At 73.7% G+C, this 55,624-nt stretch carries 52 protein-coding genes, 2 pseudogenes and 1 riboswitch (2 of these 55 running past the window's edge); of the genes and pseudogenes, 27 read left to right on the top strand and 27 right to left on the bottom strand.

Annotation, left to right across the window (positions count from 1 at the left end; genetic code table 11):
- The 3 genes and pseudogenes from ACF07S_RS08420 to ACF07S_RS08430 all read left to right on the top strand — a co-directional run.
- Positions 1-75, top strand: the end of a protein-coding gene (locus tag ACF07S_RS08420; RefSeq protein ID WP_391963770.1) for a GDSL-type esterase/lipase family protein. It extends 603 nt beyond the left edge of the window; only the last 75 of its 678 coding nucleotides appear in the window; its start codon lies off the left edge, out of view; it ends in the stop codon at positions 73-75.
- Between the two features lie 40 nt (positions 76-115).
- A pseudogene (locus ACF07S_RS08425) lies at positions 116-286 on the top strand (Uma2 family endonuclease); the annotation flags it as partial.
- A 93-nt stretch (positions 287-379) separates the two neighbouring features.
- Complete coding sequence (locus tag ACF07S_RS08430) at positions 380-1,372, top strand: aldo/keto reductase (protein WP_391963942.1); 993 nt, start codon at positions 380-382, stop codon at positions 1,370-1,372.
- Between the two features lie 132 nt (positions 1,373-1,504).
- Here the strand turns inward: ACF07S_RS08430 and thpR are convergent, their stop codons facing one another.
- From thpR to ACF07S_RS08445, 3 genes are read right to left on the bottom strand one after another with little or no spacing between them, the layout of a single operon-like run.
- Positions 1,505-2,077 carry an RNA 2',3'-cyclic phosphodiesterase gene (gene thpR / locus ACF07S_RS08435; RefSeq protein WP_391973742.1) on the bottom strand — a complete coding sequence of 191 codons (573 nt, stop codon included), beginning with the start codon at positions 2,075-2,077 and terminating at the stop codon, positions 1,505-1,507.
- A gap of 39 nt (positions 2,078-2,116) precedes the next feature.
- Positions 2,117-3,481, bottom strand: coding sequence for an MFS transporter (locus ACF07S_RS08440; RefSeq protein WP_391973743.1), 1,365 nt, complete (start codon positions 3,479-3,481; stop codon positions 2,117-2,119).
- A 28-nt stretch (positions 3,482-3,509) separates the two neighbouring features.
- Complete coding sequence (locus tag ACF07S_RS08445) at positions 3,510-3,947, bottom strand: MarR family winged helix-turn-helix transcriptional regulator (RefSeq protein ID WP_391963773.1); 438 nt, start codon at positions 3,945-3,947, stop codon at positions 3,510-3,512.
- Positions 3,948-4,101: 154 nt separating this feature from the next.
- Here ACF07S_RS08445 and ACF07S_RS08450 point away from each other — a divergent pair, with 154 nt between their 5' ends.
- Positions 4,102-4,284 (top strand): ribbon-helix-helix protein, CopG family, encoded by a 183-nt coding sequence (locus tag ACF07S_RS08450; RefSeq protein ID WP_391963774.1) that lies wholly within the window; start codon positions 4,102-4,104, stop codon positions 4,282-4,284.
- Between the two features lie 73 nt (positions 4,285-4,357).
- On the opposite strand, the gene ACF07S_RS08455 is transcribed toward ACF07S_RS08450, so the two are convergent.
- Positions 4,358-5,809 carry an NCS2 family permease gene (locus ACF07S_RS08455; protein WP_391963775.1) on the bottom strand — a complete coding sequence of 484 codons (1,452 nt, stop codon included), beginning with the start codon at positions 5,807-5,809 and terminating at the stop codon, positions 4,358-4,360.
- A gap of 180 nt (positions 5,810-5,989) precedes the next feature.
- Between ACF07S_RS08455 and ACF07S_RS08460 the strand changes: the two genes are divergently transcribed.
- Positions 5,990-6,289 (top strand): DUF2530 domain-containing protein, encoded by a 300-nt coding sequence (locus ACF07S_RS08460; protein ID WP_391963776.1) that lies wholly within the window; start codon positions 5,990-5,992, stop codon positions 6,287-6,289.
- A 159-nt stretch (positions 6,290-6,448) separates the two neighbouring features.
- Positions 6,449-8,842, top strand: a complete 2,394-nt coding sequence (locus tag ACF07S_RS08465; RefSeq protein WP_391973744.1) for an HAD-IC family P-type ATPase — start codon at positions 6,449-6,451, stop codon at positions 8,840-8,842.
- A gap of 12 nt (positions 8,843-8,854) precedes the next feature.
- Here ACF07S_RS08465 and ACF07S_RS08470 read toward each other — a convergent pair whose 3' ends face one another.
- From ACF07S_RS08470 to ACF07S_RS08480, 3 genes are all read right to left on the bottom strand, one after another.
- Complete coding sequence (locus tag ACF07S_RS08470) at positions 8,855-9,727, bottom strand: DUF5707 domain-containing protein (protein ID WP_391973745.1); 873 nt, start codon at positions 9,725-9,727, stop codon at positions 8,855-8,857.
- 168 nt (positions 9,728-9,895) lie between these two features.
- A complete protein-coding gene (locus ACF07S_RS08475) occupies positions 9,896-13,027 on the bottom strand; it encodes a sacsin N-terminal ATP-binding-like domain-containing protein (protein WP_391973746.1) in 3,132 nt (1,043 codons plus the stop codon).
- A gap of 165 nt (positions 13,028-13,192) precedes the next feature.
- Positions 13,193-14,119 (bottom strand): DUF3027 domain-containing protein, encoded by a 927-nt coding sequence (locus tag ACF07S_RS08480; protein ID WP_391963780.1) that lies wholly within the window; start codon positions 14,117-14,119, stop codon positions 13,193-13,195.
- 318 nt (positions 14,120-14,437) lie between these two features.
- Here ACF07S_RS08480 and ACF07S_RS08485 point away from each other — a divergent pair, with 318 nt between their 5' ends.
- The 4 genes from ACF07S_RS08485 to ACF07S_RS08500 all read left to right on the top strand — a co-directional run bounded on the left by ACF07S_RS08485 (position 14,438) and on the right by ACF07S_RS08500 (position 18,047).
- Positions 14,438-15,871 (top strand): MFS transporter, encoded by a 1,434-nt coding sequence (locus ACF07S_RS08485; RefSeq protein WP_391973747.1) that lies wholly within the window; start codon positions 14,438-14,440, stop codon positions 15,869-15,871.
- Positions 15,872-15,935: 64 nt separating this feature from the next.
- Positions 15,936-16,433 carry a DUF2771 domain-containing protein gene (locus ACF07S_RS08490; RefSeq protein ID WP_391963782.1) on the top strand — a complete coding sequence of 166 codons (498 nt, stop codon included), beginning with the start codon at positions 15,936-15,938 and terminating at the stop codon, positions 16,431-16,433.
- Between the two features lie 62 nt (positions 16,434-16,495).
- On the top strand, positions 16,496-17,200 hold the full coding sequence (locus tag ACF07S_RS08495) for a futalosine hydrolase (RefSeq protein ID WP_391963783.1): 705 nt from the start codon (positions 16,496-16,498) through the stop codon (positions 17,198-17,200).
- A complete protein-coding gene (locus ACF07S_RS08500) occupies positions 17,190-18,047 on the top strand; it encodes a 1,4-dihydroxy-6-naphthoate synthase (protein ID WP_391963943.1) in 858 nt (285 codons plus the stop codon). The genes ACF07S_RS08495 and ACF07S_RS08500 overlap by 11 nt, the downstream gene beginning before the upstream one ends.
- A gap of 23 nt (positions 18,048-18,070) precedes the next feature.
- Here ACF07S_RS08500 and ACF07S_RS08505 read toward each other — a convergent pair whose 3' ends face one another.
- On the bottom strand, positions 18,071-18,454 hold the full coding sequence (locus ACF07S_RS08505; protein ID WP_390818437.1) for a cold-shock protein: 384 nt from the start codon (positions 18,452-18,454) through the stop codon (positions 18,071-18,073).
- A 164-nt stretch (positions 18,455-18,618) separates the two neighbouring features.
- Between ACF07S_RS08505 and ACF07S_RS08510 the strand changes: the two genes are divergently transcribed.
- Entirely contained in the window at positions 18,619-18,879 is a 261-nt protein-coding gene (locus ACF07S_RS08510; RefSeq protein ID WP_391963784.1) for a hypothetical protein, read from the top strand.
- On the opposite strand, the gene ACF07S_RS08515 is transcribed toward ACF07S_RS08510, so the two are convergent.
- Positions 18,846-19,502: an HAD family hydrolase gene (locus tag ACF07S_RS08515; RefSeq protein WP_391963785.1), complete on the bottom strand. Its 657-nt coding sequence runs from the start codon at positions 19,500-19,502 to the stop codon at positions 18,846-18,848. The genes ACF07S_RS08510 and ACF07S_RS08515 overlap by 34 nt on opposite strands.
- 40 nt (positions 19,503-19,542) lie before the next feature.
- The gene (locus tag ACF07S_RS08520) at positions 19,543-20,556 is read right to left on the bottom strand and encodes a hypothetical protein (protein ID WP_391973748.1); all 1,014 of its coding nucleotides are present in this window, start codon (positions 20,554-20,556) and stop codon (positions 19,543-19,545) included.
- A 117-nt stretch (positions 20,557-20,673) separates the two neighbouring features.
- On the opposite strand from ACF07S_RS08520, the gene ACF07S_RS08525 reads away from it, so the two are divergent.
- Positions 20,674-23,247 carry a helicase C-terminal domain-containing protein gene (locus tag ACF07S_RS08525; protein ID WP_391973749.1) on the top strand — a complete coding sequence of 858 codons (2,574 nt, stop codon included), beginning with the start codon at positions 20,674-20,676 and terminating at the stop codon, positions 23,245-23,247.
- 192 nt (positions 23,248-23,439) lie between these two features.
- Complete coding sequence (locus tag ACF07S_RS08530; protein WP_391963788.1) at positions 23,440-25,083, top strand: DNA repair helicase XPB; 1,644 nt, start codon at positions 23,440-23,442, stop codon at positions 25,081-25,083.
- Between the two features lie 64 nt (positions 25,084-25,147).
- Here ACF07S_RS08530 and ACF07S_RS08535 read toward each other — a convergent pair whose 3' ends face one another.
- A complete protein-coding gene (locus ACF07S_RS08535; RefSeq protein ID WP_391963789.1) occupies positions 25,148-25,333 on the bottom strand; it encodes a hypothetical protein in 186 nt (61 codons plus the stop codon).
- 406 nt (positions 25,334-25,739) lie between these two features.
- Here ACF07S_RS08535 and ACF07S_RS08540 point away from each other — a divergent pair, with 406 nt between their 5' ends.
- The gene (locus tag ACF07S_RS08540; RefSeq protein ID WP_391973750.1) at positions 25,740-27,809 is read left to right on the top strand and encodes a HelD family protein; all 2,070 of its coding nucleotides are present in this window, start codon (positions 25,740-25,742) and stop codon (positions 27,807-27,809) included.
- Between the two features lie 58 nt (positions 27,810-27,867).
- Here the strand turns inward: ACF07S_RS08540 and ACF07S_RS08545 are convergent, their stop codons facing one another.
- On the bottom strand, positions 27,868-28,557 hold the full coding sequence (locus tag ACF07S_RS08545) for a copper homeostasis protein CutC (protein ID WP_391973751.1): 690 nt from the start codon (positions 28,555-28,557) through the stop codon (positions 27,868-27,870).
- Between the two features lie 83 nt (positions 28,558-28,640).
- Entirely contained in the window at positions 28,641-29,321 is a 681-nt protein-coding gene (locus ACF07S_RS08550) for a maleylpyruvate isomerase family mycothiol-dependent enzyme (protein WP_391963792.1), read from the bottom strand.
- 218 nt (positions 29,322-29,539) lie between these two features.
- Between ACF07S_RS08550 and ACF07S_RS08555 the strand changes: the two genes are divergently transcribed.
- Together ACF07S_RS08555 and ACF07S_RS08560 are read left to right on the top strand one after the other, a co-directional pair.
- Complete coding sequence (locus tag ACF07S_RS08555; RefSeq protein WP_391963793.1) at positions 29,540-30,202, top strand: hypothetical protein; 663 nt, start codon at positions 29,540-29,542, stop codon at positions 30,200-30,202.
- A 34-nt stretch (positions 30,203-30,236) separates the two neighbouring features.
- Entirely contained in the window at positions 30,237-31,280 is a 1,044-nt protein-coding gene (locus ACF07S_RS08560) for a GNAT family N-acetyltransferase (protein WP_391973816.1), read from the top strand.
- Here ACF07S_RS08560 and ACF07S_RS08565 read toward each other — a convergent pair.
- Positions 31,262-31,540 carry a DUF4031 domain-containing protein gene (locus tag ACF07S_RS08565; RefSeq protein ID WP_391963794.1) on the bottom strand — a complete coding sequence of 93 codons (279 nt, stop codon included), beginning with the start codon at positions 31,538-31,540 and terminating at the stop codon, positions 31,262-31,264. The two genes, ACF07S_RS08560 and ACF07S_RS08565, sit on opposite strands and share 19 nt — an antisense overlap.
- Entirely contained in the window at positions 31,537-31,938 is a 402-nt protein-coding gene (locus ACF07S_RS08570) for a hypothetical protein (RefSeq protein ID WP_391963795.1), read from the bottom strand. Before ACF07S_RS08570 ends, ACF07S_RS08565 begins: the two co-directional genes overlap by 4 nt.
- A 56-nt stretch (positions 31,939-31,994) precedes the next feature.
- On the opposite strand from ACF07S_RS08570, the gene ACF07S_RS08575 reads away from it, so the two are divergent.
- The 3 genes from ACF07S_RS08575 (at position 31,995) to ACF07S_RS08585 (ending at position 34,657) form a co-directional block, all read left to right on the top strand.
- Complete coding sequence (locus tag ACF07S_RS08575) at positions 31,995-32,954, top strand: MurR/RpiR family transcriptional regulator (protein ID WP_391963796.1); 960 nt, start codon at positions 31,995-31,997, stop codon at positions 32,952-32,954.
- Positions 32,955-33,081: 127 nt separating this feature from the next.
- Positions 33,082-34,029, top strand: a complete 948-nt coding sequence (murQ, locus tag ACF07S_RS08580) for an N-acetylmuramic acid 6-phosphate etherase (protein ID WP_391963797.1) — start codon at positions 33,082-33,084, stop codon at positions 34,027-34,029.
- Positions 34,030-34,087: 58 nt separating this feature from the next.
- Complete coding sequence (locus ACF07S_RS08585) at positions 34,088-34,657, top strand: hypothetical protein (protein ID WP_391963798.1); 570 nt, start codon at positions 34,088-34,090, stop codon at positions 34,655-34,657.
- 38 nt (positions 34,658-34,695) lie between these two features.
- On the opposite strand, the gene ACF07S_RS08590 is transcribed toward ACF07S_RS08585, so the two are convergent.
- The 3 genes and pseudogenes from ACF07S_RS08590 to ACF07S_RS08600 form a co-directional block, all read right to left on the bottom strand.
- A complete protein-coding gene (locus ACF07S_RS08590; protein WP_391973752.1) occupies positions 34,696-36,243 on the bottom strand; it encodes a carboxylesterase/lipase family protein in 1,548 nt (515 codons plus the stop codon).
- A gap of 101 nt (positions 36,244-36,344) precedes the next feature.
- Positions 36,345-37,307: pseudogene (locus ACF07S_RS08595) on the bottom strand (MFS transporter); the annotation flags it as partial.
- Positions 37,308-37,407: 100 nt separating this feature from the next.
- Positions 37,408-37,989 (bottom strand): TetR/AcrR family transcriptional regulator, encoded by a 582-nt coding sequence (locus ACF07S_RS08600; RefSeq protein ID WP_391963801.1) that lies wholly within the window; start codon positions 37,987-37,989, stop codon positions 37,408-37,410.
- Between the two features lie 99 nt (positions 37,990-38,088).
- On the opposite strand from ACF07S_RS08600, the gene ACF07S_RS08605 reads away from it, so the two are divergent.
- Complete coding sequence (locus tag ACF07S_RS08605) at positions 38,089-39,243, top strand: epoxide hydrolase family protein (protein ID WP_391973753.1); 1,155 nt, start codon at positions 38,089-38,091, stop codon at positions 39,241-39,243.
- A 483-nt stretch (positions 39,244-39,726) separates the two neighbouring features.
- Here ACF07S_RS08605 and ACF07S_RS08610 read toward each other — a convergent pair whose 3' ends face one another.
- Positions 39,727-40,857: an NADH:flavin oxidoreductase gene (locus ACF07S_RS08610; protein ID WP_391973754.1), complete on the bottom strand. Its 1,131-nt coding sequence runs from the start codon at positions 40,855-40,857 to the stop codon at positions 39,727-39,729.
- Positions 40,858-41,069: 212 nt separating this feature from the next.
- On the opposite strand from ACF07S_RS08610, the gene ACF07S_RS08615 reads away from it, so the two are divergent.
- Positions 41,070-41,423 (top strand): hypothetical protein, encoded by a 354-nt coding sequence (locus ACF07S_RS08615; RefSeq protein ID WP_391973755.1) that lies wholly within the window; start codon positions 41,070-41,072, stop codon positions 41,421-41,423.
- Between the two features lie 82 nt (positions 41,424-41,505).
- Here ACF07S_RS08615 and groL read toward each other — a convergent pair whose 3' ends face one another.
- The 4 genes from groL to thrC form a co-directional block, all read right to left on the bottom strand.
- Entirely contained in the window at positions 41,506-43,128 is a 1,623-nt protein-coding gene (groL, locus tag ACF07S_RS08620; RefSeq protein ID WP_391963805.1) for a chaperonin GroEL, read from the bottom strand.
- Between the two features lie 458 nt (positions 43,129-43,586).
- On the bottom strand, positions 43,587-43,790 hold the full coding sequence (locus tag ACF07S_RS08625) for a cold-shock protein (RefSeq protein WP_004929928.1): 204 nt from the start codon (positions 43,788-43,790) through the stop codon (positions 43,587-43,589).
- A 430-nt stretch (positions 43,791-44,220) separates the two neighbouring features.
- Positions 44,221-44,496, bottom strand: a complete 276-nt coding sequence (locus ACF07S_RS08630) for a MoaD/ThiS family protein (protein ID WP_391963806.1) — start codon at positions 44,494-44,496, stop codon at positions 44,221-44,223.
- Entirely contained in the window at positions 44,493-45,791 is a 1,299-nt protein-coding gene (gene thrC / locus ACF07S_RS08635) for a threonine synthase (RefSeq protein ID WP_391963807.1), read from the bottom strand. Before thrC ends, ACF07S_RS08630 begins: the two co-directional genes overlap by 4 nt.
- A gap of 18 nt (positions 45,792-45,809) precedes the next feature.
- Positions 45,810-45,957, bottom strand: a riboswitch (SAM riboswitch).
- A gap of 137 nt (positions 45,958-46,094) precedes the next feature.
- On the opposite strand from thrC, the gene ACF07S_RS08640 reads away from it, so the two are divergent.
- The 3 genes from ACF07S_RS08640 to otsB all read left to right on the top strand — a co-directional run bounded on the left by ACF07S_RS08640 (position 46,095) and on the right by otsB (position 49,498).
- Entirely contained in the window at positions 46,095-47,066 is a 972-nt protein-coding gene (locus tag ACF07S_RS08640; protein ID WP_391973756.1) for a glucosyl-3-phosphoglycerate synthase, read from the top strand.
- A gap of 61 nt (positions 47,067-47,127) precedes the next feature.
- Positions 47,128-48,543, top strand: a complete 1,416-nt coding sequence (locus ACF07S_RS08645; RefSeq protein WP_391963809.1) for a trehalose-6-phosphate synthase — start codon at positions 47,128-47,130, stop codon at positions 48,541-48,543.
- Between the two features lie 64 nt (positions 48,544-48,607).
- Complete coding sequence (otsB, locus tag ACF07S_RS08650) at positions 48,608-49,498, top strand: trehalose-phosphatase (protein ID WP_391963810.1); 891 nt, start codon at positions 48,608-48,610, stop codon at positions 49,496-49,498.
- A gap of 8 nt (positions 49,499-49,506) precedes the next feature.
- On the opposite strand, the gene ACF07S_RS08655 is transcribed toward otsB, so the two are convergent.
- Both ACF07S_RS08655 and ACF07S_RS08660 read right to left on the bottom strand, forming a co-directional pair.
- Entirely contained in the window at positions 49,507-49,770 is a 264-nt protein-coding gene (locus ACF07S_RS08655) for a DUF3263 domain-containing protein (RefSeq protein WP_391963811.1), read from the bottom strand.
- 10 nt (positions 49,771-49,780) lie between these two features.
- On the bottom strand, positions 49,781-51,013 hold the full coding sequence (locus ACF07S_RS08660; RefSeq protein WP_391973757.1) for an extracellular solute-binding protein: 1,233 nt from the start codon (positions 51,011-51,013) through the stop codon (positions 49,781-49,783).
- A gap of 156 nt (positions 51,014-51,169) precedes the next feature.
- On the opposite strand from ACF07S_RS08660, the gene ACF07S_RS08665 reads away from it, so the two are divergent.
- From ACF07S_RS08665 to ACF07S_RS08675, 3 genes are all read left to right on the top strand, one after another.
- Positions 51,170-52,186: an ROK family protein gene (locus ACF07S_RS08665; protein ID WP_391963813.1), complete on the top strand. Its 1,017-nt coding sequence runs from the start codon at positions 51,170-51,172 to the stop codon at positions 52,184-52,186.
- Entirely contained in the window at positions 52,186-53,331 is a 1,146-nt protein-coding gene (nagA, locus tag ACF07S_RS08670; protein ID WP_391973758.1) for an N-acetylglucosamine-6-phosphate deacetylase, read from the top strand. Before ACF07S_RS08665 ends, nagA begins: the two co-directional genes overlap by 1 nt.
- A gap of 119 nt (positions 53,332-53,450) precedes the next feature.
- Positions 53,451-54,368 carry a 1-phosphofructokinase family hexose kinase gene (locus ACF07S_RS08675; protein ID WP_391973759.1) on the top strand — a complete coding sequence of 306 codons (918 nt, stop codon included), beginning with the start codon at positions 53,451-53,453 and terminating at the stop codon, positions 54,366-54,368.
- 122 nt (positions 54,369-54,490) lie between these two features.
- Here the strand turns inward: ACF07S_RS08675 and ACF07S_RS08680 are convergent, their stop codons facing one another.
- On the bottom strand, positions 54,491-55,432 hold the full coding sequence (locus ACF07S_RS08680; protein ID WP_391973760.1) for a carbohydrate-binding protein: 942 nt from the start codon (positions 55,430-55,432) through the stop codon (positions 54,491-54,493).
- Positions 55,433-55,548: 116 nt separating this feature from the next.
- Positions 55,549-55,624, bottom strand: the 3' portion of a protein-coding gene (gene cdgB / locus ACF07S_RS08685) for a diguanylate cyclase CdgB (RefSeq protein WP_391963817.1). Its footprint extends 1,613 nt past the window's final position; only the last 76 of its 1,689 coding nucleotides appear in the window; its start codon lies off the right edge, out of view — the gene reads right to left on this strand; its stop codon occupies positions 55,549-55,551.

Here is a 55,624-nt window from a genome sequence, read left to right on the forward strand (position 1 = left end):
CACAAGGTCGCGGCGGCCTTCGCGGAGGCGATGTGGCAGGGCTGGGACCTGGGAGGCCCCTGTCGAACGGCGTAGGGCGTGGTGCCGTGGAGACGTTGGCACGTGCGCCGGCCCCGTGTCCCGATACGGCCCGAAGAAGACCGCCTACGCGACGGCGGAAGTGCCCCTCTACGTCGTCGTCGACCCGTATCAGGGCCGGTGCCACGTCTACACCCACCCCAAGAACGGCGACTACGCCACGAGGACGAGGGTGGACTTCGGCGACCTCATGGACCTGACGGGCACGGTGGCCGACCTGACCGTCCGCACCGGCGATTTCCCTCGCGACCGACCTTCCCGCGCTTGCCTGGAGCGCACTCCAGGACGTTGGCTGGGGTTCATGAAGTACACGCAGCTGGGACGCACCGGACTCAAGGTCAGCCGCCTCGTCCTCGGGACGATGAACTTCGGTCCGCAGACCGACGAGGCCGACAGCCACGCCATCATGGACGCGGCGCTGGACGCCGGGATCAACTTCTTCGACACCGCCAACGTGTACGGCTGGGGCGAGAACAAGGGCCGTACGGAATCGATCATCGGGAACTGGTTCGCGAAGGGCGGCGAGCGCCGCGACAAGGTGGTCCTGGCCACCAAGGTGTACGGGAACATGGGCGCCGACGGCGAGGCGTGGCCCAACCACGACAAGCTGTCCGCCGTGAACATCCGGCGGGCCGTGGACGCCTCGCTCAAGCGGCTGGGGACCGACTACATCGACCTCTACCAGTTCCACCACGTCGACCGGGACACCCCGTTCGAGGAGATCTGGCAGGCGATCGACGTCCTGATCCAGCAGGGCAAGGTCATCTACGCCGGTTCCTCGAACTTCCCCGGCTACAAGATCGCCCAGGCCAACGAGATCGCCGCCCGGCGCGGCGGGACCATCGGGCTGGTCAGCGAGCAGTGCCTGTACAACCTCGCCGAGCGCCGCGCCGAGATGGAGGTCATCCCGGCCGCGCGGGACTACGGGCTCGGGGTCATCCCCTGGTCGCCGCTGCACGGCGGCCTGCTGGGCGGCGTGATCAGGAAGGAGGTCGAGGGCGGCCGCCGCGCCTCCGGCCGGGCCGCCGACGCCCTCGCCGATCCGTCGTCCCGCGCCCAGATCCAGGCGTACGAGGACCTGCTCGACAAGCACGGCGTCGAGCCCGGTGAGGCCGCGCTGGCCTGGCTGCTCACCCGGCCCGGCGTGACCGGCCCGATCGTCGGTCCGCGCACCGCCGGGCAGCTGGCGTCCGCGATCCGGGCCGTCGACCTGGAGCTGAGCGAGGAGCTGCTGACCTCGCTGGACGAGGTCTTCCCGGGTCCGGGGCCGTCCCCGGAGGCCTTCGCCTGGTAGCGGAGGGCACACCGCGCCGACGGGCGGCGGCGCTACCCGCCGAGTGCCGCCGCCACCGCCACCACGACGAACATCAGTACGAGCACACCGGCCATGATCCGGTTCCGGGTCTTCGGGTCCACGCCTGTGAGCCTAACCGGCCGCCCCGAGGGCCCGGCGGGCGACCGTCTCATAACGGGGCTGCTCGCCCGGTACCCCCGACGTCGGCAGGTTGCTGCGCACCAGCGCCAGCTCGCCCACGGTCCAGGGACGGCTCCGGAACGCGTCCAGGGCCTCCAGGTACGGCCGTACGTCGACGCCGTCCCGGCTGCGGGCCACGGTGAGGTGGGCCTTGTAGCGGCGGTGCTCCTCCACCGGCACGCCCGCCCTGCGCGCCGCCGCCCCGGCCCGCTCGGCCAGCAGGCGCATCGCGCGCAGGTCCCCCTCCGCCCCGGCCCACAGCGCCCTGCCGTGCCCGAACTGGCCCCCGCCGGACAGCGCCAGCTCGAACGGCTCGGTGCGGGACGCGGCCCGCTCCAGCCGCGCCGTCAGCTCCGGCACGAGTCCGTCCTCGACCTCGCCGTAGAAGGCGAGCGTGAAGTGCCACCCGGCCCGCCCGGTCCACCGCAGCCCGTCGGCCCCGGGCAGCGTCCTCAGCCGGGCCACCTCGGCGGCGAGCTCCCGCATCACGTCCTCGGGGGGCAGCACGGCGGTGAAGAGTCTCATGCGGCCAGTCTGCCCGTGCCGCCCCCGGCCCGGCGGCCGTCAGGCCGCCGGGGCCGGCGCCTTTCGGCGCTCCCGCGGCACGAGGCGCACCCGGGGGTGGCCCCGGTGCCAGGCGACGGACAGGCGCAGCCCGCCGGCCCGGGCCAGGATCAGGCCGATGACGGCCGCGGCGAGGACGGCGACGGCGCCGCCGGCGGCGAGGCCGGCCCGGGCGCCGTAGGTGTCGGTGATCCAGCCGACGACCGGGGAGCCGACCGGGGAGCCGCCGAGGAAGACCATCATGTAGAGGGCCATGACGCGGCCGCGCATCGCGGGGTCCGTCGCCATCTGCAGGCTGGTGTTGGTGGTGACGTTGACCGTCATCGCGAACAGGCCCAGCGGGATCATCAGCAGGGAGAACATCCACAGGGCCGGGGAGACGGCGGCCAGGATCTCCACCGTGCCGAAGGCCAGCGCGCCCAGGATCAGCAGCCGCAGCCGGGCCGTGCCGCGCCGGGCGGCGAGCAGGGCGCCGGACACCGAGCCGACCGCCGCCAGTGTGTTGAACAGGCTGTAGGTGCCGGCGCCGGCGTGGAAGACGTCGTCGGCGAAGGCGGACAGATAGACGGGGAAGTTGAAGGCGAAGGTGCCGATGAAACCGACCAGGACGATCGGCCAGATCAGCTCGGGCCGCCCGGCGACATGGCGCAGGCCCTCCCGCAGCTGTCCCTTGCCGCGCGGGGCGCGCTCGACGGCGTGCAGTTCGCGGGCGCGCATCAGCAGCAGGCCGGCCAGCGGCGCGACGAAGGACAGGCCGTTGAGGAGGAACGCCCAGCCGGTGCCGACGCCGGTGATCAGCAGACCCGCGACGGCGGGGCCGACCAGGCGGGCGGACTGGAAGTTGGCGGAGTTGAGACTGACCGCGTTCTGCAGCCGGCCGGGGCCGACGAGTTCGGAGACGAAGGACTGGCGGGCCGGGTTGTCGACGACGGTCGCGAGGCCGACGGCGAAGGCGGCGAGGTAGACGTGCCAGACCTGGACGTGCCCGCTCAGGGTGAGGACGGCGAGCGCGATCGCGGTGAGCGCCATCGCGGACTGGGTCACGAGCAGCGTGGGGCGCTTGCGCAGGCGGTCGACGAGGACGCCGCCGTACAGGCCGAACAGCAGCATCGGCAGGAACTGCAGGGCCGTGGTGATGCCGACGGCGGTGGAGGATCCGGTGAGGCTGAGCACCAGCCAGTCCTGGGCGATGCGCTGCGTCCAGGTACCGGTGTTGGAGACCACCTGGCCGAGGAAGAACAGGCGGTAGTTCCTGATCCTCAGCGAGGAGAACATCGAGGTCCCGGGGGCGGGGGTCTCGGGGGCGGTCGCGGTGTCGTGGCGGTCGGGTGCGGGGGCGGAAACTGCTCCGGTTCCCGGACTCAAAGGGATTCGCCTCCTTGTCGCCGTGCGCTCAGACGTGTGCGAGTTTCTCCAGCACGGGGGCGGCGGCGCGGAGTTTCGCCCACTCGTCCTCGTCGAGTTCCTCGGCCAGCGAGGCCAGGAACGCGTTCCGCTTGCGGCGGCTCTCCTCGAGCATCGCCTCGGCCCGTTCGGTCTGTGAGACGACCTTCTGACGCCGGTCGTCGGGGTGCGGCTCCAGCCGGACCAGTCCCTTGGCCTCCAGCAGGGCCACGATGCGGGTCATCGACGGCGGCTGGACGTGCTCCTTGCGGGCGAGCTCGCCCGGGGTGGCCCGCCCGCAGCGGGCCAGGGTGCCGAGCACCGACATCTCGGTGGGGCTGAGGGACTCGTCGACGCGCTGGTGCTTGAGCCGACGGGACAGCCGCATCACGGCGGATCGAAGGGCGTTCACGGCGGCTGCGTCGTCGCCATGGCTGAGGTCCGACATGTTCCTTAGCGTAACTCATTACTCTCGCTAAAGACCAATCGGGTCACGAATCAGCGTCATGACCCCGGCCACCGTCACACTGCATCACCCATACGAGTGATTCGTTCGCGAAACGCCCCGCACCGCCCCGTGGTGTGCGGCAACGCTCGTGCGCATGGGGACCGACGTGCTCAGCCTGCGGATGGACCACGACCTGCTCGAACGGGTCCGCCACCACGCCGCGAAACGCGGCATGAGCGTCCAGGACTACGTCGTCCGGACGCTCATGCGCGATGACTTCGACCAGCGGTTCCGGACCGCCGTCGAGGAGACGGAGAAGTTCTACGGGGTCACCTGACCCGCCCGGGCCCGTGCCGCACGGTCAGGCCGGGCCGGACGCCGCACGGCAGGCCGGGCCCGGCGCCGCACGGTCAGGTCAGGCCCAGCGCCGGCATCAGGTAGTAGAAGGCGAAGACCGCCGCCACCGCGTACATCGCCGGCGGTACCTCCCGGCCGCGGCCGGCCGCCAGGCGCAGCACCGCGAAGGTGATGAAGCCCATGCCGATGCCGTTGGTGATCGAGTAGGTGAACGGCATCATCACCATCGTCACGAAGGCCGGGACGGCGATCGTGTGGTCCGCCCAGTCGATCTCCCTGACCGAGCCCGCCAGGATCAGGAAGCCCACCGCGAGCAGCGCCGGGGTGGCCGCCTGGGAGGGGACCATCGTGGCGACGGGCGTGAGGAACAGCGCGACCGCGAACAGACCGCCGGTGACGACGTTGGCGAAACCGGTGCGCGCGCCCTCGCCGACACCGGCCGTGGACTCCACGAAGGCGGTGGTGGCCGACGAGGAGGAGGCGCCGCCCGCGGCGACCGCGACGCCGTCGATGAACAGGACCTTGTTGATACCGGGCATCTGGCCCTGGGCGTCGGTCAGCCTGGCCTCGTCGGAGACGCCCATGATCGTGCCCATCGCGTCGAAGAAGCACGACAGCAGCACGGTGAAGACGAACAGGACGCCGGTCAGCACTCCGACCTCGGCGAAGCCGCCGAACAGGCTGACCTCGCCGATCAGGCCGAAGTCGGGGGTGGCGAGCGGGTTGCCGGGCCAGGTGGGCGTCGTCAGGCCCCAGGAGGGGACGTCGGCCACGGCGTTGATGATCATCGCGACGACCGTCGTCACGACGATCGAGACGAGGATCGCGCCGGGGACCCGGCGCACGATCAGCGCCAGGGTGAGCAGCGCGCCGAGGACGAAGACGAGGACGGGCCAGCCGACCAGGTGGCCGTCGCCGCCGAGCTGGAGCGGGACGGTGGTCCGGGCGGCGTCGGGGATGCGGGAGACGAAGCCGGAGTCGACCAGGCCGATCAGCATGATGAACAGGCCGATGCCGATGGCGATGGCCTTGCGCAGGCCGTGCGGGACGGCGTTCATCACGCGTTCGCGCAGACCGGTGGCGACCAGCAGCATCACGATGAAACCGGCCAGCACCACCATGCCCATGGCGTCCGGCCAGGACATCCGCGGCGCGAGCTGGAGCGCGACGACCGAGTTGACGCCGAGGCCGGCGGCCAGCGCGATCGGGACGTTGCCGATGACGCCCATCAGGAGGGTGGTGAGCGCCGCCGTCAGGGCGGTCGCGGTGACCAGCTGACCGTTGTCGAGCTGGTTGCCGTACACGTCCTTCGCGCTGCCCAGGATGATCGGGTTCAGCACGATGATGTAGGCCATCGCGAAGAAGGTGGCGAATCCGCCGCGGACCTCGCGGGACAGCGTGCTGCCGCGCTCGGAGATCCGGAAGTAGCGGTCGAGGGCGCCGGACACGGCACCGGACCCCGGCTGCTCGGGGTGGGGGGCCTTGGTGGGGGCCGACGTGGGCATGCGGAGACCTCATCACCGGTGGACTTCCCCCGAAGCCCTTTGGTGTTTTCTACGAACAGAAGTGGCCAGAGACAAACGGATTCAGTATGAACATATAACGCCGCCCATGCCATCTCCGCGCGTAGACGGACCCGGCCCCGTGCGGCGCGCCTCACCTTCCCGCCCTCGTAAGCTGTCCGCATGACAGGGCTATTTTCGGGATCCCCCCAGCACGAGGCGCCGGAGCCCCTGGAGGGCCCCGTGGTCGGCACCGTCATCGGCGGCACGGTCATCTGGTTCGCCCTGTTCCTGGTGCAGCTGCCGTTCTACGGCTGGTTCGACGACCACGGCCGCACCTGGTGGGTGTGGACCTGCCTGGCCGGCGGCGGGCTCGGCGTCATCGGCATCTGGTACGTCCGCAGGCGCGACGCCGCGATCAAGCGGGCGGCGGCCGGGGCGGCCCCGCTGCCCGGCCCCGCTCCCGCCCCGCCGGCCGGCTGACCCCGACGGCCGCCGGTCCCGGCCCGGTCCCGTCCCGGGACCGGCGGAGCCGTACGGCCACGGCACCGTACGACCACGGCACTACGGACGTCCTCCCCTGGTCGGATCTTCCGCCCATCGGGTGGGTGAACCACCGAATCCGCCCGTACCGTCGAACTCATGACGCATCTCGAGGCGGGCGCCCGGACCGAAGCCGCGCACCCCGGCCCGGTCACCTCCCCGGTGACCGGGCTGACCTCCGCGGAGGTGGCCGAACGGGTGGCGCGCGGGCAGGTCAACGACGTGCCGGCGCGCAGCAGCCGGTCCCTGGCCGAGATCGTCCGCGCCAACGTCCTCACCCGGTTCAACGCCATCATCGGCGTGCTGTGGCTGATCATGCTGGTGGTCGCGCCCATCCAGGACAGCCTGTTCGGCTTCGTGATCCTCGCCAACACCGGCATCGGCATCGTCCAGGAGTGGCGGGCGAAGAAGACCCTGGACTCCCTCGCGCTGATCGGCGAGGTGCGGCCCACGGTGCGCCGGGACGGGACGGCCGCGCGGGTCGGCACCTCCGGGATCGTGCTGGACGACCTGATCGAGATCGGGCCGGGTGACAAGGTCGTCGTCGACGGGGTGTGCGTCGAGGCGGACGGCCTGGAGATCGACGAGTCGCTGCTCACCGGTGAGGCCGATCCCGTGGTGAAGCGGCCCGGGGACCAGGTGTTGTCCGGCAGTTTCGTGTTCGCGGGCGGCGGCTGCTTCCAGGCGACCAGGGTGGGACGCGAGGCGTACGCGGCGCAGCTCGCCGAGAAGGCGTCCCGTTTCACGCTGGTCCACTCCGAGCTGCGCTCCGGCATCTCCACGATCCTCAAGTACGTGACGTGGATGATGGTCCCGACCGCGATCGGCCTGGTCGTCAGCCAGCTGGTCGTCAAGGACAACGAGCTGAAGGACTCCGTCGCCCGCACCGTCGGCGGCATCGTCCCGATGGTCCCCGAAGGGCTGGTGCTGCTCACCTCGATCGCCTTCGCGGTCGGGGTGATCCGGCTGGGACGCAAGCAGTGCCTGGTGCAGGAGCTGCCCGCGATCGAGGGGCTGGCCCGCGTCGACACGGTCTGCCTGGACAAGACCGGCACCCTCACCGAGGGCGGCATGGACGTCACCGGGCTGCGCGTGCTCGGCGACGGCGACGAGACGTACGTGCGCGAGGTGCTGGGCGCGCTCGGCGCGTCCGATCCCCGCCCCAACGCCTCCCTGAGGGCCGTCGCAGGCGCCTACCCGGACGCCGGGGGCCGGCGCTGCACCGGGGCCCTGCCGTTCTCCTCCGCCCGCAAGTACAGCGGGGCCACCCTGAGCGGGGCCGACGGGGAGAGCGGCACCTGGCTGCTCGGGGCGCCCGACGTGCTGCTGGACGACGGCGATCCGGCGCTGGCGGAGACCGGGCGGATGAACGAGCGGGGGCTGCGGGTGCTGCTGCTGGCCCGCACCGAACGCGAGCTGGGCGATCCCGGCGTCGCCGAGGGCGTACGGCCGGTCGCGCTGGTGGTGCTGGAGCAGCGGCTGCGGCCGGACGCGGCCGACACCCTGCGCTACTTCGCCGAGCAGGACGTCCGCGCCAAGGTCGTCTCCGGGGACAACGCGGTGTCGGTCGGTGCGGTGGCGGCCAAGCTCGGGCTCAGCGGGGCGGCCGTGGACGCGCGCCGGCTGCCCGCCGACCGGGACGCCATGGCCGAGGCGCTGGACCGGGGCACGGTGTTCGGGCGGGTCACCCCGCAGCAGAAGCGGAGCATGGTGGGCGCGCTCCAGGCACGCGGTCACACGGTCGCCATGACCGGCGACGGCGTCAACGACGTCCTCGCGCTGAAGGACGCCGACATCGGGGTGGCGATGGGCTCCGGCTCGGAGGCCACGCGGGCGGTCGCGCAGATCGTGCTGCTGGACAACAGCTTCGCCACGCTGCCGTCGGTGGTGGCGGAGGGGCGGCGGGTGATCGGCAACATCACCCGGGTCGCGACGCTGTTCCTGGTGAAGACGGTGTACTCGGTGCTGCTGGCGGTGCTGGTGGTGTGCTCGCAGGTGGAGTACCCGTTCCTGCCGCGCCATCTGACCCTGCTGTCCACGCTCACCATCGGCGTCCCGGCGTTCTTCCTGGCCCTCGCCCCGAACAAGGAGCGGGCGCGGCCGGACTTCGTGCGGCGGGTCGTGCGGTACGCGATCCCCGGCGGGGTGCTGGCCGCGCTGGCGACCTTCGCGACGTATCTGATCGCCCGGTGGCACTACACCGGTGAGGGCGCGCTGGACGCGGAGACGAGCGCGGCGACGCTGACGCTGTTCCTGATCTCGATGTGGGTGCTGGCGATCGTCGCCCGGCCCTACACCTGGTGGCGCGTCGGGCTGGTGGCGGTGATGGGCGCGGGTTTCCTGCTGGTGCTGGTGGTGCCGTGGCTGCAGGAGTTCTTCGCGCTGAGGCTGGTCGGCATGACGATGCCGTGGGTCGCGGTCGGCGTCGCCGCGGTGGCGGCGGCCACCCTGGAACTCCTGTGGAGGTGGGTGGACCGCCGCGTTCCCGCTTAGCGCGGGCGGGGACTACTGCACGTCGACGAAGTCACCGGCGGCGCTGACGGCCGGGGTGGTCGAGGTGCCCGCGAAGGAGTAGCGGAAGTAGCCGTCGGCCGAGGCCGTGACGGTGGTGGACAGGTTGCCCGTGCTGTTGGTCTTGACGGTCTTCAGCGTGGTGTAGGTGCTGGAGTCCTTCTTGCGGAACTGGAGGTTCACGGACTGGGTGGCGTAACCCGCGTACGTGGAGGTCTCCCAGTTGGCGCGGGACAGCTTGCCCGTGACGGTGATGGTCCTGCCCTTCTTCACCGGCTCGGGGGAGGCGTTGACGGTCAGCTTGGAGTAGCGCTGGACCTTGTGGGTGGTGTGGTAGTCGTCCCAGTAGACGCTCTCGTCGCCGGCGAGGGCTCCGACGGTCACCTTCCAGGTGCCGGCCAGCGCGTTCTTGTGCAGGTCGTAGCCCGGGTAGGCGGTGATGGTCAGCTTGCAGGTGGAGGTGGTGGCGCTGGAGGCCGTGCAGGTGGCGGCTTCCTCGTTCGGGGGGAGGAGGCCGTCGATGCCCTCCACCGTGGTGGGGTCGGTGCCGTGCCACAGGTCGACGTAGGCGTCCTGGATGCCCGTCGTGTGACTGGCGGTCACCGACACGGTGAAGGTCTTGGCGTTGGTGGTGCCGACGGCGACGGCCTTGCCGGAGTTGATGGTCACCTTGGAGATGACGGGCAGTTCCTCGGCGGCGGCCGCGGCGCGGAACGTCGACTTCGCGGAGGACGCGCCGAAGCGCTCGGCGGCGCTCGGCTTGTTCGGGTCCGCGTCGCCGCGGCTGTCGGCCTGTGCGGCCGGCACGGCGAGGACGGAGAGGGCCAGGGCGCCGGTGACGGCGGCCACGGTGGCTCGGATGCGCATGCGTTCCCCAGGTGGAGAAAGGGGACCCCGGCTCTGGTCGTTTCCTACGGCTCGTCGTCGGCACGGGGTCCCGGATGATCATGGAGTCTGTTGACTCGCATGATCAGATCCACCAGCCGCACCAAAGGTTGTACGGAAGATGGAATGAATGTGCGGGAGTTGTCGGGGTCAGTCGAACCAGCGGTCCCGGGCCAGCTCCTCCGTGCGGGACGGGTCCTCCAGGAGGGCCGCGACCTCGAAGCGGCGGGGCCACTGGCCCGCCGCCCAGGCGAGGCCGGCCGCCACGCCCTCCAGGGTCGCGGCGTGCAGCACCCCGTCGTCGGTCAGCCGCCAGTCGATCCCCACGCCGTCGACCACGAGCTCCTCGTGCTCCACGTACGAGGCCGGGGTGCGCGGGCCGAGCAGCACCCGCACCGGCTCCGGTACGTCGTGTTCCGTGCCCTCGGAGTCGATCCGCCCGGTGACGGACTCGCTCAGCCGCCGCACCTGGAACAGCTCGGCCAGCTCGGCGGCGCGCGACGGACGCACCGGCAGCAGGGCCACGCCCCCGGTGAACGGCAGCAGGTCGGGCGAGTCGACGACGACCGCGTCGGCGGCGTCCACCACCTCCACCCGGCCGTCGACGACCGCGCGCACCTCGTCCGGCAGGGTGACCTGGTCCGGGTCCAGCTCGGCCAGCGCGCCGTACAGGGCGTGCAGCTGGGCGGCCGTGACCGGGCGGCCGGGGTCGGCGAGGCGGTCGAGGAGTTCGGCCGCGCCGCCGGGCTCGTCGAGCAGGGCCGCCACCGAGGTCCGCACGCCCAGGGCCCGCAGCACCTGTTCGTCCTCGAACCCGGTGGCGTCGGCCTCGTCGTACAGGCCGCGCAGCAGCGGGTCGCCGCCGGCCGCGCGCAGTCCGGCGGGGCGGCGCCCGCCGAGCACCGGGTGCCCGCGCAGCCACCAGGCGGTGTAGGGCCGTACGACCTCGTGGGTGCCGTCGTGCAGCAGGATCCGCACCGGCTGGACGAGCGCGTCGCGCAGCGGGGGCCGCGACAGCAGGGCGAGGGCCTGCGGCCACCGGTCGTCGTCCACCAGGTCCAGGTCCCGTACGGCGACGATCTCGGTGGCGACCGGCGGCACCGGGCTGTCCGGGAAGCGGTCGAGCACGTCCTCGCTCCACACGTCCACGGCGTCCAGCAGCCCCGCGTCGTCCGGCTCGGCGAAGTCGCCCTCGCGGGGTTCGAGTTCGTCCGGGTCGAGGACGACGTCGTGGGCGCGGACCAGCGCGAAGTCCACCAGCACCCCGCAGGCGGCCAGCGGCCGTTCGCCCCACTTCCCGGCCAGCTCGGCGTCGACGGCGGCGAGTTCGCCCTCGCGCATCACCCGGGCGAAGGGGCCGCCGGGGAAGACCAGTTCGCAGGCCGGGGACAGCTCGCCGTCCTCGTCGGGGAGCGCGAGGGCGCCCAGCCAGGGCTCCTCGCCGGGCTCCAGTCCCGCGTCGCGCACCAGGCCCAGCACGGTGTCGGCGAGTTCCTCGGCGTCGGGCGCGTCCTCCTCCCAGTTCGTCCCGTCCCCGTCGTCGAGGGAGGCGGCGACGGCGGCCCGCACCTGCGGGGTGGTGAGCACCGCGCGCGGTGTCGCGGGCAGGGCGCCCAGCTTCTCCAGCAGGGGGTGGGCGGCGTCCGGGTGGGCGACCTTGAGGCCGAGCCGGGCCAGCACCTCCGGCTCGATGCGGGCGGCCTCCGCCCCGGGCAGCAGCACCTGGCGGGGGCCGACCGCCGTCCGGCCGTCGGCCAGCGGCACCGGCAGCCCGGAGAGCCGGTCCGGGTCGACGCCCGCCAGGCTCTCGTACAGCCGCCGCCACCAGTCGGGGGACTTCTCCAGTCCGGCCAGCCGGTCGATCGCGTCGGCGAGCGGGACGCGGGCGACGCCCAGCGTGCGCAGCTCGGCCCGGCGTTCGAGACCGGCGGGCAGCAGCGTCGGCAGCACCTCCGCCAGCACCCGCACGGTGTCCGCGCCGGCGCCCTCGACGACCTCGGCGTCCCGGGGCCGCAGTGCTTCGGGCAGGCCGGAGTCGTCGTCCTGCGCGCGCGGCTCGACGGCGGGCGGCAGGAAGGACGTGCGCGGCAGCCTCTCGAGGACCGCCTGCCGCAGGGCCCCGTCCAGTTCCCCCTTGCCGAGCGGGCCGGGCACCAGGCCGATGATCCCGGGGGTGACCGGACGCCAGTCGGCGAGCAGCTCGGCGTAGGCGTCGGCCGCGCGCTGCACGAGGAAGTCGGTGAGCGGGCCGGGGGCGGCGTGCCGGCGGGTGGAGTCCAGCGGGAAGGAGGCGATGAGCAGGGCGGGGACGCCGAGGGGTTCGTCGCTGGGGGTGGGGGCGTGCACGACGGGGCTGGTGCGGGGCGGGCCGGGGGTTCCGTCGGCTTCCACCGGGACGGCCCAGGTGACCGACCAGTGCGGACGCAGCCGCTCCTCGACCGGGCGGTCGGCGAGGAGGCGGGGGGTGAGCGGCCCGTGCGCGCTGGCGGTGCGCCAGCGGGTGGTGCCCTCGCCGGAGTCCTCGACGACGACCAGGTTTCCCTCGGTGCGGCGGCTCACGGTACGGGGCTCGGCGTCGCCGATCTCGACGGTCACCTCCGCCAGACCGGGCAGGGCGAGCAGCAGGGCGTCGTCGACGGCGCCCAGCAGCCGCTCGGCCAGATCGGCGGCGGCCGTGTCGCGCAGCGGGAGGATGACGGCCGTGTCGTACGGGCCGGGGGCGGTGCCCTCGGCGGCGAACGGGAGCCGGAGCAGCGGTACGTGCCCGTCCCGGCGGCGGATCTCGTCCCCCAGCCCGGGACTGTGCCGGGCGGTGTCACCGGCGAGGTCCCGGGCCTCGGCGAGCGACCAGCGCACTCCGCCGTGCCGCCCGACGACGGCGGGCTCGTCGGTGACGGCGAGCACGGCCGCGAACCCGACGCCGAACCGCCCCACGGCCCGCTCCGGCGCGTCCCGCTTGGCGGAGGCCCGCAGGGTGGACAGCGACTCGACGCCGGCCGCGTCCAGCGGGGCCCCGGTGTTGGCGGCGACGAGCACCCCGTCCCGCAGGGTGAGCCGGAGCCGTCCGGGCACACCGGCCCGGGCGGCGGCGTCGGCGGCGTTCTGGGCGAGCTCGACGACGAGACGGTCCCGGTAGCCACCGAGGACGAGGTCCTCCTCGGCGTTGGCGTCCTCACGGAAGCGGGCGGGACTGGTGGCCCAGGCGTCCAGCACACCGCGCCGCAGGCGCGCCGTGCCGAACGGGTCGGCGCCCTCGGCGGCGGGCCGCACGAACTTGCTCACGTTGACTCTCCTCATCGGCTGACGACGAAGGTACCGCGAGCCGAAGGCTCCTCGTTCCCGCGGCGGGGTGGAGCGGCCCGGGCCCACCGGTGGCCCCGGGGAACCCCCGCCGGCGGGCGGCCGCCGCTTCAGGCGGACGGCCGGTTCCGCAGGGTTCCGGCACTCCTAGGAGTGCCCCAGCTCCGCGGTCGTCTCGTCCTCCGTGGCCGGGACCGAGCCGGAGTCGGGGGCCGGGCGGAGCGGGAACGGGTCGACCCGGGTCTCGTCGATCACCGGCGGGGCGGGCTGCGGGGGCCTCGGCATGACCGCGGCCTCGGAGTGGCCGCCGCAGCCGTACGCCAGGGAGACCACGTGGCCGTCGGCCGGGGAGAACTCGTTGGCGCACACCCCGAAGGCCTGGCCCAGGGAGCCGCCGATACGGGCCAGGAAGCCGCACGAGACGCACGACGCGGGGGCGGCCTGCGCCATCGGGGTCTTCGCGCCGAACGACTCCTCCCAGCGGTCGGCGGCGATGTGCAGGCCGTAGCGGGACAGGACCCGGGCGCGGCGCATGCCGAGCTCCTCGGCGACCGCCGCGATCGAGCCGCGGGCCGGGGCCACCGTCAGATGGGCCGGGGTGCCCCCGGTGACCTCGGCGTCCTCGGCCTCCACCAGTTCGGCCAGGTCCGCGGAGACCGCGGAGACCGGCGACGGCTCCTCCTCGTCGGCGTAGCCGGGTTCCAGGCGCAGGTCCTCGGCGTCGGTGGGGAGGAGGTCGCCGGGACCCATGTCGCCGGGGCGCAGCCGCTCGCTCCACGGCACCCACTCCGGCGCGAGCACCGCGTCGGGGCCGGGCAGCAGGACCGCCTCGTCGATCGTCACGATCTTGGCGCGGGAGGCGCGGGCGACGGTGACGGCCCAGCGCCAGCCGCGGTAACCGAACTCGCGGCACCCGAAGAAGTGCGTGACGACGCGGTCCCCCTCGGAGACCACTCCCTCGTGCTCTCCCACGACCCCGGGCGCGGCAGCCTCCTCGGCTGCGGAGCGTGCGAGGTCGACGGCCTCGGCGCACAGACGGTCGGGGGTGCGGCTTCGCGTTGTCGCTGCGCTCACAGGTATCGCTTCTCTCCTACGCCGTCTCACGAGTGCGCCACTCCCAGCGCGGGGGGCGGACGGAGCGGACCGGGGGACCGCGTCGACGTCCGCGCCGCAACGTGCTCGGGCGCGCCTCCATCCATTCTGCGGGATGGCTGAGATACGCACGCTACCTTCTCGCGTGCCCTGGGCCTACACCGACGGTTGTTCTGGGGTCCCGCGCGCCGGTTTTCGGGGCCGGCCGCCGGCCCCGCGCGTTCCGCCGTACAGCCGCACCCGGGCGGCACCCGGGACGACACGGCACTACGCACCCGCTTCTCGGGGCACTATGACGTCGTGGCCACCGCGAGGACACCCCAGGACGCCACCGGGACCGGTACGGCGAAAGGGATCGAGGACAGCGGCCGACGCGCCGGGACGGACCGGGCGGGCGGCCGCCTCCGCGCGTTCGGACGCGCCCTGCACTTCCCGGTGACCGGAACCGCGCGGGGGATCCGCAGGGCGACCCACGCGCACGGCGCCGGGGAGTCCGGGCTCGGCAAGCTGATCGAACTGCACGGCGTCAACGGCGCCGGCGATGTCATGATCACGGTCGCGCTGGCGTCCACCGTCTTCTTCTCCGTGCCGACCGACGAGGCACGCGGGCGCGTCGCCCTCTACCTCGCCATCACCATGGCGCCGTTCACCCTCCTCGCCCCGGTGGTCGGGCCGCTCCTGGACCGCCTCCCGCACGGCCGCCGCGCCGCCATGGCGGGCGCGATGCTCGCCCGGGCGCTGCTCGCGCTGATCCTGTCCGGCGCGGTCGTCACCGGCGGGATCGAGCTGTACCCGGCCGCGCTGGGCGTGCTGGTCTCGTCGAAGGCGTACGGGGTGGTCAGGAGCGCGGTCGTGCCGCGGCTGCTGCCGCCCGCCTTCTCCCTGGTGAAGGCGAACTCGCGGGTCACCCTCGGCGGGCTGCTGGCGACCGGGATCGCCGCGCCGATCGGCGCGGGGCTCCAGCAGATCGGGCCGCGCTGGCCCCTGTTCGGCGCGTTCGCGCTCTTCGTCACGGGGATGCTCCTGTCCTTCCGGCTGCCGCCGAAGGTGGACTCCGCCAAGGGCGAGGACGTGGCCCTGCTCGCCGCCGACGAGCAGCATCTGCACGGCCCGCACCGCAGGAGCGAGAAGCGCCCCGGGCTGCGCACGGTCGGCCCGGCCGTCACCCACGCGCTCGGCGCCAACGCCGCCATCCGCTGCCTGACCGGCTTCCTGATCTTCTTCCTCGCGTTCCTGCTGCGCGAGCACCCGATGACCGGGCAGAGCGCCGCGGTCTCCCTCGGCATAGTGGGTGTGGCGGCCGGCACGGGCAACGCGCTCGGTACGGCGGTCGGGGCGTGGCTCAGGTCCCGCGCCCCGGAGATCATCATCGTGACGGTGGTGGCCTGTGTGCTGGGCGCGGCGATCACGGCCGCGTTGTTCTTCGGCGCGGTCCTGGTGGCGTGTCTGGCCGCGATCGCCGGGTTCGCGCAGGCGCTGGCCAAGCTGTCGCTGGACGCGCTGATCCAGCGGGACGTGCCCGAGCTGGTCCGCACGTCGGCGTTCGCGCGGTCCGAGACGCTGCTGCAGACGGCCTGGGTGCTGGGCGGCGCGATCGGCATCGCGATGCCGCTGACCGGCTCGCTGGGGCTCGCGGCGGGCGCGGTGATCGTCGCCGCGGGCTGGCTGACCACGGTGCGCGGGCTGGTGCGTTCGGCCCGGGACGGGGGCGCGGGGCGGCCGCGGGCGGCGTAACGCTCCGGCCACGCCGTACCCCCACGTGGGGGGCGCGGCGGAGGTGCCCGATAGCCTTCGCCCCATGACCACGTTGCCCCGCGGCGCAGCCGCTCTGACACACCGCGCTGTGCGACGCCGCCGTGCCGTCGCCGCCGTAGGCGCCGTATCCGCCGGACTGCTCGTCCTGGCCGCCTGTGACAAGCCGACGCCGATGGCCACGATCACCGTGGGCAGCGACTCGGTCAGCTCCGAGGCCACCTGCGGCGGCGAGGGCGAGGCCCTCGGGACCGCCGACCTGAACAAGTGCCTGAAGGACAAGGGCATCGACGAGATCTCGGTCGACCCCGACGAGACCGTCCGGTTCGGTGTCGACCCGGAGGTCGCCGACAAGGGCTGGACCATCCTGATGAACGGCCAGCCGCTGACCGACGCCAGCACCAAGACCTACCGCACCATCCCGGGCAGCGTGTTCTTCAACGCCCAGTACGGCGCCCAGGGCGACTCGACCCTGGTGTCGGTCAAGGAGGGCGAGCAGGCGGCCACGGCCCTGTGGTCCTTCCGGCTGAAGAAGGACGCCTGATCACGTCGTCCACCGCAGTGTCCCCCGCCCGCGCGGAGCCGGTGGCGCGGGGAGGCGTCCTCGTGGCCACCGCGGTCCCCGCCGAGCGGGACGCGGTGGCCCGCGCGTTCCCGGGGCCGGTGCGGGAGGTGGCCCTGCCCGGGGCGACCGTGCTGCAGGTCGCCGGCGGGCCCGGCCTCCTGGCCGCCGGGGTGGGTCCGGCGCTCGCCGCCGCCACCACGGCCGGGGCGCTCACCGCCGCCGCCCTGGACGGCCGGCCCTACGGCCTGGTCGTCTCCGCCGGCATCGCCGGCGGTTTCCCGCCGCACGCGCCGCTCGGCTCCCTCGTCGTCGCCGACGAGATCACCGCCGCCGACCTGGGCGCCGAGACGGCCGACGGTTTCCTGCCGGTCACCGGTCTCGGCTTCGGCACCGTCACCCACCGCCCGCCCGCCGCCCTGGTCCGCCGGGCCGCCGCCGCGGCCGGCGCGCTCACCGGGACCGTGCTCACCGTGTCGACGGTGACCGGGACCGCCGGCCGGGCCGCCGCACTGCGCGCCCGGCACCCGCGCGCCCTCGCCGAGGCCATGGAGGGCTTCGGGGTCGCCGAGGCCGCCGCCGCGCACGGCGTGCCCGTGCTGGAGGTGCGGGCGGTGTCGAACCCCGTGGGCCCCCGCGACCGCGCCGCCTGGCGCGTCGCCGACGCGCTGGACGCCCTCACCGGGGCTTTCGGGAAGCTCGCACCCGTACTGGAGAGTTGGAGCCGGCATGACCGCCATGACCAGTGAGCAGCAGTTGCGGATCGCCTACTCGCCCTGCCCGAACGACACCTTCGTCTTCGACGCCCTCGCCCACGGCCGGGTGCCCGGCGCACCCGCCGTCGACGTGACCTTCGCCGACATCGACCTCACCAACGGCATGGCCGAGCGCGGCGAGCTCGATGTGCTGAAGGTGTCGTACGCGGTGCTGCCGTACGTCCTCGGCGAGTACGCCCTGCTGCCCTGCGGGGGCGCGCTGGGGCGGGGCTGCGGGCCGCTGGTGCTGACCCGGCAGGACGGCGCGGGGGCGGACCTGGCGGGGCGCACGGTCGCCGTGCCGAGCGAGCGGTCGACGGCGTACCTGCTGTTCCGGCTGTGGGCGGCGGAGGTGGTGCCGGACGGCGTGGGGGAGATCGTGGTGATGCCGTTCCACGAGATCATGCCCGCCGTGCGGGACGGGAAGGTCGACGCGGGACTCGTCATCCACGAGGCACGCTTCACGTACCGCGACTACGGGCTGCACCGGCTCGCCGACATGGGCGAGCACTGGGAGCTGACCACCGGGCTGCCGATCCCGCTGGGCGCGATCATCGCCAGGCGCGCGCTGGGCGAGGAGACGCTGACCCGGCTCGCCGCCTCGATCCGCGCGTCGGTGCGGGCCGCGTGGGACGACCCCATGGCGTCCCGCCCGTACGTCATGGAGCACGCCCAGGAGATGGACCCGGCCGTCGCCGACCAGCACATCGGGCTGTACGTCAACGAGTTCACCGCCGACCTCGGCGAGGACGGCTACGCGGCCGTGCGGGGGCTGCTGACGCGCGCGGCGGCCGAGGGGCTGGTGCCGCCCCTCGGCCCGGACGCGCTGCGGTTCCCCTGAGCCGCCGGGCCCGGGGGGCCGTCCTAGACGTCGAGCTGGTCGGCGACCGCGCGGAGCAGGCCGGCGATCTTCTTGCCGGCGGCGCGGTCGGGGTAGCGGCCCCGCTCCAGCTGCGGGGTGATGTTCTCCAGCAGGGTCGTCAGGTCCTGGACGATGGAGGCCAGCTCGTCCGGCTTCTTGCGCTGGGCGGCGGCGACCGACGGGGTCGGGTCCAGGACGGTCAGGGAAAGGGCCTGGTCGCCACGCTGTCCGGCGACCACGCCGAACTCCACGCGCTGGCCCGGCTTGAGGGCCTCGACTCCGGCGGGGAGGACCGAGGAATGCACGAAGACGTCGCCGCCGTCGTCACGGGAGAGAAAGCCGAAGCCCTTCTCACTGTTGAACCACTTGACCTTGCCGGTGGGCACGTCTGTCCTCGTCCTCGTACTCGTCGGGAAAACTGCTTCTGAAAACGGCTCTTGATAGCGCTCCGGCGGGCCTGACGACCCGCCGGTACCAAGGCTAGTGGTCCTCGGGCCGGTGACAAGACGTCACCGGGCTGTTCCCTCGCGCTGGGAACTACCCTGGTCGGGTGCGTGACAAAACCCAAGCGAATTCCGCCGCGCCCGGTGACGGTCTGGTCCGTGCCGGTGCCATCGTCTTCTTCGCCGGCGCCGTGGCCACACTGGTCACTGTGGCCCCGTTGTTCCTCGGAACGGCTCCCTTTCCGACATACATGTTCGGATTGAGCATGCTCATGGCCGTCGGATTCCTGATGGCCGGGGCGGGTGTACTGCGTTCGGTCGCGGCGGGGCGCCGTCAGGCGCGGTCCGGCCGGTTCTCGGAGCGGTAGTCCGCGCGATAGTCCGAAAACCACCGTGGGAATTCCGTCAGGGCGGTGAGGACGACGTCCGCGCCGGCTTCGCGCAGCTCCCTCTCGTCGCACGGGCCGGTGGTGACCGCGACCGACAGCGCGCCGGCGGTCCGCGCGCCGCGCACGTCGCCCACGTGGTCGCCGACGTAGACGGCCGCTCCGTGCTCGCGCAGGGCGAGCGCCTTCTGCTCGGCCCACAGGTCGCCGATCACGGCGTCCGGCTCGATGCCGAGGTGGGCCAGGTGCAGCTTGGCGTTGGGCTCGTACTTGGCGGTGACGACGATCGCGCGTCCGCCCGCCCGGCGCACCGCCGTCATCGCCTCGCGGGCGCCGGGCAGGGCGGGCGTGGCGGCGATGGCGTACGCGGGGTACATGGCCCGGTACAGGTCGGCCGTCTCCTCGACCCGCTCGGCGGGGAACCAGTTGAGCAGCTCGTCCACCAGCGGCGGCCCGAGCCGGGTGACCGCGAGGTCGGCGTCGATGTGGGTGCCGGTCCGCTCGGACAGCGCCCGGTAGCAGGCACGGATGCCGGGCCGGGAGTCGATGAGCGTCATGTCGAGGTCGAAGCCGACGGTGGGCTGGAACGGGGTCGCCAGGGCCATACGGGCCATTGTGCCCGGCCCGGGGGCCTGCGGGGCGGGGCTAGCGTCGGCGCTGGGAGCGCCAGACCAGGAACAGGGCCGTGGCCACGGCTGCCGTCCGGATCACCCAGGGCCAGGTCTCGGAGACCGCGTCGTTCATGTGGCCCTCGGCGACGGGCGTGCCCCAGCGGCCCTCCGTCCGGCCCCAGAGCCAGACGACGCCGCCCGTGAGCGCCAGGCCGGGGAGGACGGCCACCGCCCATTTGGTCTCCGCCTGGGTCAGGCGGCGGGAGCCGTAGGCGATGAGCCAGCCGAGGATCAGGCCGAACCAGTTGCCCAGCGCGGCGCCCGCGACCAGCAGGGCGGCGGCGAACAGGAGGAGGGGGTTGCTCCAGCGGCCGGACGGGAGGCCCGGCAGGCGCGGGAAGCGGCGGCGGGCGGCGGGCCCGGCCTCGGACCCGGCCCCGGCCGCCGGCGGGACGTCCGGGTCCTTCGCCGCGGGCGCCGGCTCCTTCTCCTCCGTCCGCGGCGACCTGAGCAGCTCCGGGATCTCCACGCCGCCCACGAAGCCCGGCACCGCATCGCCGACGCCGAAGGGGCCCTCGTCCACCCGCCACCAGTCGGGCTGGGTGGCGCTGTCGCCGAGTTCGTCCGTGCCGGCCCGGTGCGGCGGGGCGGGTGCGGCGGAGGGGGCGGGATCGGGTGCCCCGGCCGCGCGGGGCCGGGGGACGGCCCGGCGCAGCACGCCCTTGGGGCGGCCGGCGCGGGCGTCGGCGCCGCGCTCCGGCTCGCGCTGCACCGGGACCGCGGCGGGCGGCGGCGCGGCGGCGCCCGTGGGGGTGCCGGAGCCGTCGGAGGCCGCCGTCACCACCTCGTCCGGGGTGCCGAGCCGGGAGATGATGCGGCGCACGGCACCGGGGGAATCGACCACGGCCTTCGCCCGGCGCTTGTCGATCTCGTCGCGCAGCTCGGCGACCAGCCGCATACGGGCCGCCGACGGCAGCTGCCGCTGCTGCGCCACGTCACCGACGCGGCTCAGGTACTCGTAGACGACCTGGTCACTTTCGATACCCACGAAGTCCCCTCCGGGGCGGATGCGTCCGGACACCGTCGCCCGACGTTACCGCGAGTGTGACCGGCCGGCCCAACTCCCGGCACGCCACCGGCGTACCCACCCGCTACCGTGAGGCGGATGAGCACCGAGGAGAAGCCCGCGGCGGCGGCCCCCCGATCCCTCGCTGAGGCACTCCGGGAACGGGACGACGCGTCCCTGGCCGCGCTGCTGCGCAGCCGCCCGGACCTCGTCACGCCCGTGCCCACCGACCTCACCCAGCTCGCCACCCGCGCCGGCACCCGTGCCTCGGTGGTCCGGGCGCTGGAGCGGCTGGACAGGTTCGCGCTGCAGACGGCCCAGGCGCTGGCGGTGGCCGGGGACCCGGCGCCGTACGAGGAGCTGCTGGGGCTGCTGGCGGGCGACGACGGCGACCCGGCGGTCTCGGCCGCGCTGCCGCACGCGCTGGGCACCCTGCGCGAGCAGGCCCTGGTGTGGGGCGGTGACGAACGGCTGCGGCTGGTCCGCACCGCCCGTGAGCTGCTGTCGCCGTCACCGCAGCACCCGTCGCCGACCGGCCTCGGCCCGACGGTGCGGGAGGCCGCCTCCGGGATGTCGCCGGGGCGGATCCAGCAGATCGTGGCGACGGCCGGACTGGCGTCCACGCACGACACGGTCTCCGCCCTGGCCGCCCTGACCGCCCTGTTCGACGACCCGGCGCGGATGGCCGCGCTGCTCGACGAGGCGCCGGGCGAGTCCGTCGAGGTGCTGGAGCGGCTGGTGTGGGGCCCGCCGTACGGGCAGGTCACCGCCGATCCCGCGCCCCGGCTGCGCTGGCTCCTGGACCGGGGGCTGCTGCTGCCGACGGCGCCCGGGACGGTCGTGCTGCCGCGCGAGGTCGCGCTGCGGCTGCGGGCCGGGCGGGCGCACCGCCGGCCGGAGCCGGTGCCGCCGGCCGTCGAGGCCGCCGCCGCGCACCCTCCACAGGTGGTGGACGCGACGGCGGCCGGCCAGGCGTTCACGGCGCTGGCGACCGTCGAGGAGCTGCTGAAGGACTGGGACGAGGGCGGTCCGGCGGTGCTGCGGGCCGGCGGGCTGAGCCTGCGGGACCTGAAGCGGACCGCCGTCGCCCTGGACGTGACCGAGCCGGTGGCCGCCTTCTGGGTCGAGCTGGCCCACGCGGCGGGGCTGGTGGCCTCCGACGGGGAGGCCGAGGAGCGGTACGCGGCGACGCCGGCGTACGACGAGTGGCGCGAGCGGCCCCCCGCCGAGCGGTGGGCGCGGCTGGCCGCGGCCTGGCTGGCGGCGACCCGGACGGCCGGGCTGGTCGGCGGGCGGGACGCGAAGGACCGTACGTTGTCGGCGCTGGGGCCGGGACTGGACCGCTCGGCGGCCCCGGAGGTGCGGCACAGGGTGCTGGCGCTGCTGGCGGGCCTGCCGGAGGGAGCCGCGCCGGCCGCGGAGTCGGTCCTGGCCCGCCTGCACTGGGAACGCCCGCCGCGGGGCGGCCGGGGCGGCACGGGCGGCACGGGCGGCGGGGAAAGCGAGGACCTGCGGACGCGGCTGGCCCGGTGGGTCCTGTCCGAGGCGGAGATGCTGGGGATCACCGGGCGGGGCGCGCTCTCCACGCACGGGCGGGCACTGATCGGCGCGCCCGCGCCCCGGCGGCCGGAGGCGGAGCCCGAGCCCGCGGGGCCGGGCGACAAGCTGCCCGTCCACCACCGCCCCACCCCGCCCCCGGCCCCCCTCTCCCCCACCGGGCAGGTGGCGGCCACCGCCGCCGCGGCCCGGCTGCTGGCGCCGCTGCTGCCGCGGCCCCTGGACCACGTCCTCCTCCAGGCCGACCTGACGGCGGTGGCGCCGGGCCCGCTGGAGCGGCCGCTCGCCGAGCTGCTGGGCGTCCTGGCGGACGTGGAATCGAAGGGTGGCGCGACCGTCTACCGGTTCACGCCCGGCTCGGTGCGCCGCGCCCTCGACGCCGGGCAGACCGCCGCCGACCTGCACTCCTTCCTCGCCGCGCACTCCCGTACACCGGTGCCGCAGCCGCTGGCGTACCTCATCGACGACGTGGCCCGCCGGCACGGGCACCTGCGGGTGGGCGCCGCCTCGGCGTACGTCCGCTGCGACGACGACGCGGTGCTCAGCGAGATCCTCGCCGACAAGCGCGCCGCCGGACTGGGCCTGCGCCGGCTCGCGCCGACCGTGCTGGCCGCGCGGACCGACCCGACGGGCCTGCTGGAGGGGCTGCGCGCGATGGGGTTCGCACCGGCCGCCGAGTCCAGCGAGGGCGACGTCCTGATCACCCGGGCCGACGCCCACCGCACCCCGCCGCGCACGGCACCCGAACCGGTCCCGGACGGGCCGCCGGTCCCCGACGACACGCTGCTCACGGCCGCGGTCCGGGCCGTCCGCGCCGGTGACCTCGCCGCCACCGCGCCGCGCAAACCGGTCGCCGGGGACGAAGCGGGCCCCGGCGAGCTGCCCCGCACGACGGTCGCCGACACCCTCGCCACCCTGCAGGCCGCCGTCCTCACCGGCGCGGTGCTGTGGATCGGCTACGTCAACGCCGAGGGCGCGGCGAGCCAGCGCGTGATCGCCCCGGTCCGTGTCGAGGGCGGCTTCGTCACGGCGTACGACCACACCGCCGACGAGGTGCGGACGTACCCGCTGCACCGGATCACGGGGGTCGCGGAACTGGCGGACGAGGAGGGCTGAGCGGCCGCTGGTGAACAACCTCACGCCGGGCGCGCCGAAGTGGCCGGGCCGCTCCGGGACCCCTGCGGCGCGCGATCAGGCAAACTGGACGTTTGGCCGTGCGGTGCACGCGCGGCGGCGCGCCCCGCGCGTGCCGAGTCCGTGCCGTGCCCGTGCCGAGTCCGTCGCCGAGCCGCAGAAAGGCAGCCGCGCGTGAATGGTCCGCTCATCGTCCAGTCCGACAAGACCCTCCTCCTCGAGGTCGACCACGAGCAGGCCGACGACTGCCGCCGGGTCATCGCGCCGTTCGCCGAACTGGAGCGGGCCCCCGAGCACATCCACACCTACCGCGTGACCCCGCTGGGCCTGTGGAACGCCCGGGCGGCCGGCCACGACGCCGAGCAGGTCGTGGACGCGCTGGTGCAGTACAGCCGCTACCCCGTGCCGCACGCGCTGCTCGTGGACATCGCCGACACGATGGACCGCTACGGCCGCCTCAGCCTGACCAGGCATCCGGCGCACGGGCTCGTCCTGACCACCACCGACCGGCCGGTCCTCGAGGAGGTGCTGCGCTCGAAGCGGGTCGCGCCGCTGGTCGGCGCCCGCCTCGACCCGGACACGGTGGTCGTGCACCCCTCGGAGCGGGGGCAGATCAAGCAGGTGCTGCTGAAGCTGGGCTGGCCGGCCGAGGACCTCGCCGGGTACGTGGACGGCGAGGCGCACCCGATCGAACTGCACGAGGACGGGTGGGCGCTGCGCCCGTACCAGAAGCAGGCCGTGGAGAACTTCTGGCACGGCGGCTCCGGCGTGGTCGTGCTGCCCTGCGGCGCCGGCAAGACGCTGGTCGGCGCCGGGGCGATGGCGCAGGCGAAGTCGACCACGCTGATCCTGGTCACCAACACCGTCTCGGCCCGGCAGTGGAAGCACGAGCTGGTGCGGCGGACCTCGCTGACCGAGGAGGAGATCGGCGAGTACAGCGGGACGCGCAAGGAGATCCGTCCCGTCACCATCGCCACCTACCAGGTGCTGACCACCAGGCGGAAGGGGATCTACCCCCACCTGGAGCTGTTCGACTCCCGGGACTGGGGCCTGATCCTCTACGACGAGGTGCATCTGCTGCCCGCGCCCGTCTTCAAGTTCACGGCGGACCTGCAGGCGCGGCGGCGGCTGGGCCTCACGGCGACCCTCGTGCGCGAGGACGGCCGCGAGTCGGACGTCTTCTCGCTGATCGGGCCGAAGCGGTTCGACGCGCCGTGGAAGGAGATCGAGGCCCAGGGCTACATCGCCCCGGCCGACTGCGTGGAGGTCCGGGTCAGCCTCACCGAGTCCGAGCGGCTGGCCTACGCCACCGCGGAGCAGGAGGAGAAGTACCGGTTCTGCTCGACGACGGCGACCAAGCAGAAGGTCACCGAGGCGATCGTCCGGCGCTTCGCGGGTCAGCAGATCCTGGTGATCGGGCAGTACATCGACCAGCTGGACGAGCTGGGCGAGCACCTGAACGCGCCGGTGATCAAGGGCGAGACGTCGAACGCCCAGCGGGAGAAGCTGTTCGACGCGTTCCGGCAGGGCGAGATCAGCGTCCTGGTCGTCTCCAAGGTCGCTAACTTCTCGATCGACCTGCCGGAGGCGACGGTCGCCGTCCAGGTGTCGGGCACCTTCGGGTCGCGGCAGGAGGAGGCGCAGCGGCTCGGCCGGGTGCTGCGGCCCAAGGCGGACGGGCACCAGGCCCACTTCTACTCCGTGGTCGCCCGGGACACCATCGACCAGGACTTCGCGGCACACCGCCAGCGGTTCCTGGCGGAGCAGGGGTACGCGTACCGGATCATGGACGCGGACGAACTCCTCGCCGGGAGCTGAGGAGACCGGCCGCGGGCACGCCGGTGTCCACCCCGCGGCGCGCCCGTGCCCGTCCGGGCGGCCGTCACCTGCGGCGGACGCCCGCCTCCTCGCCGTACTCGCCGAGGACGACCACGTCGAAGGCGGCGCCGAGGAAGACCTTCACCGCGCGCAGGGCGTCACCGAGGGGGTGCGGGTGACTGCCCTGGACGGCGGTCGCGCCGGCCGGCCGGACCGGCGGCGGGGCTGGGTTGACCGTGGCTGCGCTCATGTCTCCATGGTTGCTCTTCTCCCCCGGCCCGGGCATCGGCCGAAGGGACCGATCCGCCGGAGCTCCGGGTACGCCTGAGGGACGAGCCCCGCCCCCCAGGCGGGACGGAGACTTCCCCTAGGGGCCGAGGCCTCCGTCGGCCCCGGGACCGGTACGGCGGCCGGACGGCGTGACCGGCGTGCGGACGGCGGACGGTTCACCGGGTACGAGCTGACCGGCGCGGCCACGGGTGCGCTCTGCGGGCCGCCCCGCCGGCGCGGGAATCCGTTTGGACCGCACCGGCCCCGGGCCCTAGAATCTCCGCTCCTCCCCGCCTCCCTCACGGAGCGCCGCCGCCCGGACGGAAACCGGCCGGTATGTCGCAGCAGCCCAGCAGCCCAGCAGCAGTTTCCCCGGAGGCACCCCCTTGTCCGCGTCCACACCCGTGCGCCAGTCCGTGAACGACCCCGCCGGCGATCCCCTCTCCCGCGAGCGCGCCCACCTCGCCGCGTCCCGTTCCGCGCTGCGCGCCATGCGCGAGGACGTGGAGTCCCTCGACATCGGCGACGTCACCGCGAACTGGGTCAACGCGGCCGTGCTGGAGCGCCAGATCCAGGAGCGCGTCAGGGCGCTGGCCGACCTCAGCGGCACCCCGCTGTTCTTCGGCCGGCTCGACTACCTGCGCTCCCCCGGCCCCGAGGGGGCCGAGGGGGCCGACGGCGAGCGCTTCTACATCGGGCGCCGGCACGTGCACGACGCCGACGGCGACCCGATGGTGATCGACTGGCGTGCCCCCGTGTCGCAGCCGTTCTACCGGGCCTCCGGGAAGGACCCGATGGACGTCGCGCTGCGCCGCCGCTTCGGCTACACCGGCGGCGACCTCACCGCGTACGAGGACGAGCACCTCGGCGACCCGGCGGAGGAGGCCGGCACCAGCAGGCTGCTCCAGCAGGAGATCGAGCGTCCGCGCGTCGGCCCGATGCGGGACATCGTCGCCACGATCCAGCCCGAGCAGGACGAGATCGTACGGTCGGGGCTGTCGGGCAGCGTGTGCGTGCAGGGAGGTCCCGGGACCGGGAAGACCGCCGTCGGCCTGCACCGGGTCGCCTACCTGCTCTACGCCCACCGCGAGCGGCTGGCCCGCACCGGCACCCTGGTCGTCGGGCCGAACCGGTCCTTCCTGCACTACATCGAGCAGGTGCTGCCCGCCCTGGGTGAGCTGACGGTCGCCCAGGCGACGGTGGACGACCTGGTGGCGCACGTGGAGGTCCGCGGGACGGACGACGCGCCGGCGGCGGTGGTCAAGGGCGACGCCCGGATGGCGCAGGTGCTGCGCAGGGCCCTCTACGCGCACGTCACGATGCCGACCGAGCCCGTCGTGGTGGTGCGCGGCTCGCGCCGCTGGCGGGTCCCGGCGTACGAACTGGAGGAGATCGTGCGCCAGTTGCTGGAGCGCGACATCCGCTACGGCGCCGCCCGCGACGCACTCCCGCAGCGCGTCGCGCACGCCGTGCTGGTGCAGATGGAGCGGGCGGGGGAGGCGCCGGACGACCGGGTGCAGGACGCGGTGGCCCGCAACGGCGCGGTGAAGGCGGCGGTGAAGGCGATCTGGCCGGCCGTCGACCCGGCGAGACTGGTGCTGCGGCTGCTGGGCGAGCCGGAGTTCCTGGCCGAGCACGCGGAGGGGCTGCTCGACGAGGAGGAGCGCAAGGCGATCCTGTGGGCGAAGCCGGCCCGGTCGGTGAAGTCGGCGAAGTGGTCGTCCGCGGACGCCGTGCTGATCGACGAGGCCACCGATCTCGTCCGGCGCACGCACTCGCTCGGGCACGTGGTGCTCGACGAGGCGCAGGACCTCTCCCCCATGCAGTACCGGGCGGTCGGCCGGCGCTGTACGACCGGTTCGGCGACGGTCCTCGGCGACCTGGCGCAGGGCACCACCCCGTGGGCGACCCGGAGCTGGGAGGAGGCGCTGGGACACCTGGGCAAGGGGGACGCGGTGATCGAGGAACTGACGGCCGGTTTCCGCGTGCCGACGGACGTCATCGCCTACGCCTCCCGGCTGCTGCCGCACATCGCGCCGGGGCTGACGCCGGTGGCGTCGATCCGTGAGAACCCGGGCCTCTTCGAGGTCCGCCCGTCCGAGGCGACGGACGACGTGGTGTCCGCGTGCCGCGAACTGCTGCGCCGCGAGGGCTCGGTGGGCCTGATCGCGGCGGACGCCCGGGTCCCGGAGCTGGCGGAGGCGCTGACGGCGGCCGGGATCACCTACGTCGCCCCCGGCGAGGAGACGACCCACGCCACCCGCCTGACCCTGGTCCCGGCCTCCCTGGCGAAGGGCCTGGAGTACGACTACGTGGTCCTGGACGAGCCGCGGGCGGTGGTCGACGCCGAACCCGACGAACGCACCGGCCTGCGCCGCCTGTACGTGGCCCTGACCCGAGCGGTCTCGGGGCTGATCGTGACCCACGCCACGGACCTGCCCCGCCAGCTCACCTGAGGCGACCGCGGGCGTTCGCGCCCCGGCACCGGCACCGCCCGCCGCGCGGCGGGACCGCTCAGTCCCCCAGCGCCGCCCGCCACTCGGCGACGGCCTTGGCCGACACCGGCCCGTCCCACCCCTGGGGGCGGGCCGCCCCGCCGATGTGGAACCCGTCGATCCCGGCCTCCACCAGTGTGGGCACATGGTCCAGCCGCAGTCCGCCCCCCACCAGCAACTGCTGCTCGTAGCCCGGCTCCCCCCGCCGCCGCGCCTCGGCGCGCAGGGTGGGGAGGCCGTCGTCGACGCCGGCCGGCGCGCCCGCGGTGAGGTAGGTGTCCAGGCCGGGCAGCCCGTCGAGCTGCTTGCGCAGCGCGTCCCGGTCGGCGGCCCGGTCGATCGCGCGGTGGAACGTCCACCGGCAGCCCTCCAGCTCACCGGCGACCCGCTCCACCGCCCCCAGGTCCACGCCGCCGTCCGCGTCCAGGAACCCGAGCACGAACTCCTCCGCCCCGGCCGCGCGCATCTCACGCGCCGCGCCCACCAGCCGCCCGACGTCACCGGCCGCGAACCCGTCCGCCAGCCGCAGCATCACCCGCACCGGGATGTCCACGGCCGCGCGGATCCCCGCGACGGTCGCCACCGACGGCGTCAGTCCGTCCGCCGCCATGTCGGTGACCAGCTCGAGGCGGTCCGCACCTCCGGCCCGAGCGGCGACCGCGTCCTCGACGTCGAGGGCGATCACCTCCAGGACTGCACGCTTGCTCATGGGACCCCATTCCTCGGCCTCGGTCGACTCCTACAGGTCTAGTCCAATTCAACCCTACGCCCGGAGACGCCCCGCCCCTGCCCTCATCCCCCGAAGATGTTCAGCTCCGCCGCGTCCACGCCGGCCAGTTCGTACGCCGCCCCGTCCAGGGGCCGGCCGGCGTACAGCCGTACCAGCGTCGGCCCGTCGCCGATGTAGCGCGCCGGGGGGCGTTCCCCCGGCGTGCCGCCCAGCCGCAGGGGCTCGTCGGTGTCGTCGAGGTCGGCGTGCAGGGGGAGGTGGCCCCGGCCGGCCGTCACCTGCGCCAGCAGGGCGAGGGCGTACGGCAGCCCCGCGCCCGCGTACGCGTCCGGCTCCCGGAGCGCGGCCCGGACGTCCCCGGCGTGCACCCACTCGCCCAGCGCGACGGCGTCCAGCGCTCCGCCCGCCTCGGCGATCACGGGCCCCGCCTCGGTCATCCCCCGGTCCAGCTCGTCGAGGACCTGGGCGTTGGCCCACTCGGCCCGCTCGGCGATGTCCCGCTCGTTGGACTCGGGCGAGAACACCCCCTCCTCGAACCGGCCCCGCACCACCCGCGCGAGGGCGGCCGAGCAGTGCGCCAGCACGTCCCGCACCGTCCACCCGGGGCACGCCGGCACCGGCAGCGCGAAGTCCGCGTCCGGCCTTCCCCGCAACAACGGGACCAGCGCGTCCCGTTCGACGGTCAGCAGCCGCCCGGGCAGCTCCGGGTCCCGTACGTCGTGCACATCCGCAGGAGTCGTCATGGAGGCCACGCTAGTGCGGCGAAGGGCCCGCCGGCGGCTCTTCGGGTCCGGCAGGCCCGCTTCGCGCCCCCGGAGCGGCCGGACCCGTCGGAGGGCCGGGCTCCAGGAGCCGATGCGCCCGGCCGGAGGAGCCGGCCGGGCGGGCGGTCCCGGGACCGCCCGCTCGCCGCGGGTCTCCTTGCGGCAGCCTCTGGTGGTGCGGCGGGAACAATGGGGGAATGGCCGACATCGAAGACCTGCGCGCCCGTTTCGCCCGCGCCCTGGAAGGAGCCCGCGGCCCCGGGGGCGGCCCCGACCCGGCGCCGTACGCCGACGATCTGCTCGCCCGCTGGCGGGAGCCGCAGCGGCACTACCACACGCTCACCCACCTCACCGCGGTCCTCGACCGCGTCGACGAGCTGGCGGAACACGCGGGGGACCCGGACGTCGTGCGGCTCGCCGCCTGGTTCCACGACGCCGTGTACCTGCCCGACCGCTCCGAGAACGAGGAACGCTCCGCCCGCCTCGCCGAGCGCGCGCTGCCCGAGGCCGGGGTGCCGGCGGGGAGGACCGCCGAGGTGGCCCGGCTGGTCCGGCTCACCGTCACGCACGACCCCGCCGACGACGACCGCGACGGCCAGGTGCTGTGCGACGCCGACCTGGCGGTGCTCGCCTCGCCGCCGTCCGCGTACGCCGCCTACACCGCCGCCGTCCGCGAGGAGTACCACTTCGTGCCGGGCGAGGCCTTCCGCGCGGGCCGGGCCGACGTGCTGCGGCAACTCCTCGCCCTGCCCCGGCTGTTCCGTACGCCGTACGGGAGCGAGCGCTGGGAGGCCACCGCCCGCTACAACATGCGCGGCGAACTGGAAATGCTGTCGACCCCGGCCCCGCCGCCCGCCTAGCCTGCCCCGCATGCATGCTGTGGGAGCGGAACAGGTGGAGGAAGCCGTCGCGGACTGCGTGGCGGCGCTGGGGACGGTCACCGACCGGGACTGGGGGAAGGTGAGGGCCGGGCGGCTGGAGTGGGACTGCCGGGAGACGGCGGCGCACATCGCGGACGATCTCATCGCGTACGCGGGGCGGCTCGCGGGACGCTCGACCGCCGGCCACCTGCCCTTCACGATCTCGCTCGACGAGGACACCGACAACGCCGGCGTCCTGAAGACGATCGAGGCGACCGGCGCCCTGCTCGCCGCCGCGATCCGCACCACCCCCCGCGCGGTCCGCGCCTTCCACTCGTACCCGTTCCGGCACGCGAACCGGGAGGGCTTCGCCGCGATGGGCGTGGCCGAGGTGCTGCTGCACACGCACGACATCGCCGAGGGGACGGGGATCACGTACGAGCCGCCGGCCGAGCTGGCCTCCTTCGTCCTCACCCGGATCTTCCCGCAGGTCAGGCCGGGGCCCACGCCCTGGCAGACGCTGCTGTGGGCCACCGGGCGCGGTGCACTGCCGGGCCGGGAACCCGTCACCGGGTGGAAGTGGAGCAACAATCCGTTGCTCCACTCCGAGCGGCTCGTCCTGGAGGGCGTCACCCCGGCGACCGCCGCCGGCCTGTCCCTGGCGGGTGACGGCGGCTACGAGTGGGCCGGCGGGGCCGCCGCCGACGGCACCCGCGAGGGCGCCGGGATCATGGTCAGGCAGTACGAGGAGGGCGTGTTCCACCCGGAGTGGGGCATGTACGTGCTGGTCCGGCGGGACGACGACCGCGCGGTGGGGGCGATGGGCTTCCACGGCGTCCCGGACGGCGAGGGCCGTGTGGAGATCGGCTACGACCTCGTCGCGGGCGCCCGCGGCCACGGTTACGCCACCGAGGCCCTGCGCACCCTGTCCGCGTGGGCGCTCGCGCGGGACGGCGTGCGCACCGTGGCGGCCGTCGTCGAGCGGGAGAACGCGCCCTCGCGGAAGGTCCTCGCCCGGGCCGGTTTCACCGAGGCCGGCGAGGAGGAGGGGCGGGTCTGCTACGAACTGCGCGGCTGACCCGCGCCCTTGCGGCGCCGCAGCCCCGCCCCGTGCAGCAGCCGCACCACCTCGCGGCTGCCGACCTCGACCGCGCCGGCGCGCACGGCGTCGGCGTACCGGTGCCCGGGGATGTCGTAGTGGTCGCGGTCGAAGGCGCGGCGGGGCACGCCCAAGCGGTCGGCGAAGGCGTGCAGTTCGTCGTAGGAGACGTCGCTGACGAGGTGGGACCACATGCGGCCGTGGCCCGGCCAGGCCGGCGGGTCGATGTAGACCGTCACGAGGAGACCGTCCCGTCCGGGGCCGCGCCCAGTCCGCCCACCGACGCGACCCTCACACCCGCCTTGTGGCACACCCAGTGCGGATCGGGGCCGAGTTCCGGCTCGACGTCCAGCGCGTGCGGGTCGCCGGAGCCGCACACCGGGCACAGCGGCCAGCGCCCGTGCCGTTCCAGCAGGGCGTCCTGGACGTCCTGGGCGACCAGGCCGGCGAGGAACCCGGCGCCCTGCGGCCACTGCTGGACCCACCAGCGCCGGTGCGTGACCGACTCCTCGACCAGGGACACCACGTCCGCCACGGCGACCCGGCGCGCGGCCAGGTCGGCGAGCACGAGGGCGCGCGCCGCGTGCAGCGCCTGCTCCAGCGGGGTGACGGGGCCGGATGCGGGGTGGGGTTCCATGCCCCTATTGTGCGCACTCTTGACCACACCACCCGGACGAAAATATCTTTCACACCGTGACCCACGAAGTGAAGGAAATTTTCGCGGACGGATCGCGGGGCCCGGGCGGCCCGGGCGGCTCCCCCGCCACCCCGCCCGCGCCCGCCGCCCTCGCGGCCAAGGTGCGCACGCTGGCGCCGTCGATGACCCGCTCCATGCAGCGGGTCGCCGAGGCCGTCGCCGACGATCCGGCCGGCTGCGCGGCCCTCACGGTCACCGGACTCGCCGAACTCACCGGCACCAGCGAGGCCACCGTCGTCCGCACCGCCCGCCTGCTCGGCTACCCCGGCTACCGCGATCTGCGCCTGGCCCTGGCCGGTCTGGCCGCCCAGCAGCAGTCCGGCCGCGCCCCCGCCATCACCACGGACATCGCGGTGGACGACCCCCTGGCCGACGTCGTGGCCAAGCTCGCCTACGACGAGCAGCAGACCCTCGCCGACACCGCGGCCGGCCTGGACACCGTGCAGCTCGCCGCGGCCGTGGGCGCCCTGGCCGGCGCCCGCCGCACCGACGTGTACGGCGTCGGCGCGTCGGGGCTGGTGGCCCAGGACCTCACCCAGAAACTGCTGCGCATAGGCCTGCTGGCGCACGCCCACAGCGACCCGCACCTCGCCGTCACCAACGCGGTGCAGCTGCGCTCGGGCGACGTGGCGATCGCCATCACCCACTCCGGTACGACCGGGGACGTCATCGAACCGCTGCGGGTGGCCTTCGAGCACGGGGCGACCACGGTGGCGGTCACCGGCCGCCCGGACAGCCCCGTCACGCAGTACGCCGACCACGTCCTGACCACGTCCACGGCCCGCGAGAGCGAGCTGCGCCCGGCCGCGATGTCGTCCCGGACCGGTCAGCTGCTGGTGGTGGACTGCCTGTTCGTCGGCGTCGCCCAGCGGACGTACGAGTCGGCGGCACCGGCGCTCTCCGCTTCCTACGAGGCGCTGGCACACCGGCACCGAGCGGCTCGCAGGGGACCGTAGGGCCGCGTCGCCCCGGAGATCCGCGGGGCGGTCGGCGGCCGGTCGCGCCCGCACGGCGGGGCCGCGCGCCGGCCCGGCCCCCGCGCCCCCGTCGTGCCGCCCGACCCCAGACCGGAAAGACACCGTCATGACTGCCACCCCCCCGCCCGGAGAACTCCGCTCCCAGCTGGAGACGTTGACCACCGAGGCGTTCCGCCCGGAGCTGGCGGACGTCGACCGGCTGCCCACCTACGACATCGCCCGGCTGATGAACGACGAGGACGCCACGGTCGCCGGGGCCGTGACCGAGCAGCTGCCGCGGATCGCCGCGGCGGTGGACGCCGTCGCCGGCCGGATGGCCCGGGGCGGCCGGCTGGTCTACGCGGGCGCGGGCACCGCCGGCCGGCTGGGTGTGCTGGACGCCTCCGAGTGCCCGCCGACCTTCAACACCGACCCCGCCAGGGTCGTCGGCCTGATCGCGGGCGGCCCCGCCGCCCTGGTCACCTCGGTGGAGGGCGCCGAGGACTCCCGCGAGCTGGCCGAGTCCGACCTGGCCGCGCTGGAGCTGACCGCCGCCGACACGGTGGTCGGCGTCTCCGCCTCCGGCCGCACGCCCTACGCGATCGGCGCCGTCGAGTACGCCCGCGCGCGCGGCGCCCTCACCGTGGGCCTGGCCTGCAACCGGGGCAGCGCCCTGGCGGCGGCCGCCGAGCACGGCATCGAGGTCGTCGTGGGCCCGGAGTTCCTCACCGGCTCCACCCGCCTCAAGGCCGGCACGGCACAGAAACTCGTCCTCAACATGCTGTCGACGATCACGATGATCCGGCTGGGCAAGACGTACGGGAACCTGATGGTCGACGTCCGCGCCTCCAACGAGAAGCTGCGCGCCCGCTCCCGCCGTATCGTCGCCCAGGTCACGGGGGCGGAGGACGACGTCATCGAACGCGCCCTGGCCGCCACGGACGGCGAGGTCAAGAACGCCATCCTGGTCATCCTCGCCGGGGTGGACGGACCGACGGCCGCCCGCCTGCTCGCGGAGTCCGCGGGTCACCTGCGCGCCGCGCTGGCCGGGGCGCGGGCGCGGGCGGACGGCTGACCGCGACGGCATCCCCGTGCACGCTGGGATACTGGACCCACCCGACACGGAGACCACCATGAACCACGCGCAGCTCACCGCCCTGGGCCGCGCCCTGCGGGTCCTCGGCGAGCACGGCGAGTCGCTGTCCGCCGACACCCCGGACGGCCGGCTGCACGAGCTGAAGGCCGACCTGCGACGGGCCCTGGACCTGCTGGAGGAGGGCGTCGGCACGGCAGCGCCCAGTACGCGCTGCGCCGAGCACCCCACCGGCCCGGTCGACGAGAGCGCCCCGGACCTGTGCCTGCTCTGCGAGACCCGGCGCCGCGCCGCCCGCCGCGCCGAGTTCAACGGCCCGGCGCCGCAGTACCCGCCCACCGATCCCGCCCCGTCCCGGTACGGGGTGCGCGAGGAGCGGCCGCAGCCCCAGCAGCGCTGGCTGCCGGAGCTGTGGAACGGGCAGGCGTGGCAGCTGTGCGGCACCCCGCGCCGGGACCGGCGCGAGGCCGAGCTGTACGTCACGGCGCAGTGGCGCGGGCCCCGGCCCGCCAGGGCGTACCGGGTCGTGCACGAGTTCACCGACTACGAGGTGCTGCGCGTGTGGGGCACGCCGGTGCGGGCCGGCATCGAGCCGATGGGCAACCTGTAGCGCCCCGGAGCAGGGGCCGGGACCCGACGCGCAGCGCGTCAGAGCAGGGGCAGGGGCCCGAACTCATGCCCCTCCCACAGGCGGCGGGAGACCTCCTCCGGGTCCGGCACCACCGCCGGCTCCGCGTCCAGCACCATCACCGGGCGCGAGTCGGTGTCGTACGCCGGCCAGCCCGGGTCGCCGGTCCGGGCGAACGACGTCCAGGCGGCGCGGAACCGGGACGACAGCTCCTTCGCCTCCGCCGTCGGCTCGTCCCCGGCGAACAGCAGCACCCCGAGGTCCGCCTCGAAGGTGCCGAAGAGCAGCGGGAGGTCCAGGCCGTGGCAGGCGCCCAGGACGCCGCCGTTGCCCGGGGACGGCCAGGTCAGCTCGTAGAGGTGGGCCCGGCCGCCGCCCGCGAGCTGCGCCTCGGCCAGCCGCAGCGTGGGTATGGCGAACAGCCAGTCGGTCTGCACCCGTTCGCACAGCTCCCCCGCGGACGCGCCGGGGAAGGCGGCGCGGTAGGCCCGTTCGCCGTCCGGGCCGGGGGCGTACGTCCGCAGGGCCGCCGTCGCCTGCTCGTCGGTGATCCGTCCCAGCCGTCCGGCCAGGGCGACGAACAGGCGGAACTCGTCCCGGTTGTGTCCGGTGAGCAGCTCGACGTCGCGGCCCGCCCCCGCCGCGAGCGCCTGCCAGGGCGTGACCGGCAGCACGTCGCCGTCGACGACCGGCGCGTACGGCGTCACCGTGGGCGCGGCCTGTCCCCAGCGGCCGGCGTACCGGATCATCTTCATGCCCAGGGACTGCCCGGCGGCGGCCAGCTTGCCCGGGTCCACGGCGGACAGGTCCGCGACCGTGGGCCGCAGTCCGGCCTCGGCGGCGAGCTCGGCGCCGATGTCGCGGGCGAGGGCGTCGGAGAAGTAGGTGCCGGGCAGGCTCTGCGCGATCGCCCGGTGGAACAGCCCGGCCGCGCGCTCCATCGCCAGCAGCGCCGCGACGGAACCGGCGCCCGCGGACTCACCGAACACGGTGACCCGGCCGGGGTCGCCGCCGAACGCCGTGATGTTGTCCCGCACCCACTCCAGGGCGGCCACCTGGTCCAGCAGTCCCCGGTTGGCGGGCGCCCCCTCGATGTGGGCGAACCCCTCCACGCCGACGCGGTAGTTGAAGGTGACGACGACGAGGTCGCCGTCGTCCGCGATGCGCCGGGCGTCGTAGCCGGGGCTGCCGGCGTGGCCGAGCCGGTAGGCGCCGCCGTAGAGCCACACCATCACCGGGCGGCGGGCGGCGGGGTCGGGGTCGGGGGTCCAGACGTTGACGGTGAGCCAGTCGTCGCCGGTGGGGGTGACGGGGACGGTACGGCCCTGGAGGAGGCCGGATTCCTGCGGGGGCGGCGGGCCGAACGCGTACGCCTCGCGGACGCCGTCCCAGGCGCGGGGCGGACGCGGGGCGGCGAAGCGCGCCTCGCCCACCGGCGGTGCGGCGAAGGGGATGCCGCGGAAGACCGTCAGGCCGCTCTCGCGCCGTCCGCGCACGGCACCGGAGGCGGTGCGCACCACGGGTCCGGTCGGGTCCGCCGCCGGCGGGCGGGGCTCGGACGTCGTCATCGGGATTCTCCTCACTGCGGGCCGGTGGGACGGGCGGGGCAGCCGCCCCGCGGCCGCCGCCCGGTACGGGCCCGGACGGCGGCCGTTGATCATCGACGACCCTACGCCTGGGCGCCGGTGGCCTCCGGGGTGCGGACCGGGCCGGCGGCCGGGGGGCCGGCGTCGGCCGGACGGCGGTGCGGGATGAACGCGGCGATGGCGAAGCCGACCAGCGCGGCGCCGGCCCCGAGCGCCAGGACGGTGCGGAAACCGTCCTCAGCGGGCAGGGCGTACGTGCCGAAGCGGGTGGTCATCTGGGCCAGTACGACACCGGCGACCGCGCTGGCGACGGAGGTGCCGATGGAGCGCATCAGGGCGTTGAGGCTGTTGGCGGCGCCCGTCTCGGATGCGGGCACGGCGCCCATGATGAGCGCGGGCATCGCGCCGTAGGTGAAGCCGATGCCGGCGCCGATGACGCAGGACGCCAGCACGAAGTGCCAGACCTCGTCCATGAGCAGGACGTTCAGGCCGTAGCCGGCGGCCACGATCAGGGCGCCGGTCATCAGCGTCACCTTCGGGCCCTTGGCGCGGGAGACGAGCGCGGAGACGGGGGCCAGCGCCATCATCACCAGGCCGGACGGGGCCATGACCAGACCGGCGGCGAGCAGCGACCGGCCGAGGCCGTAACCGGTCTGCTCGGGCAGCTGCAGCACCTGCGGGATGACCAGGGACATGGAGAACATGCCGAACCCGATCGCCACCGAGGCGAGGTTGGTGAACAGCACCTGGGGGCGGGCGGTGGTGCGCAGGTCCACCAGGGGCCGGTCGACGCGGAGTTCGAAGAATCCCCAGGCCACCAGGGTGACGGCGCCCGCCGCGAACAGGCCGAGGGTGGTGCCGCTCGCCCAGCCCCAGTCGGCGCCCTTGGAGATCGCCAGCAGCAGGCAGATCAGGCCGGCCGCCATCCCGGCCGCGCCGACCAGGTCGAACCGGCCGCCCGTGCGCACCGTCGACTCCGGTACGAGGACCAGCACCAGGACCAGGGCGACGACGCCCAGCGCGGCCGAGGTCCAGAAGAGCGCGTGCCGGCGCGAGCGCGAGCCGAGGCCCCGTCACGCCCTTGTCGTCGTTCACGCCCGACCGGTGGACGACCGAGGACAACAGGCGCCTCGCGGGGCGAATGGCTCACCCGTCTCCTCGCAGGTCGGCGTGACGAAGTCCGGCGAGTGCCACAGCCAGGGCGCGCCGCCACCGGTCGGGGTCGTGCTGCCGTGAGGCGTCCATGACGGCCCCCACCATGAGGTGAACGGTTTCGAGGTCTCCAGCAGTCACTCCGGCCGGCAACTGGCCGCCCCGGACGGCGCGTTCGATGAGGGGTGCGACGAGTTCCGCGATGCGGGCGCAGCTCTGTGCCAGGCGGGCGGATCCCTGTTGACCGCCGCGCAGGAGTTCCCCCAGGGCGCGGTTGTCGGCTTCGAGCGCGAACTGTCGCTCCATGAACCAGGTGAGGCCGCTCCAGGCGTCGTCGGCCCGGGACGCCTGCCGGGCGAGGTCGATCACGGCGTCGACATGTTCGGTGAACAGGGCGTCCACGAGATCCTGGCGGTCGGGGAAGCGGCGGTACAGGGTGCCCATGCCGCTCCCGGCCTTGCGGGCTATCTCCTCGTACGGCACCCGCAGTCCGTCGCGGGCCATGAGTTCCCGTGCCGCCTCCAGCAGGCGCTGCCGGTTGCGCTCGGCGTCGCGGCGCAAGGGACGTTCGGTCATACGGCCGACCATACCAAGTGGAAACCTTCTTTCTAAGTTGAATGCTTCTTCCACTTTGTGGTTTGGTTGCACCGGCCACACCACTACGAGGAGGCGGTCATGCCCTCACACCCCGCGGACGTCGAAGCGTTCCCGATCGCGGTCGACGGCCGGGAACTCGACCGACTCGCCCGCCGGCTGGCCGACACCCGCTGGCCGGACCGGGAAACCGGCCCCGACCAGGGCCCGGAGCTGGAGCGCATCCGCGCGCTGTGCGCGCACTGGGCCACCGATTACGACTGGCGCCGCTGCGAGAAGGACATCAACGACATCGGGTCGTTCCGTACCGTCCTGGACGGCGTCGGCGTGCACTTCTTGCACGCTCGCTCGCCCGAGCCGTCAGCGATGCCCCTGCTGCTGTGCCACGGCTGGCCCGGGTCCGTCCTGGAGTTCCGTCATCTGGTCGGGCCGCTGACCGATCCCGTCGCGCACGGCGGCCGGGCCGAGGACGCCTTCCACGTCGTGATCCCCTCCATGCCCGGCTTCGGTTTCTCCGACAAGCCGACCGCCGCCGGGTGGGGGGTCTCCCGTACAGCCGACGCCTGGATAGGGCTCATGGACCGCCTCGGCCACCACGAATGGGTCGCGCAGGGCGGCGACTGGGGATCGGCCGTCGTCGAGGCGATCAGCCGCAAGGCACCCGAAGGATTTCTTGGCATGCACGTCAACCTGCCGCTGGTGTTCCCCACCGCCCAGGAGATCGAGGACGCGACACCCGACGAGCAGCGCATGCTGGACAAGGCGCAGCGTTACCGAAGCGTGCTCGACGGCTACTCCCGGGAGCAGGCCACCCGGCCGCAGTCCATCGGTTACGCCCTGGCCGACTCGCCCGCCGGACTGGCCGCCTGGATCTACACCCTCTTCCAGGACGTCACCGACAGCGACGGCGACCCCGAGGCGGTCGTCCCGCGCGATGAGATCCTCGACGACATCATGATGTACTGGCTGCCCAACGCGGGCCCCTCCTCCGTACGGCTGTACTGGGAGGCACGCCAGGAACCGGGAGGCGCACCCGGGCCGAACCCCACGCCGGCCGGGTTCAGCATCTTCCCCGGTGAGGCCGTGCAGGCATCGCGCCGCTGGATCGAGAAGCGTTACTCCCATGTCCTGCACTACCGCCAGCTCGATCGCGGAGGACACTTCGCGGCTCTGGAACAGCCCGCCGTCCTGGCCGAGGAGATCCGCACCACCTTCCGCTCACTGCGCCGCGGATGAAACAGCCCGGCCTCTCCCTTCCCGCGGGGCACGCAGCGGTACAGCCGTGCGCCGGCCGCCGCGCACGGACTCCTGTCCGGGCGACCGCAACCGGCAGCCCCGCACCGCTGGAGTCCTGCATGCGGTGAGAACTCGGGGAGAAGGAACCCACCGAACCCCGCCCCTCCCGCCCGAGGCACGCGATCACTCGGGCGGGTGAACATCACCGGCTCAGCTGGATTTTCGAGCCCTCGACTTCCCTCCGCTCAGCGCACACAACCCCGAAGCAGACCGTTCCCCGTCTGAGGCCAGTGCCGTTCCGGCACGCGGATATCTGGAGGTGCGGCTGTGACGACCGGCGACAACTGGCGCGAACACCGGCGCGCCCTACCGAGTACACGTACCCGGGACAGGCCGCGGAGCAGGTGCCGCTGCCACTGGAACCCTGACCCCGTCCGCGCCGGGCGCCTCCCGCCGGAACCAGGAGGCGCCCGGCCCGGCCGCTCAGCTCAGGGTCTTGATCGAGGCGGGGTCGTACGGCGCGAGCTCGTCGAAGCGGCCCGCGAGGACCTTGGCCGCCCACTGCGGGTCCTGGAGCAGCGCGCGGCCCACGGCGACGAGGTCGAACTCGTCGCGCTCCATCCGGTCCAGCAGGTTGTCGAGGTCGCCCAGTGCGGCGCCCTCGCCCTGGAAGGCCTTGAGGAACTCGCCGTCCAGGCCGACCGAGCCGACCGTGATGGCGGGCCTGCCGGTCAGCTTCTTGGTCCAGCCGGCCAGGTTGAGGTCCGAGCCGTCGAACTCGGGGGTCCAGTAGCGGCGCGTGGACGCGTGGAAGGCGTCGACGCCGGCGGCGGCCAGCGGCGCGAGGATCGCCTCCAGCTCCTGGGGCGTCTCGGCGAGCCGGGCGTCGTAGGCCTCCTGCTTCCACTGCGAGTAGCGGAAGATGACGGGGAACTCCGGCGAGACCCGCTCGCGGACCGCCGCGACGATCTCCACCGCGAACTTCGCGCGGGCCACCGGGTCACCGCCGTAGGCGTCGCCGCGGCGGTTGGTGCCGGCCCACAGGAACTGGTCGATGAGGTAGCCGTGGGCACCGTGCAGCTCCACGCCGTCGAAGCCGATGCGCTCGGCGTCGGCGGCGGCCTGCGCGAAGGCGCCGACGACCTCGTCGATGTCCTTCTGGGTCATCGCCGTGCCGGTGACCTCGTCCTCGCCGATGCGCAGACCGGAGGGGCCGACGGCGGGGGCGTCGGCGAACGGCGGATCGCCCTGCTTGCGGACCATGCCGATGTGCCACAGCTGCGGAACGATGGTGCCGCCCGCGGCGTGCACCGCCTCGGCGACCTTCGCCCAGCCGGCGAGCTGCTCCTCCCCGTGGAAGCGGGGGACGCCGTCGCTCTGCCCGGCCGACTCGTGCCCGACGTACGTTCCCTCGGTGACGATCAGTCCCACACCGGCGGCGGCACGGCGGGAGTAGTACGACACGACGTCCTCGCCGGGAACACCGCCGGGCGAGAACATGCGGGTCATCGGCGCCATGGCGATGCGGTTGGGAACGGTCAGGCCGTTGATGGCGACGGGCCGGGACAGGAGTCCGGCGGCGCGGGCGGCTGTCTCCGGAGCGGTGACGGTCACGTGGGGGCTCCTCGCTGGGTACCAATTGGTATGTGCGCATGCATCCAACGCACTTCCACGCCAACCGGCACGCGGGGGAAGACATTCCGCCGTCCCCCACCCGACCCTCTGTGATCCCGGTCACCTCACGAGAATCCCTGGTCCCGCCGGACGCACCGGCGCAGGATGACGGGCATGGGGAACACCACGCGCCGCCGGCGCGACACGGCACGATGAGGACGCGGACCCTGCGGTTCGGCCTGTACGCGGACCCGGAGGGGCTGGCGTGGGTCGACGCGCTCGTCGACGGGGCCGTACGGGCCCGCGGCGCCCGGATCACCGGGCGGACCGTCCTGCGCGCGCTGCCCGGTGGCATGACGACCGCCGACCTCTACGACCACCTGGTCGAGCAGTGGGCCTGGGAGCACCCGGGCCACGACGGCGGCGCGCGCGAACCGGTCGAGCTGCGCGTCCGCCTGGTGTGCTCGCTGCGGACCTGGCGGGCGATCCGCAAGGCGGTGCTGCGGGGCCTGTGCCCCGAGGGCTCGGCGCCGCACACCTGCCGCGTCCCCTGGTGCACCGCGTGAACGGCCCGAGGGCGGCACCCCCTGCCGGAACAGGGGGTGCCGCCCTCGGTCACGCGTCGGACGGATCCGATCCTCGAAGGGATCAGAAGTCCATGTCACCGCCCGGCATGCCGCCGCCGGCCGGCGCGGCGGCCTTCTCCGGCTTGTCGGCGATGACGGCCTCGGTGGTGAGGAACAGCGCGGCGATCGACGCGGCGTTCTGCAGCGCGGAACGCGTCACCTTCGCCGGGTCGATGATGCCTTCCTTGACCAGGTCGACGTACTCGCCGGTCGCGGCGTTCAGGCCGTGGCCCGGGGTCAGGTTGCGCACCTTCTCCACCACGACGCCGCCCTCGAGGCCGGCGTTGACGGCGATCTGCTTCAGCGGGGCCTCGAGCGCGATGCGCACGGCGTTGGCGCCGGTCGCCTCGTCACCCTCGAGCTCCAGCTTCTCGAAGACCTGGGAGGCCTGCAGCAGGGCCACGCCACCACCGGCGACGATGCCCTCCTCGACGGCCGCCTTGGCGTTGCGGACGGCGTCCTCGATGCGGTGCTTGCGCTCCTTGAGCTCCACCTCGGTGGCGGCACCGGCCTTGATGACCGCGACACCGCCGGCGAGCTTCGCCAGGCGCTCCTGCAGCTTCTCGCGGTCGTAGTCCGAGTCGCTGTTCTCGATCTCGGCGCGGATCTGGTTCACGCGGCCCTGGACCTGGTCGGCCGAGCCGGCACCGTCGACGATGGTGGTCTCGTCCTTGGTGATGACGACCTTGCGGGCCTTGCCCAGCAGGTCGAGCGTCGCGTTCTCCAGCTTGAGGCCGACCTCCTCGGAGATGACCTCGCCGCCCGTGAGGATGGCGATGTCGCCGAGCATGGCCTTGCGGCGGTCACCGAAGCCCGGGGCCTTGACGGCGACGGACTTGAAGGTGCCGCGGATCTTGTTGACGACCAGGGTCGACAGGGCCTCGCCCTCGACGTCCTCGGCGATGATCAGCAGCGGCTTGCCCGACTGCATGACCTTCTCCAGGAGCGGGAGCAGGTCCTTGACGTTGGAGACCTTGGAGTTGGCGATCAGGATGTACGGGTCGTCGAGGACGGCCTCCATACGCTCCATGTCGGTGGCGAAGTACGCCGAGATGTAGCCCTTGTCGAAGCGCATACCCTCGGTGAGCTCCAGCTCCAGACCGAAGGTCTGGGACTCCTCGACGGTGATGACGCCTTCCTTGCCGACCTTGTCCATGGCCTCGGCGATGAGCTCGCCGATCTGGGTGTCGGCGGCGGAGATGGAGGCCGTGGAGGCGATCTGCTCCTTGGTCTCGACGTCCTTCGCCTGCTCCAGCAGGGCACCGGAGACGGCCTCGACGGCCTTCTCGATACCGCGCTTCAGGGCCATCGGGTTGGCACCGGCGGCTACGTTGCGCAGGCCCTCCTTGACCAGGGCCTGGGCGAGAACGGTCGCGGTGGTCGTACCGTCGCCGGCGACGTCGTCCGTCTTCTTGGCGACTTCCTTGACCAGCTCGGCGCCGATCTTCTCGTACGGGTCCTCGAGCTCGATCTCCTTGGCGATGGACACACCATCGTTGGTGATCGTGGGGGCGCCCCACTTCTTCTCGAGGACGACGTTGCGGCCCTTGGGGCCGAGCGTCACCTTGACGGCGTCCGCGAGCTGGTTCATGCCGCGCTCGAGGCCGCGCCGCGCCTCCTCGTCGAACGCGATGATCTTGGCCATGTGAAGTGGTCCCTCCAGGACTGGGGGTGATGACTCCAGGACCGCGCCCGCGCCCGCGACGGACGGCTCGCCGGCCTTGTGGTTCCTTGCCCCACGCAGCCTGCGGGCCTCACCGACCCGGTCCTTACGTTGTCACTCTCACCTTCAGAGTGCTAACGCAATGATTAGCACTCGACCCCCTCGAGTGCAAGGCGCGCCCTCGAAGCGGGCTCGATGAGGGGTGGTGGTCGGGTGACGGGCGGGCGCACGAAGCAGGGCGCCCGCCCGTCACCCGAACACGTCCGGGCGCCCCGGCGCGGGCACGGCGAAGGCGACGAAGGCCCGGACACGGACACGGGCACGGGCACGGACACGGACACGGACACGGGCACAGGCCCCGGCGCGGGCACGGCGAAGGGCCCGCACCCCGGGAGGTACGGGCCCTTCGTCAGCAGGAATGCTTGCGGCTGGTAGCGCGTTCAGGCGCTGAGACGAACCATGTCGGCCTGTGGGCCCTTCTGACCCTGCGAGATCTCGAACTCGACCCGCTGGCCTTCTTCGAGGGTGCGGTAACCGTCCATCTGGATCGCGCTGTAGTGGACGAAAACATCCGCACCACCGTCGACCGCGATGAAGCCGTACCCCTTCTCCGCGTTGAACCACTTGACGGTGCCCTGAGCCATGCCTAACTCCCCTATTACTGGCCCTTGCGCAGATCCGCACTTCGCGGATCCGGGTCAGACCTCACCCCCCAACGGTTGGGGGGTGGCGCCGGAACGCGTCGACCGCGGCCGAATGTATCTGCCCAACTGCCGTCTGCAACAGGTCAATCGGGCGAGAAATCTGGACGACGCCGGTCCGGAATCTGGCCAGAATTCATCCGAATTCAGGGCAAGTCGGGCCAGGCAAAAGGGAAACATGCCGCGAATGGGGCCCACACTTTGGCTGCATCCAGTCGGGCGTGCAGCGGGGATCCGGGGTTTTCGATCTCCGGATCGGGAGCGCGTTCCCCGATTCTACCGCGCTCAATCCAATGGAATTGCCCCCTCCGTTTCTCTTACGGAGGGGGCGACGTTCCGAACGCTCGGTAACCGTCATTACCAAAGGTAATGATCAGCCGCCGGCGACCGCCGGGATGATGGAGACGCCCGCACCGTCCGGGGTGGCCGTCTTGAGGCCCTGCTCGAAGCGGACGTCGTCGTCGTTGACGTAGACGTTGACGAACCGGCGCAGCTTGCCCTGGTCGTCCAGGACCCGGGCGGCGATCCCGGCGTGGTTCCTCTCCAGGTCGGCGATGACCTCGCCGAGGTCGGCCCCCTGGGCACTGACCTCGGCCTGCCCACCGGTGTAGGTGCGCAGGATGGTCGGGATGCGGACGGTCACGCTCATGCGAGGCCTGCCTCTCGGAACGACTCCAGGTTGGGGCGGATGGTGGTGGTGAGCCCGGTGCCGGCCACCGCGTCGAGCGTCTTCAGGCCGTCACCGGTGTTGAGCACGACGGTGGTCAGGGCCGGGTCGAGTACGCCGTCGTCGATGAGCTTCCTGGTGACGCCGACCGTCACGCCGCCCGCCGTCTCCGCGAAGATCCCCTCCGTCCGGGCCAGCAGCCTGATCGCCTCGACGATCTGCTCGTCCGTCACGTCCTCCACCGCGCCACCGGTACGCCGCGCGATGTCCAGCACGTACGGCCCGTCCGCCGGGTTGCCGATGGCGAGCGACTTGGCGATGGTGTCCGGCTTCTGCGGGCGCACGACGTCGTGGCCGGCCTTGTAGGCCGTGGACACCGGGGAGCAGCCCTCGGCCTGCGCACCGAAGATCCGGTACGGCTTGTCCTCGACCAGACCGAGCCCGATCAGCTCCTGCAGCCCCTTGTCGATCTTCGTGAGCTGCGAGCCGGAGGCGATCGGGACCACGATCTGGTCGGGGAGCCGCCAGCCGAGCTGCTCGCAGATCTCGTACGCGAGGGTCTTGGACCCCTCCGCGTAGTACGGCCGCAGGTTGACGTTGACGAAGCCCCAGCCCTCGCCGGCCGGGTCGCCGATCAGCTCCGAGCAGAAGCGGTTCACGTCGTCGTAGTTGCCCTCGATGCCGACGAGCTCACCGCCGTAGACGGCGGCCATGACGACCTTGCCCTGCTCCAGGTCGTGCGGGATGAACACGCAGGAGCGGAAGCCGGCCCGGGCCGCCGCGGCGCCCACGGCGCCGGCCAGGTTGCCGGTGGAGGAGCAGGACAGGGTGGTGAAGCCGAAGGCGCGGGCGGCCTCGATGGCCTGGGCGACGACGCGGTCCTTGAAGGAGTGCGTCGGGTTGCCGGAGTCGTCCTTCACGAACAGCTTGCCGGGGTCGACGCCCAGCTCGCGCGCGAGGTTGTCGGCCTGGACGAGCTTGGTCCAGCCGGGGTTGATGTTCGGCTTGGTCGCCACGTCCGCCGGGACGGGCAGCAGGGGCGCGTAGCGCCAGATGTTCGCGGGTCCCGCCTCGATCCGCTCGCGGAGTTCCTCGGTGCCGTACGCGGAGAAGTCGTAGGCGATCTCCAGCGGGCCGAAACACTCCTCGCAGGCGAAGACGGGGCCGAGCGGGACGCGGTGACCGCATTCGCGGCATGAGAGCGCGGCGGCCGGGCCCAGGTCCACGGAGCTGCCGGGAGCGGAATCGGTGGTGCTTGCAACTGTCTGCACAGCCATGTGAGGCGAGGCCCTTTCTCCTCATCTTCCTCACGACGCATCTCGCCGTGAGACGGATTTGGCACCTTCCCGAGCCGGGAGCCTCGCCACGTCCGCGTGACGGGAACCGACTGGAGGGTTGCCGGGGCTTCATCGGGCCGTGTCCCTCTGCCCCTCTGGATGAGCGGTGTTCAGTTATCCGCGCGGTGACCCCGGCGTGCGGTGGTCGTCGGCGTTGTTCAAGACTGTAACCGAAGGCCCGCATGGTTGAGATAGTCGTCCGAACCGCGAGATGGATCACAGGTCAGTGAGGAGCCGGGAAGCGTGCTGGAAGAAGTCGAGCGCTGGCTGGCCGACCGCTCCTGGTCGGTGGCCGACCGCCCGCTCCACCGGGTCCTGGCCGCCAAGCGGGCCACGGGCCGGACGGTGAGCGTGGTGCTGCCCGCACTCAACGAGGAGGCGACGGTCGGCGAGATCGTGTCGGCCATCCGGAACGACCTGGTGCTCCGGGCCCCGCTGGTCGACGAGATCGTGGTGGTCGACTCGGGCTCCACCGACCGCACGGCCGAGCGGGCCGCGGCGGCGGGCGCGACCGTGGTGTCCCGGGACGCGATACTGCCGCGGGTCCCGGCGGTGCCCGGCAAGGGCGAGGTGCTGTGGCGGTCCCTGCTCGCCACCCGCGGCGACATCGTCTGCTTCGTCGACGCGGACCTGCGGGAGTTCTCCTCCGACTTCGTCTCCGGCATCGTCGGCCCGCTGCTCACCGAGCCGGACGTCCACCTGGTCAAGGCCATGTACGACCGTCCGCTCACGCTGCCCGACGGACGCGCCGCCGGCCCGGCGGCCACCGGCCAGGGCGGCCGGGTCACGGAACTGGTGGCCCGCCCGCTGCTGAACATGCACTGGCCCCGGCTGGCCGGTTTCGTCCAGCCGCTCGGCGGCGAGTACGCGGCCCGCCGCACCCTGCTGGAACGGCTTCCCTTCCCCGTCGGCTACGGCGTCGAGCTCGGCATGCTGGTCGACGCCCTGCACCTGGTGGGCCTGGACGCCCTGGCCCAGGTCGACGTCGGCGTCCGCAAGCACCGCCACCAGGACGACCAGGCCCTCGGCCGCATGGCCGCCGCGATCTACCGCACCGCCCAGCTCCGCCTGGCCCGCGGCCATCTGATCCGGCCGTCCCTCACCCAGTTCGAGCGCACGGGCGGCACCTTCGCCCCCCGCACCTTCTCCGTCGACACCGAGGAACGCCCCCCGATGACGGAGATCGCGGAGTACCGGGCCCGCAGGGTGGCCTGACCCCTCGCACCGGGCCGGCGGCGACGTTTGAGTGCCCGGGGGCCGGGCTAGGTTGAGGCGTATGTCTTCTACGTTCGGTGCTGCTCAGGTGCTGGTCGCCTCCAACCGGGGGCCGGTCTCGTACGAGGTGGGTGAGGACGGTTCGCTGCGGGCCAGGCGGGGCGGCGGCGGACTCGTCTCGGGGCTGTCGGCGATCGGGCCGGACGCGGGGGCGCTGTGGGTGTGCTCGGCGCTGTCCGACGGCGACCGCGAGGCCGTGCGGCGCGGGGTCGGCGAGGACGGCGTGCGGATGCTGGACGTGCCCGCGGACGTGCACGCGGACGCGTACAACGGGATCGCCAACTCGGTGCTGTGGTTCGTGCACCACATGCTCTACCAGACGCCGCTGGAGCCGGTCTTCGACGCGGGGTTCCGCCGGCAGTGGGCGTCGTACGAGGCCTACAACCGCGCGTTCGCCGAGGCGCTGGCCGAGGAGGCGGCGCGGGGGGCCGCCGTGGTCGTGCAGGACTACCACCTGACGCTGGTCCCCGGCATGCTCCGCGAACTCCGCCCGGACCTGCGCATCGGTCACTTCTCGCACACGCCCTGGGCGCCGCCGGAGTACTTCCGGATGCTGCCCGACGACATCGCGGAACAGGTGCTGCGCGGGATGCTGGGCGCCGACCGGCTCGGCTTCCTCACCCACCGCTGGGCGGATGCGTTCACCGCGTGCTGCGAGCGGTACACCGGCGGGCTCGGGGAGACCCGGATCGGGGTGCACGGCCTCGGGGCCGACGCCGACTTCCTGCGCGCCCGGTCCCACGAGGCGGACGTCGAGGAGCGGATCGCCGCGCTGCGGGAGGAGATCGGCACGGCTCCCGACGGCGGGGCGCGCCGCACGGTCGTCCGGGTCGACCGCACCGAGCTGTCGAAGAACATCGTGCGCGGTCTGCTGGCGTACCGGCAGCTCCTCGAGGACCGCCCCGAGTGGCGCGAACGCGTCGTGCACGTCGCCTTCGCCTACCCCTCCCGGCAGGACCTCGCCGTGTACCGCGACTACACCGCCGAGGTGCGGCGGGTGGCGGAGGAGATCAACGAGCGGTACGGGACGCCGGACTGGCGGCCGGTCGTGCTGCACGTCAAGGACGACTTCGCGCGCTCGCTGGCCGCCTACCGGCTGGCGGACGTGGCCCTGGTCAACCCGATCCGCGACGGCATGAACCTGGTGGCCAAGGAGGTGCCGGTCGTCTCCGACGCGGGCTGCGCCCTGGTCCTGTCGCGGGAGGCCGGTGCCCACGAGGAACTGGGCGAGGACGCGATCACGGTCAACCCCTACGACGTCTCCGGCACCGCCCGCGCCCTCCACGAGGCCCTGTCCATGCGCCCGGCGGAGCGCACCGAGCGGAGCAAGCGCCTGGCCGCGGCGGCGACCGCGCTCCCGCCGGCCCGGTGGTTCCTGGACCAGCTGAACGCGCTGCGGGACGGCGTCCCCGGCTGACCGGTGGGCGGGTGTGGCCGATCACGCACGCGTGCGACCCCGCGGGCGTGGATAGGTTGGCGGTATGGGCAGTCATACGGATTCCACGGACCCTCGGGACAAGGGCGCGCGCGGCGGGGGCGCCGGTGATCTGCCGGCGCCGGGATCGCCGGCCGGGCGGGAAGGGCTGGACGCGCTGCTCGCGCGGCCGGCGAAGGCGCTGATCGCGCTCGACTTCGACGGGACGCTCGCGCCGATCGTGGCCGATCCCGAGCAGGCCCGCGCGCACCCCGGCGCGGTGGCCGCGCTCGCCGCGCTCGCGCCGAAGGTGGCCTCGGTCGCGGTCGTCACCGGCCGGCCGGCCGCGGTGGCGGTGCGGCTCGGCGGTTTCGCCGGCGTGGCCGGACTGGAGCACCTGGTCGTCCTCGGCCACTACGGCGCCGAGCGCTGGGACGCCGTCACCGGCACGGTCACCGCGCCCGCCCCGCACCCGGGCGTCGCCGCCGCCCGCGCGGAGCTGCCGGGGCTGCTCGACCGGGCCGGCGCCCGGCGGGGCACCTGGGTCGAGGACAAGGGCCGGGCGGTGGCCGTGCACACCCGCAGGGCCGAGGACCCGCAGGCCGCCTGGGAGGCGCTGCGCGAGCCGGTGACCGGCCTCGCCACCCGGCACGGCCTGATCGTCGAGCCCGGCCGCCTGGTCCTGGAGCTGCGGCCGCCCGGCATGGACAAGGGCGTCGCCCTGACGGAGTACGCCCGGGACATCGGCGCGCAGACGGTCCTCTACGCCGGTGACGACCTGGGCGACCTGCCCGCCTACACCGCGGTCGACGAGCTGCGCGCCACCGGGACGCCGGGGCTCCTGGTGTGCAGCGGCAGCGACGAGGTCACGGAGGTGCGGGACCGCGCCGACGTGGTGACCGACGGACCCGGGGGGGTCGTGCGGCTGCTCCGGGCGCTGGCGGACCGGATCGGCTGACGGCGCCCTCAGCGCTCCGCGCGGCGGGCGTCCCGTACGCGGCGCAGGCGGTTGACCGTCACCGGGTCGTGCGCGAGGGCGCGCGGGTCGTCGAGGAGGGCGTTGAGGAGCTGGTAGTAGCGCACCGGCGCCAGGCCCAGTTCCTCGCGGATCGTCCGTTCCTTGACGCCGGGGCCGGCGAAGCCGCGGCGTTCCAGCGCGAGGATGTCCCGCTCGCGCCGGGCCAGCCCGCCGGCCTCGTGCTCCGCCTCGCCCTCGCCCCGCTGGTCCATGTCCCGCAGGCTACTCCGTGCTCTCCGCGCGCGTCGCCGTCGCCTGGAGTGCGCCGAGGACGCCCTCGGGGCTGCCGTTCGGGCCGACCGCCTTGCCGATCTGCTTCTTGACGGCCGCGTTGACCGCCGCCCAGGAGGTCTTGCCGACCGGGTAGAGCTCGGAGGTGGGCAGCTGGTCGAGGAAGGGCTTGAGGGCCCGGCCCTCCTCGGACGCGGCCATCGCGCGGGACGCGGAGTTGGTGACCGGCAGCAGGTCGTACCGGCGGGAGAAGCCGAGCACGCTCTCCTCGCTGTAGACGAGGTCGAGGAAGTCGCCGACCTGGTCGCGGTGGCCGTTCTCGCTGAAGGCCGTCATCCAGTCGGCGACGCCGAGCGTGGACGGGCTCTCGCCGTCGGCACCCGGCGTCGGCACCATGCCGAACTCCACGCCCTTCTGCTCGGCCATCCCCATCAACGAGGGGTGCCCGTTGAGCATGCCGACGTCACCGGCCGCGAACGCGGCGAACGCGTCGGCCCGGTTGAGCTCGCCGGGCGCGACGGGACCGGTGAGGCTCTTGCCGACCAGCTCGTCCTTCAGCCAGGTGAAGGTCTGGACGTTCTGCACGGAGTCGATGCTGTAGGTGCCCGTCAGGTCCGTGTAGCCGCCCTCGCCGCCGAGCAGCCACTGCATGGTCTCGGCCTGCGCCTCCTCCGGGCCGAGCGGCAGCGCGTACGGGTACTTCACTCCCTCGGCCCTGAGCGCCTCGGCGCCGGCGGCGAGCTCGGCCCAGGTCTTCGGCGGGGTGATGCCGGCCTCGGCGAACAGCTTCTTGTTGTAGAACAGCACGCGCGTGGAGGAGGCGAACGGCATGCCGTACTGCACGCTGTTGACCTCGCCCGCGGCGGAGAGCTGCGGGAGGAAGTCCGCCTGGACGGGGATGGAGAGCAGGTCGCCGGCCTGGTAGAGCTTCCCCTCGGCCGCGTAGTCGGCGTACGCGCCGATCTGCGCCATGTCCGGCGGGTCGCCCGCGTCGACCATCTCCCTGACCTTGCGGTCGACGTCGCTCCAGGAGTAGACGCTGACCTCGACCTTCACGTCCGGGTGCTCGGCCTCGTAGCGATCGACCAGCTCGGCCCAGTACTTCTCGGAGCTGTTGGCCGCGCTGTCGCCGTACTCGGCGGCGACCAGCCTCAGGGTCACGTCCGACGATCCGCCGTCGGCACCGCATCCGCCGAGGACGCCCGTCAGCCCCAGTACGGACACCACCGCGATCGTTCTTGTCCTGAGCCGCCGCTGCACGTGCCTTGCCCCTGCCCCGGCGCTCCCGCGCCATCCGAAATGTTTTCGATAATCGGATTAAGGTCTACACCACGCGAGTGGACTAGACCTCTTGAGGGTGCCCGGGCCACACTGTCCCCTGTGAGACACGTCATCGCCCTCGATGTGGGCGGCACCGGGATGAAGGCCGCCCTGGTCGGAGCGGACGGCGAGCTGCTGCACCGCGCCCGCCGGGCCACCGGCCGCGAACGCGGCCCGGACGCGCTGGTCGCGGACATCCTCGACTTCGCGGCCGAACTGCGTGCCCACGGCATCCGCCGGCACGGCGAGCCCGCGTCCGCCGCCGGCCTCGCCGTCCCCGGCATCGTCGACGAGGCGCGGGGCACCGCCGTCTACGCGGCCAACCTCGGCTGGCGCGACGTCCCGCTGCGCGCCCTGCTCGCCGAGCGGCTCGGCGGCATCCCCGTCGCCCTCGGCCACGACGTGCGCACCGGCGGGCTCGCCGAGGGGCGCATCGGCGCGGGCCGGGGCGTCGACCGCTTCCTGTTCGTGGCGCTGGGCACCGGCATCGCGGGCGCCATCGGCATCGACGGCCGGGTCGAGGCGGGCGCGCACGGCTTCGCGGGTGAGATCGGCCACGTCGTCGTACGCCCCGGGGGCGCCCCCTGCCCGTGCGGTCGGCGCGGCTGTCTGGAGCGGTTCGCGTCCGCCGCGGCGGTGAGCGAGGCGTGGGCGGCGGCCTGCGGCGACCCCGGCGCGGACGCGGCCGACTGCGCCGGGGCCGTCGAGTCGGGGGACGTCCGCGCCCGGGAGGTGTGGCAGGACGCGGTGGACGCGCTGGCCGACGGGCTGGTCACCGCGCTCACCCTGCTGGACCCCCGCACGCTGATCATCGGCGGCGGGCTCGCCGAGGCGGGGGACACGCTGTTCGCACCGCTGCGGGAGGCCGTCCGGCGGCGGATCACCTTCCAGAAGCCGCCGTCCCTGGTCCCCGCGGCCCTCGGGGACACCGCCGGCTGCCTGGGCGCGGGCCTCCTCGCCCGGGACCTGCTCGCCACCGCCGGCCCCTCGGCCTCCCCGGTCCTCCCGGATCCCCCGGCCTCCCCAGCTCCCCCGGCCCCCTCGGCCCCCTCAGACCCCTCGGAGGTAACCACCTGATGGCCCCCACCAAGGTTCTCGCCGGTGCCCGGGTGGTCCTGCCCACCGGGACCGTGGACGACGGCCGTGTGATCGTCGACGGCACCCGGATCGCGGACACCACCCCCGGACAGGCCGACGTCGTCGACGTGAGCGGCCACTGGGTGGTCCCCGGCTTCGTCGACATCCACAACCACGGCGGCGGCGGCGGCTCCTTCGCCGGCGGCACCGCCGAGGACGTCCTCCAGGGCGTCCGCACCCACCGCCGGCACGGCACCACCACGCTCGTCGCCTCCGCCGTCACCGGCGACCTGGACTTCCTCGCCCGGCACGCCGGGATGCTGGCGGAACTGGCCCAGCAGGGCGAGATCGCCGGCATCCACTTCGAGGGGCCGTTCATCTCCCCGTGCCGCAAGGGCGCGCACAACGAGGACCTGCTGCGCGACCCCGACCCGGCCGAGGTCCGCAAGCTGATCGACGCCGCGCACGGCCACGCGCGGATGATGACGCTGGCCACCGAACTGCCCGGCGGCCTGGACTCCGTACGGCTGCTGGCCGAGCACGGCGTGATCGCGGCCGTCGGGCACACGGACGCCACGTACGAGCAGACGCTCCTGGCCATCGACGCGGGCGCCACCGTCGCCACCCACCTCTTCAACGCGATGCCGCCGCTCGGCCACCGCGCCCCCGGCCCGATCACCGCCCTGCTGGAGGACGAGCGGGTCACCGTCGAGCTGATCAACGACGGTACGCATCTGCACCCGGCCGCCCTCCGGCTCGCGTTCCACCACGCGGGCGCCGCCCGGGTCGCCTTCATCACCGACGCGATGGACGCCGCGGGCTTCGGCGACGGCCGCTACATGCTGGGCCCGATGGAGGTCGAGGTCGCGGACGGCGTGGCCCGGCTGGTGGAGGGCGGCTCGATCGCCGGCTCCACGCTCACCCTGGACCGCGCCTTCAAGCGGGCGGTGACGGTCGACGGGCTGCCCGTCGAGGACGTCGTCGCCGCGATCTCCACCAACCCGGCGCGGCTGCTCGGCCTGGACGGCCGGATCGGCTCGCTGGAACCCGGCAAGGACGCCGACCTGGTCGTCCTGGACGCCGCCTTCGACCTGGTGGGCGTGATGCGCCGGGGAGAATGGGTGGTTGATCCCCAACTGGGTTGATTTCTCCAGCACTCGGCGGACGGCGGCCGGTCCGGGGGGTGGGCCGGCCGCCGTCCGTTTGGCATGATCGTGACCCCGGCACACACGGCGAGCGCAGGCAAGAGGGGGAGGTCGGCCCGGTGATCCTCACGGTCACGCTGAACACCGCTCTCGACATCACCCATCGCGTACCGTCCCTGCGGCCGGGGAGCTCCCACCGGGTCACCGAGGTCGCGGAACGCCCCGGCGGCAAGGGCGTCAACGCGGCCCGCGTGCTCGCCGCCCTCGGCCACGAGGTGACGGTCACCGGCTTCGCCGGCGGCACGACGGGCCGGATCCTGCGGGAGCGGCTCACCGAGGTCCCGGGCCTGGTGGACGCACTGGTCCCGGTGGCCGGCACGACCCGGCGCACCGTCACGGTGCTCGACGAGCGGTCCGGGGGCACCACCCGGCTCGACGAGCCCGGCCCCACCGTCGACCACGCCGAGTGGTCCGCCTTCCAGGAGGTCTACGAGGATCTGCTGACCTCCGCCTCGGCGGTGGCCCTGTGCGGCAGCCTGCCGCCGGGGGTCCCGGTGGGCGCCTACGCGGGACTGGTCCGCACCGCCCGCGCGGCCGGGGTTCCGGTCCTCCTGGACACCAGCGGGGCGGCACTGCGCCGGGGGGTGGCCAGCCGCCCCGACATCCTCAAGCCGAACGCCGGGGAACTGGCCGAACTCACCGGTTTCCACGAGCCGTTGCGCGCCGCCCAGGACGCCCGCCGGCGCGGCGCCCGCACGGTGGTCGCCTCCCTGGGCGCGGAGGGCCTCCTGGCGCTGGGCCCCGAGGGCCACTGGCACGCGGCCCCTCCGTCCCGGCTGGACGGCAACCCGACCGGCGCCGGCGACTCGGCCGTCGCCGGCCTGCTCTCCGCCCTGGTGGAACACCGCCCCTGGCCCGACCGCCTCGCCCGGGCGACGGCCCTGTCGGCGGCCACGGTCCTGTCCCCGACGGCCGGCGACTTCGACCGGGGAAGTTACAAGGAACTGCTTGGGCGCGTTGCAGTCCAAGCGATGTGAACAAGATTGCATATCCCGCCACTCGATGGCACTTTTCAGCCATCACTCTCGGGCAGAGACGACTAGGACGCTTGCCGCCGGAACTGCGCTGCATCAGCGCTGCGAATCCGGCGTAGGGCAGGTCAGTCCTTGACCCGGCCCTGCTTCAGCCACAGCTGGTCCAGCAGGACGTTGCACTTGTCGCCGTCGGCACAGGAGACCGAGATGGTGTTGGTGCCCTTGTTGAGAGTCGGCCAGGCGAAGGTCTTGGTCCAGCCCTTGGAGAAGTCGCCGTCCTTGGCGCCGGCCCAGTTGTCCATGTTCAGCTTGGTGCCGAAGGGCTTGCCGTTGACGGTGAGCGTCATCGACTGGGGGTCGTCGGTCGTGCTGTAGCGCACGAAGACGGTGTAGGCGCCGTCCTTCGGGATGCCGTTGACGGTCCAGGTGACCGTGGAACCCGGCTGGTTGAGGTTGGTCACATAGATGCCGCCGTCGGACTGCGCGCCCTCGACGTCCGAGGCGAGAGCGGCACCGCCGTCGAGACGGAGCGCCTTCGCGTCGATGGTCGGCAGCTCGACCTCGTCCTCCGCGCTCTTACTCCCCGACGGGCTCGGCTCGGTGTCGTTCTGGCCCTGGGTCGGAGTGGAGTCGGCCTGGCTGCCGCCGCCGTCCTCGTCGTCGCCGCTGACCATGGCCACGCCGATGCCGATGACGACCGCGGCGAGCACGGCGATCGCGCCGACGAGGAGGCCCCTGGTGTTCGGGCCGCGGCCCCGGCTGCCGCCCCGCCCGCCGCGCCCGCCGTGCCCCGGCTGCGGGGACTGGGTGGTGGTGGCGCCGGGCAGCGTCTCCGGGGCGGCGTAGTGGGCGCTCGGCTGGCCGTAGGCGCCCTGCGGCGGTGCCTGCGCGGCGAAGGTCTGCTGGCCGTACTGACGGGTCCCGACCGGCCGCACCCGGTTGACCGAGTTCGGGTAGCCGTAACCCCCGGACGGCGGCTGGGCCCCGTTGGCCTGGCCGTCGGCGTAGAGGTAGCCGAACGGGTCGTCGTCCTCGGGCGTGCTCGCTCCGTTGTTGCCGGGCGTCATCCCTTGGTGCTCCTAGCTGCGGATCGGGTGCGGTACGTGGGGTGAGAGGCCGAGCCTACCGGCTTCCGGTGGCCTGAAAGGGTGACGCAGACCGCACCGGCTCGCTGACCTGCGGCTCATCCCGCGCGTCTGTGCTGTTTGGGACGAGATCGTTTCTCGACGTACATCCGCTCGTCGGCGGACTTCAACACT

Origin of the sequence: Streptomyces sp. NPDC016640 (genome assembly GCF_043076215.1) — a bacterium.
Taxonomy (GTDB): domain Bacteria; phylum Actinomycetota; class Actinomycetes; order Streptomycetales; family Streptomycetaceae; genus Streptomyces.

Excerpts from the sequence above, each read along its gene's own strand:
- ACF07S_RS08555 (WP_391963793.1), top strand. The coding sequence starts at position 29,540 with ATGGCCGACATCGAAGACCTGCGCGCCCGTTTCGCCCGCGCCCTGGAA.
- ACF07S_RS08615 (WP_391973755.1), top strand. The coding sequence starts at position 41,070 with ATGAGGACGCGGACCCTGCGGTTCGGCCTGTACGCGGACCCGGAGGGG.
- ACF07S_RS08535 (WP_391963789.1), bottom strand. The coding sequence starts at position 25,333 with ATGAGCGCAGCCACGGTCAACCCAGCCCCGCCGCCGGTCCGGCCGGCC.
- ACF07S_RS08625 (WP_004929928.1), bottom strand. The coding sequence starts at position 43,790 with ATGGCTCAGGGCACCGTCAAGTGGTTCAACGCGGAGAAGGGGTACGGC.
- ACF07S_RS08630 (WP_391963806.1), bottom strand. The coding sequence starts at position 44,496 with ATGAGCGTGACCGTCCGCATCCCGACCATCCTGCGCACCTACACCGGT.
- ACF07S_RS08545 (WP_391973751.1), bottom strand. The coding sequence starts at position 28,557 with ATGAGCAAGCGTGCAGTCCTGGAGGTGATCGCCCTCGACGTCGAGGAC.
- otsB (WP_391963810.1), top strand. The coding sequence starts at position 48,608 with ATGGGCAGTCATACGGATTCCACGGACCCTCGGGACAAGGGCGCGCGC.
- ACF07S_RS08465 (WP_391973744.1), top strand. The coding sequence starts at position 6,449 with ATGACGCATCTCGAGGCGGGCGCCCGGACCGAAGCCGCGCACCCCGGC.
- ACF07S_RS08600 (WP_391963801.1), bottom strand. The coding sequence starts at position 37,989 with ATGACCGAACGTCCCTTGCGCCGCGACGCCGAGCGCAACCGGCAGCGC.
- murQ (WP_391963797.1), top strand. The coding sequence starts at position 33,082 with ATGACTGCCACCCCCCCGCCCGGAGAACTCCGCTCCCAGCTGGAGACG.
- ACF07S_RS08515 (WP_391963785.1), bottom strand. The coding sequence starts at position 19,502 with ATGGCCCTGGCGACCCCGTTCCAGCCCACCGTCGGCTTCGACCTCGAC.
- ACF07S_RS08470 (WP_391973745.1), bottom strand. The coding sequence starts at position 9,727 with ATGCGCATCCGAGCCACCGTGGCCGCCGTCACCGGCGCCCTGGCCCTC.
- ACF07S_RS08490 (WP_391963782.1), top strand. The coding sequence starts at position 15,936 with ATGACCACGTTGCCCCGCGGCGCAGCCGCTCTGACACACCGCGCTGTG.
- ACF07S_RS08570 (WP_391963795.1), bottom strand. The coding sequence starts at position 31,938 with ATGGAACCCCACCCCGCATCCGGCCCCGTCACCCCGCTGGAGCAGGCG.
- ACF07S_RS08605 (WP_391973753.1), top strand. The coding sequence starts at position 38,089 with ATGCCCTCACACCCCGCGGACGTCGAAGCGTTCCCGATCGCGGTCGAC.
- ACF07S_RS08525 (WP_391973749.1), top strand. The coding sequence starts at position 20,674 with ATGAGCACCGAGGAGAAGCCCGCGGCGGCGGCCCCCCGATCCCTCGCT.
- ACF07S_RS08500 (WP_391963943.1), top strand. The coding sequence starts at position 17,190 with ATGACCAGTGAGCAGCAGTTGCGGATCGCCTACTCGCCCTGCCCGAAC.
- ACF07S_RS08445 (WP_391963773.1), bottom strand. The coding sequence starts at position 3,947 with ATGTCGGACCTCAGCCATGGCGACGACGCAGCCGCCGTGAACGCCCTT.
- nagA (WP_391973758.1), top strand. The coding sequence starts at position 52,186 with ATGGCCCCCACCAAGGTTCTCGCCGGTGCCCGGGTGGTCCTGCCCACC.
- ACF07S_RS08590 (WP_391973752.1), bottom strand. The coding sequence starts at position 36,243 with ATGACGACGTCCGAGCCCCGCCCGCCGGCGGCGGACCCGACCGGACCC.
- ACF07S_RS08455 (WP_391963775.1), bottom strand. The coding sequence starts at position 5,809 with ATGCCCACGTCGGCCCCCACCAAGGCCCCCCACCCCGAGCAGCCGGGG.
- ACF07S_RS08450 (WP_391963774.1), top strand. The coding sequence starts at position 4,102 with ATGGGGACCGACGTGCTCAGCCTGCGGATGGACCACGACCTGCTCGAA.
- ACF07S_RS08655 (WP_391963811.1), bottom strand. The coding sequence starts at position 49,770 with ATGGACCAGCGGGGCGAGGGCGAGGCGGAGCACGAGGCCGGCGGGCTG.
- thpR (WP_391973742.1), bottom strand. The coding sequence starts at position 2,077 with ATGAGACTCTTCACCGCCGTGCTGCCCCCCGAGGACGTGATGCGGGAG.
- ACF07S_RS08585 (WP_391963798.1), top strand. The coding sequence starts at position 34,088 with ATGAACCACGCGCAGCTCACCGCCCTGGGCCGCGCCCTGCGGGTCCTC.
- ACF07S_RS08460 (WP_391963776.1), top strand. The coding sequence starts at position 5,990 with ATGACAGGGCTATTTTCGGGATCCCCCCAGCACGAGGCGCCGGAGCCC.
- ACF07S_RS08645 (WP_391963809.1), top strand. The coding sequence starts at position 47,128 with ATGTCTTCTACGTTCGGTGCTGCTCAGGTGCTGGTCGCCTCCAACCGG.
- ACF07S_RS08430 (WP_391963942.1), top strand. The coding sequence starts at position 380 with ATGAAGTACACGCAGCTGGGACGCACCGGACTCAAGGTCAGCCGCCTC.
- ACF07S_RS08680 (WP_391973760.1), bottom strand. The coding sequence starts at position 55,432 with ATGACGCCCGGCAACAACGGAGCGAGCACGCCCGAGGACGACGACCCG.
- ACF07S_RS08550 (WP_391963792.1), bottom strand. The coding sequence starts at position 29,321 with ATGACGACTCCTGCGGATGTGCACGACGTACGGGACCCGGAGCTGCCC.
- thrC (WP_391963807.1), bottom strand. The coding sequence starts at position 45,791 with ATGGCTGTGCAGACAGTTGCAAGCACCACCGATTCCGCTCCCGGCAGC.
- groL (WP_391963805.1), bottom strand. The coding sequence starts at position 43,128 with ATGGCCAAGATCATCGCGTTCGACGAGGAGGCGCGGCGCGGCCTCGAG.